Source organism: Bacillus sp. CH30_1T (genome assembly GCF_008364765.1).
Taxonomy (GTDB): Bacteria; Bacillota; Bacilli; order Bacillales; family Bacillaceae_B; genus Rossellomorea.
Genome location: NZ_VTUY01000019.1, coordinates 1 through 56,724, shown reverse-complemented (window position 1 = coordinate 56,724; position 56,724 = coordinate 1). Strand labels below are relative to the sequence as shown.

Annotated in this window: 55 protein-coding genes, 2 tRNA genes, 3 rRNA genes and 2 pseudogenes; 3 read left to right on the top strand and 59 right to left on the bottom strand. The window is 41.1% G+C overall.

Translation table 11 applies throughout. The annotated features are described in order from the left end of the window. The 19 genes from F0342_RS23785 to spoIIE form a co-directional block, all read right to left on the bottom strand. A 16S ribosomal RNA gene (locus F0342_RS23785) occupies window positions 1-187 on the bottom strand; the annotation flags it as partial. 445 nt (window positions 188-632) lie between these two features. Next, the gene (gene lysS / locus F0342_RS23780) at window positions 633-2,129 is read right to left on the bottom strand and encodes a lysine--tRNA ligase (protein ID WP_188048681.1); all 1,497 of its coding nucleotides are present in this window, start codon (window positions 2,127-2,129) and stop codon (window positions 633-635) included. 239 nt (window positions 2,130-2,368) lie between these two features. Beyond that, a complete protein-coding gene (locus F0342_RS23775) occupies window positions 2,369-2,593 on the bottom strand; it encodes a helix-turn-helix domain-containing protein (RefSeq protein WP_149158206.1) in 225 nt (74 codons plus the stop codon). Further along, a complete protein-coding gene (gene folK, locus F0342_RS23770) occupies window positions 2,545-3,069 on the bottom strand; it encodes a 2-amino-4-hydroxy-6-hydroxymethyldihydropteridine diphosphokinase (protein WP_149158205.1) in 525 nt (174 codons plus the stop codon). Before folK ends, F0342_RS23775 begins: the two co-directional genes overlap by 49 nt. A gap of 1 nt (window position 3,070) precedes the next feature. After that, a complete protein-coding gene (folB, locus tag F0342_RS23765; protein WP_149158204.1) occupies window positions 3,071-3,430 on the bottom strand; it encodes a dihydroneopterin aldolase in 360 nt (119 codons plus the stop codon). Then, the gene (gene folP / locus F0342_RS23760; protein WP_149158203.1) at window positions 3,423-4,244 is read right to left on the bottom strand and encodes a dihydropteroate synthase; all 822 of its coding nucleotides are present in this window, start codon (window positions 4,242-4,244) and stop codon (window positions 3,423-3,425) included. Before folP ends, folB begins: the two co-directional genes overlap by 8 nt. A gap of 16 nt (window positions 4,245-4,260) precedes the next feature. After that, window positions 4,261-5,118: an aminodeoxychorismate lyase gene (gene pabC, locus F0342_RS23755; RefSeq protein ID WP_149158202.1), complete on the bottom strand. Its 858-nt coding sequence runs from the start codon at window positions 5,116-5,118 to the stop codon at window positions 4,261-4,263. Next, the gene (pabA, locus tag F0342_RS23750; RefSeq protein WP_149158201.1) at window positions 5,119-5,706 is read right to left on the bottom strand and encodes an aminodeoxychorismate/anthranilate synthase component II; all 588 of its coding nucleotides are present in this window, start codon (window positions 5,704-5,706) and stop codon (window positions 5,119-5,121) included. Continuing rightward, window positions 5,703-7,106: an aminodeoxychorismate synthase, component I gene (pabB, locus tag F0342_RS23745; RefSeq protein WP_149158200.1), complete on the bottom strand. Its 1,404-nt coding sequence runs from the start codon at window positions 7,104-7,106 to the stop codon at window positions 5,703-5,705. The genes pabA and pabB overlap by 4 nt, the downstream gene beginning before the upstream one ends. A gap of 203 nt (window positions 7,107-7,309) precedes the next feature. Continuing rightward, a complete protein-coding gene (gene cysK / locus F0342_RS23740) occupies window positions 7,310-8,239 on the bottom strand; it encodes a cysteine synthase A (protein WP_149158199.1) in 930 nt (309 codons plus the stop codon). Between the two features lie 275 nt (window positions 8,240-8,514). Beyond that, complete coding sequence (locus tag F0342_RS23735) at window positions 8,515-9,396, bottom strand: peptidyl-prolyl cis-trans isomerase (RefSeq protein ID WP_188048680.1); 882 nt, start codon at window positions 9,394-9,396, stop codon at window positions 8,515-8,517. Between the two features lie 25 nt (window positions 9,397-9,421). Next, a complete protein-coding gene (gene hslO / locus F0342_RS23730) occupies window positions 9,422-10,303 on the bottom strand; it encodes an Hsp33 family molecular chaperone HslO (protein WP_149158197.1) in 882 nt (293 codons plus the stop codon). A gap of 19 nt (window positions 10,304-10,322) precedes the next feature. Continuing rightward, on the bottom strand, window positions 10,323-11,090 hold the full coding sequence (locus F0342_RS23725) for a type III pantothenate kinase (protein WP_172655809.1): 768 nt from the start codon (window positions 11,088-11,090) through the stop codon (window positions 10,323-10,325). A gap of 582 nt (window positions 11,091-11,672) precedes the next feature. Then, on the bottom strand, window positions 11,673-13,634 hold the full coding sequence (gene ftsH / locus F0342_RS23720; RefSeq protein WP_149158196.1) for an ATP-dependent zinc metalloprotease FtsH: 1,962 nt from the start codon (window positions 13,632-13,634) through the stop codon (window positions 11,673-11,675). 102 nt (window positions 13,635-13,736) lie between these two features. Then, window positions 13,737-14,285, bottom strand: a complete 549-nt coding sequence (gene hpt, locus F0342_RS23715) for a hypoxanthine phosphoribosyltransferase (protein ID WP_034762998.1) — start codon at window positions 14,283-14,285, stop codon at window positions 13,737-13,739. A gap of 3 nt (window positions 14,286-14,288) precedes the next feature. After that, window positions 14,289-15,695 carry a tRNA lysidine(34) synthetase TilS gene (tilS, locus tag F0342_RS23710; protein ID WP_149158195.1) on the bottom strand — a complete coding sequence of 469 codons (1,407 nt, stop codon included), beginning with the start codon at window positions 15,693-15,695 and terminating at the stop codon, window positions 14,289-14,291. 66 nt (window positions 15,696-15,761) lie between these two features. Further along, entirely contained in the window at window positions 15,762-16,769 is a 1,008-nt protein-coding gene (locus F0342_RS23705; RefSeq protein ID WP_149158209.1) for a protein kinase domain-containing protein, read from the bottom strand. Further along, window positions 16,738-17,478, bottom strand: coding sequence for a VWA domain-containing protein (locus tag F0342_RS23700; protein WP_149158194.1), 741 nt, complete (start codon window positions 17,476-17,478; stop codon window positions 16,738-16,740). Before F0342_RS23700 ends, F0342_RS23705 begins: the two co-directional genes overlap by 32 nt. A 96-nt stretch (window positions 17,479-17,574) precedes the next feature. Further along, complete coding sequence (gene spoIIE / locus F0342_RS23695; RefSeq protein ID WP_149158193.1) at window positions 17,575-20,067, bottom strand: stage II sporulation protein E; 2,493 nt, start codon at window positions 20,065-20,067, stop codon at window positions 17,575-17,577. A 287-nt stretch (window positions 20,068-20,354) separates the two neighbouring features. Here spoIIE and F0342_RS23690 point away from each other — a divergent pair. Together F0342_RS23690 and F0342_RS23685 are read left to right on the top strand one after the other, a co-directional pair. After that, a tRNA-Met gene (locus tag F0342_RS23690) sits at window positions 20,355-20,431 on the top strand. A gap of 8 nt (window positions 20,432-20,439) precedes the next feature. After that, window positions 20,440-20,511, top strand: a tRNA-Glu gene (locus F0342_RS23685). A 71-nt stretch (window positions 20,512-20,582) separates the two neighbouring features. Here the strand turns inward: F0342_RS23685 and F0342_RS23680 are convergent. From F0342_RS23680 to metG, 28 genes and pseudogenes are all read right to left on the bottom strand, one after another. Then, window positions 20,583-21,053, bottom strand: coding sequence for a DinB family protein (locus tag F0342_RS23680; protein WP_188048679.1), 471 nt, complete (start codon window positions 21,051-21,053; stop codon window positions 20,583-20,585). Window positions 21,054-21,206: 153 nt separating this feature from the next. Next, complete coding sequence (locus F0342_RS23675) at window positions 21,207-21,635, bottom strand: S1 domain-containing RNA-binding protein (protein ID WP_149158191.1); 429 nt, start codon at window positions 21,633-21,635, stop codon at window positions 21,207-21,209. Window positions 21,636-21,709: 74 nt separating this feature from the next. Beyond that, complete coding sequence (locus F0342_RS23670; protein WP_113971049.1) at window positions 21,710-22,099, bottom strand: FtsB family cell division protein; 390 nt, start codon at window positions 22,097-22,099, stop codon at window positions 21,710-21,712. Window positions 22,100-22,142: 43 nt separating this feature from the next. After that, complete coding sequence (gene yabQ, locus F0342_RS23665) at window positions 22,143-22,796, bottom strand: spore cortex biosynthesis protein YabQ (RefSeq protein ID WP_149158190.1); 654 nt, start codon at window positions 22,794-22,796, stop codon at window positions 22,143-22,145. After that, window positions 22,793-23,095 carry a sporulation protein YabP gene (gene yabP / locus F0342_RS23660; RefSeq protein WP_044340620.1) on the bottom strand — a complete coding sequence of 101 codons (303 nt, stop codon included), beginning with the start codon at window positions 23,093-23,095 and terminating at the stop codon, window positions 22,793-22,795. The genes yabQ and yabP overlap by 4 nt, the downstream gene beginning before the upstream one ends. Window positions 23,096-23,192: 97 nt before the next feature. Continuing rightward, on the bottom strand, window positions 23,193-23,462 hold the full coding sequence (locus F0342_RS23655; protein WP_044340650.1) for an RNA-binding S4 domain-containing protein: 270 nt from the start codon (window positions 23,460-23,462) through the stop codon (window positions 23,193-23,195). Between the two features lie 22 nt (window positions 23,463-23,484). Then, complete coding sequence (gene yabN / locus F0342_RS23650) at window positions 23,485-24,945, bottom strand: bifunctional methyltransferase/pyrophosphohydrolase YabN (protein WP_149158189.1); 1,461 nt, start codon at window positions 24,943-24,945, stop codon at window positions 23,485-23,487. A 13-nt stretch (window positions 24,946-24,958) separates the two neighbouring features. Then, window positions 24,959-26,578 carry a putative polysaccharide biosynthesis protein gene (locus F0342_RS23645; protein ID WP_262481871.1) on the bottom strand — a complete coding sequence of 540 codons (1,620 nt, stop codon included), beginning with the start codon at window positions 26,576-26,578 and terminating at the stop codon, window positions 24,959-24,961. Window positions 26,579-26,757: 179 nt separating this feature from the next. After that, window positions 26,758-27,294 carry a stage V sporulation protein T gene (spoVT, locus tag F0342_RS23640; protein ID WP_149158188.1) on the bottom strand — a complete coding sequence of 179 codons (537 nt, stop codon included), beginning with the start codon at window positions 27,292-27,294 and terminating at the stop codon, window positions 26,758-26,760. A gap of 310 nt (window positions 27,295-27,604) precedes the next feature. Beyond that, window positions 27,605-31,135, bottom strand: coding sequence for a transcription-repair coupling factor (gene mfd, locus F0342_RS23635; protein WP_149158187.1), 3,531 nt, complete (start codon window positions 31,133-31,135; stop codon window positions 27,605-27,607). Window positions 31,136-31,217: 82 nt separating this feature from the next. Further along, on the bottom strand, window positions 31,218-31,448 hold the full coding sequence (gene fin / locus F0342_RS23630; protein ID WP_148971311.1) for an anti-sigma-F factor Fin: 231 nt from the start codon (window positions 31,446-31,448) through the stop codon (window positions 31,218-31,220). Window positions 31,449-31,579: 131 nt separating this feature from the next. Then, the gene (gene pth, locus F0342_RS23625; RefSeq protein WP_149158186.1) at window positions 31,580-32,137 is read right to left on the bottom strand and encodes an aminoacyl-tRNA hydrolase; all 558 of its coding nucleotides are present in this window, start codon (window positions 32,135-32,137) and stop codon (window positions 31,580-31,582) included. Between the two features lie 84 nt (window positions 32,138-32,221). Then, window positions 32,222-32,875, bottom strand: coding sequence for a 50S ribosomal protein L25/general stress protein Ctc (locus tag F0342_RS23620; RefSeq protein WP_149158185.1), 654 nt, complete (start codon window positions 32,873-32,875; stop codon window positions 32,222-32,224). A gap of 419 nt (window positions 32,876-33,294) precedes the next feature. Then, window positions 33,295-34,254: a ribose-phosphate diphosphokinase gene (locus F0342_RS23615; protein ID WP_149158184.1), complete on the bottom strand. Its 960-nt coding sequence runs from the start codon at window positions 34,252-34,254 to the stop codon at window positions 33,295-33,297. A gap of 13 nt (window positions 34,255-34,267) precedes the next feature. Continuing rightward, on the bottom strand, window positions 34,268-35,641 hold the full coding sequence (gene glmU, locus F0342_RS23610; protein ID WP_149158183.1) for a bifunctional UDP-N-acetylglucosamine diphosphorylase/glucosamine-1-phosphate N-acetyltransferase GlmU: 1,374 nt from the start codon (window positions 35,639-35,641) through the stop codon (window positions 34,268-34,270). A 474-nt stretch (window positions 35,642-36,115) separates the two neighbouring features. Continuing rightward, window positions 36,116-36,409, bottom strand: a complete 294-nt coding sequence (spoVG, locus tag F0342_RS23605; RefSeq protein WP_032085215.1) for a septation regulator SpoVG — start codon at window positions 36,407-36,409, stop codon at window positions 36,116-36,118. A 170-nt stretch (window positions 36,410-36,579) separates the two neighbouring features. Beyond that, on the bottom strand, window positions 36,580-36,954 hold the full coding sequence (locus F0342_RS23600) for a RidA family protein (RefSeq protein WP_149158182.1): 375 nt from the start codon (window positions 36,952-36,954) through the stop codon (window positions 36,580-36,582). Between the two features lie 15 nt (window positions 36,955-36,969). Beyond that, window positions 36,970-37,806, bottom strand: a complete 837-nt coding sequence (purR, locus tag F0342_RS23595) for a pur operon repressor (protein WP_149158181.1) — start codon at window positions 37,804-37,806, stop codon at window positions 36,970-36,972. A 71-nt stretch (window positions 37,807-37,877) separates the two neighbouring features. Further along, entirely contained in the window at window positions 37,878-38,732 is an 855-nt protein-coding gene (gene ispE, locus F0342_RS23590) for a 4-(cytidine 5'-diphospho)-2-C-methyl-D-erythritol kinase (protein WP_149158180.1), read from the bottom strand. Window positions 38,733-38,962: 230 nt separating this feature from the next. Further along, the gene (locus tag F0342_RS23585) at window positions 38,963-39,145 is read right to left on the bottom strand and encodes an alpha/beta-type small acid-soluble spore protein (protein ID WP_149158179.1); all 183 of its coding nucleotides are present in this window, start codon (window positions 39,143-39,145) and stop codon (window positions 38,963-38,965) included. A gap of 125 nt (window positions 39,146-39,270) precedes the next feature. Continuing rightward, a complete protein-coding gene (gene veg, locus F0342_RS23580; RefSeq protein WP_032085220.1) occupies window positions 39,271-39,540 on the bottom strand; it encodes a biofilm formation stimulator Veg in 270 nt (89 codons plus the stop codon). Window positions 39,541-40,233: 693 nt separating this feature from the next. Beyond that, the gene (yabG, locus tag F0342_RS23575; RefSeq protein WP_149158178.1) at window positions 40,234-41,112 is read right to left on the bottom strand and encodes a sporulation peptidase YabG; all 879 of its coding nucleotides are present in this window, start codon (window positions 41,110-41,112) and stop codon (window positions 40,234-40,236) included. A 243-nt stretch (window positions 41,113-41,355) separates the two neighbouring features. Further along, window positions 41,356-42,234, bottom strand: a complete 879-nt coding sequence (rsmA, locus tag F0342_RS23570) for a 16S rRNA (adenine(1518)-N(6)/adenine(1519)-N(6))-dimethyltransferase RsmA (RefSeq protein ID WP_149158177.1) — start codon at window positions 42,232-42,234, stop codon at window positions 41,356-41,358. Further along, a complete protein-coding gene (gene rnmV, locus F0342_RS23565) occupies window positions 42,227-42,787 on the bottom strand; it encodes a ribonuclease M5 (RefSeq protein WP_149158176.1) in 561 nt (186 codons plus the stop codon). Before rnmV ends, rsmA begins: the two co-directional genes overlap by 8 nt. Before the next feature lie 119 nt (window positions 42,788-42,906). Next, a pseudogene (locus F0342_RS25790) lies at window positions 42,907-43,182 on the bottom strand (3D domain-containing protein); the annotation flags it as partial. A 150-nt stretch (window positions 43,183-43,332) separates the two neighbouring features. Further along, window positions 43,333-44,124 (bottom strand): annotated as a pseudogene (locus F0342_RS25785) (ubiquitin-like domain-containing protein); the annotation flags it as partial. Between the two features lie 265 nt (window positions 44,125-44,389). Then, the gene (locus F0342_RS23555; protein WP_113971030.1) at window positions 44,390-45,157 is read right to left on the bottom strand and encodes a TatD family hydrolase; all 768 of its coding nucleotides are present in this window, start codon (window positions 45,155-45,157) and stop codon (window positions 44,390-44,392) included. Window positions 45,158-45,482: 325 nt separating this feature from the next. Beyond that, window positions 45,483-47,441, bottom strand: a complete 1,959-nt coding sequence (gene metG / locus F0342_RS23550) for a methionine--tRNA ligase (RefSeq protein ID WP_149158174.1) — start codon at window positions 47,439-47,441, stop codon at window positions 45,483-45,485. Window positions 47,442-47,929: 488 nt separating this feature from the next. Here metG and F0342_RS23545 point away from each other — a divergent pair, with 488 nt between their 5' ends. Next, window positions 47,930-48,211, top strand: a complete 282-nt coding sequence (locus F0342_RS23545) for a transition state genes transcriptional regulator AbrB (RefSeq protein ID WP_044340639.1) — start codon at window positions 47,930-47,932, stop codon at window positions 48,209-48,211. A 79-nt stretch (window positions 48,212-48,290) separates the two neighbouring features. On the opposite strand, the gene rsmI is transcribed toward F0342_RS23545, so the two are convergent. The 12 genes from rsmI to F0342_RS23485 all read right to left on the bottom strand — a co-directional run. Next, window positions 48,291-49,163 (bottom strand): 16S rRNA (cytidine(1402)-2'-O)-methyltransferase, encoded by an 873-nt coding sequence (rsmI, locus tag F0342_RS23540; protein ID WP_149158173.1) that lies wholly within the window; start codon window positions 49,161-49,163, stop codon window positions 48,291-48,293. A gap of 24 nt (window positions 49,164-49,187) precedes the next feature. Next, complete coding sequence (locus F0342_RS23535) at window positions 49,188-49,943, bottom strand: tRNA1(Val) (adenine(37)-N6)-methyltransferase (RefSeq protein WP_149158172.1); 756 nt, start codon at window positions 49,941-49,943, stop codon at window positions 49,188-49,190. A 144-nt stretch (window positions 49,944-50,087) separates the two neighbouring features. Next, window positions 50,088-50,462, bottom strand: a complete 375-nt coding sequence (gene yabA / locus F0342_RS23530; RefSeq protein ID WP_149158171.1) for a DNA replication initiation control protein YabA — start codon at window positions 50,460-50,462, stop codon at window positions 50,088-50,090. Between the two features lie 14 nt (window positions 50,463-50,476). Next, entirely contained in the window at window positions 50,477-51,304 is an 828-nt protein-coding gene (locus tag F0342_RS23525; protein ID WP_149158170.1) for a PSP1 domain-containing protein, read from the bottom strand. 7 nt (window positions 51,305-51,311) lie between these two features. Beyond that, entirely contained in the window at window positions 51,312-52,295 is a 984-nt protein-coding gene (gene holB, locus F0342_RS23520; protein WP_149158169.1) for a DNA polymerase III subunit delta', read from the bottom strand. Window positions 52,296-52,312: 17 nt separating this feature from the next. Then, window positions 52,313-52,753 (bottom strand): YaaR family protein, encoded by a 441-nt coding sequence (locus tag F0342_RS23515; protein WP_149158168.1) that lies wholly within the window; start codon window positions 52,751-52,753, stop codon window positions 52,313-52,315. Window positions 52,754-52,768: 15 nt separating this feature from the next. Next, a complete protein-coding gene (locus F0342_RS23510; RefSeq protein ID WP_044340646.1) occupies window positions 52,769-53,098 on the bottom strand; it encodes a cyclic-di-AMP receptor in 330 nt (109 codons plus the stop codon). Between the two features lie 144 nt (window positions 53,099-53,242). Beyond that, window positions 53,243-53,875, bottom strand: a complete 633-nt coding sequence (tmk, locus tag F0342_RS23505; protein ID WP_149158167.1) for a dTMP kinase — start codon at window positions 53,873-53,875, stop codon at window positions 53,243-53,245. An 18-nt stretch (window positions 53,876-53,893) separates the two neighbouring features. Next, window positions 53,894-55,309, bottom strand: a complete 1,416-nt coding sequence (locus F0342_RS23500; protein WP_149158166.1) for an aminotransferase class I/II-fold pyridoxal phosphate-dependent enzyme — start codon at window positions 55,307-55,309, stop codon at window positions 53,894-53,896. 130 nt (window positions 55,310-55,439) lie between these two features. Then, window positions 55,440-55,640 carry a sigma factor G inhibitor Gin gene (locus F0342_RS23495; RefSeq protein ID WP_262481870.1) on the bottom strand — a complete coding sequence of 67 codons (201 nt, stop codon included), beginning with the start codon at window positions 55,638-55,640 and terminating at the stop codon, window positions 55,440-55,442. 582 nt (window positions 55,641-56,222) lie between these two features. Beyond that, window positions 56,223-56,339: ribosomal RNA gene (rrf, locus tag F0342_RS23490) — 5S ribosomal RNA — on the bottom strand. 102 nt (window positions 56,340-56,441) lie between these two features. Beyond that, a 23S ribosomal RNA gene (locus F0342_RS23485) occupies window positions 56,442-56,724 on the bottom strand; the annotation flags it as partial.

Sequence of the window (56,724 nt, the reverse complement as noted above, 5' to 3'; positions counted from 1 at the left end):
GAAATGAGTTATCCGGTATTAGCCCCGGTTTCCCGGAGTTATCCCAGTCTTACAGGCAGGTTACCCACGTGTTACTCACCCGTCCGCCGCTGACTGATGGGAGCAAGCTCCCATCAGTCCGCTCGACTTGCATGTATTAGGCACGCCGCCAGCGTTCGTCCTGAGCCAGGATCAAACTCTCCGATAAAAGTTTGAATAGCTCTTTAAAAATAAATCTAGAATTAACGTTGACGTATTGTCTTGTTTTGTTCAGTTTTCAAGGTTCAATGTGTAAGTGCTCCGTTTGAAGCGACCCTTTAAATATTACATTACCGACTCATTAAAGTCAATAACTTTTTTTAAAAAGTTTTCATTAAGTTTGTCGCGTTTTTGCGGCAACAGATAATACTATACCACCTTCTAAATATGGGCGCAATAGATTTTTTAAATCTTTTTTCACCAGCTATTAATTATAAGACAAAAGACATTCATTTCATTCTTTTTACCGTAATTTTATAGTTTGAATAAGATGCCTTTAGCCCTAATTGGCGAATTCACATCATTATTTCTCCAAATTATTATCTACTATTACTTAATTTAATTTCAAAAAAGAACAGCAGGAGCATAAGCCCCTGCTGTTCTTTAGCACACGATTAATCACGATGACGCATCAATGGGAATAGTAATACGTCTCGAATGGATGGTGAGTTGGTTAAAAGCATAACAAGTCTGTCGATACCGATACCAAGACCACCTGTTGGCGGCATACCATATTCAAGAGCCTCGATGAAATCATTATCCATCATATGGGCTTCGTCGTTTCCTTCTTCTCTTTCTTTCAATTGCGCTTCAAATCGTTCTCTTTGATCGATAGGATCATTAAGCTCCGTGAAGGCATTCGCGTGTTCACGACCTACGATGAATAATTCAAAGCGATCTGTGAATCGTGGGTCTTCATCGTTTTTCTTGGCAAGTGGAGAAATTTCCACCGGGTGCCCATAGATGAATGTAGGCTGGATAAGCTTGTCTTCCACTTTTTGTTCGAAGAATTCATTTACCACATGGCCGTATTGCATATTGTCTTTGATTTCAATGCCGTGCTCTTTTGCAAGGGCACGTGCTTCTTCATCAGACATTTCTCTCCAGAAATCCACACCAGTTTGTTCTTTAACCGCGTCCACCATGTGAAGGCGGGTCCACTGTGGCTCCAGGTTAATTTCGTAGTCTGCATACTGAACGGTAGTAGAGCCGAATACTTCCTTCGCAATATGAGCAACAAGATTTTCAGTAAGAGCCATGATATCTCGGTAATCTGCGTATGCTTCGTAAAGCTCGATCATCGTGAACTCAGGGTTATGTCTTGTAGACACACCTTCATTACGGAATACACGGCCAATTTCGTATACTTTTTCAAGTCCACCAACAATCAGGCGCTTTAAGTGTAACTCGATTGCGATACGCATGAATAATGGCATATCAAGAGCGTTGTGATGTGTATTGAATGGACGGGCAGATGCTCCCCCTGCGATGGCATGCATCATTGGTGTTTCTACTTCTAAGTAACCGTTGTTATCCAGGTATCTTCTCATGGATTGGATGATACGGCTGCGGGCGATGAACGTCTCCTTGCTTTCCTGGCTCGTGATTAGATCCAGATAACGTTGACGGTAGCGTTGCTCAACATCTTTTAAACCATGGAACTTCTCAGGCAATGGGCGCAATGCTTTCGTTAGAAGGTGGAATTCTTTCGCTTTTACTGAAAGCTCTCCTACCTTTGTTTTGAATACTGTACCTGTAACCCCTACGATATCTCCGAGGTCTGCTGTATTGAATAGTTCGTATGCTTCTTCACCGATCGCATCTTTACGAACATAGATTTGGACTTGTCCAGCCAGGTCCTGCAGGTGTGCGAATCCCGCTTTCCCTTTTCCACGCTTTGTCATGATACGACCTGCGATGGTTACAGCGATGTCTTTCTCTTCTAGTTCTTCTTTAGAAAATTCATCGAATTGAGATTTGATCTCGGATGAACTGTGTGTACGATCATAGCGTTTGCCGAATGGATCCAGTCCTTTATCACGGATAGCCTCCATTTTTTCGCGTCTGACTCGAAGCTGGTCATTGATTTCTTCGTGACTCATGTGTTTCACTCCTATTCTATCTTCTTGCTTTACTAGACTAATACGATTATATACCATACTATTTTACACAATATCTATGTTTGTAACACCCCTAAAGTATGAGTTATTTCAGAAACGTACTTTGGTGCGTGAAAAGATATTGAAAAAAAATCTAAAAAAGGCCGATCCAACATGGTGACAATGTCACGTATTGGTTCCAGCCTTTTCTAGGATAACATAAAAGGATATACAGGTGAATTAACCGGCATTCACTCACTACGTTCAGATTCTTCATGAGGGATCAGATCATGCAGCGGTATGTTCAGCACTTCTGCAACGTTCACTAAGAAATCTTCTTTCGGTATCCGACTTCCTCTTTCCACTTCTCCAAGGACCGAAACAGAGATGGAAAGTTCCTTGGCCAAACCTTCCTGAGTATATCCTTTTAGCTTTCTGAATGCACGAATGCGTCTTCCCCATTTATCTGTTTCCATAACCGAACTCCTTCTTTGTCAGGTATTTCGTCCAGAAATTCAACGAACGGGGCATTAAACGACGGATGCTCTATATGTGGAGCAACCTCTAATAACGGGATTAACACAAATGCTCTCTCTTGCATCCTTGGGTGAGGAATGAGAAGATTCTCTGATTCAATATTTTTGTGATTATAGAGTAAAATGTCAAGGTCTATAATTCTCGGACCCCATTTGAACTCCCTTTCTCTTCCAAGGTCGATTTCCACCTGCAAGCACTGATGTAATAGAGTTTCTGGACTTAGACTGGTACGAATTTCGATGACCATATTCAAAAATTCACCTTGTTCTGTAAATCCTACTGGATCTGTTTCATACATAGAGGATCGTTTCGTTACCTCTATCTTACCATGACTGCCTAAGATGTTTATGGCTTTTTCTAAATAACCCGCCCTGTCTCCCATATTGGAACCAAGGGAAATGTATGCAGTATTCATCCTATCGACTCCTATTAATCTCCACCGCCACCGATTGGTAATGTCCAGGAATAGGTGGATCAGGCTTGATTAGTGTAATTTTACAGCTCTCTACGACTTGGAATGTTTCTAAGATCCGGGAAGAGATGTCTTCAGCGACCGCTTCCACTAAATTCTTCGATTCTCCACAGACAACAGATTTGGTGATGGAATAGATCTCAGCATAGTTTACGGAGTCCTCAAGCTGATCACTCTGGCCGGACTTCTTTAAATCTAAATGCAACTCTACACTAACACGAAAACGTTGTCCAAGTTTGTTTTCTTCCTGAAATACACCATGATAACCGTAAAACTCCATTTCGTTCAATAGAATCTTATCCATACAATTTCTCCTTTCCAACTAAGACATCCATCATTTTTGCCATACGTGCCATTTCCTTTACATCATGAACACGTACGATGTGACACCCTTTTTGAATCCCGTAGCAAACCGTGGCACCCGTTCCTTCCATTCGTTCCTCTACGGGAAGATCGAGTACATGTCCAATGATAGACTTCCGGGACGTTCCCAGGAGTACCGGATATCCGAGAGAAACAATGACATCCAGGTGTCTCATCATGTCTATGTTTAATTGTACTGTTTTGGCAAACCCGATTCCAGGATCGAGGATGATTTGTTCATCTTGTACGCCAGCTTCTTTTACTAGGAAGATACTTTCCTGCAGGTCTTGTATCGAATCCCGTACGAATTGGCTGTATTCCTGGTTGTCCCGGTTATGCATGAGAATAATTGGGGCACCCGTTTCCGCTGCTACTTGTGCCATCTCAGGATCTTTTTTCGCACCCCATACATCATTAATGATGCTAGCTCCTGCCTCCAGGGCTTTTCGCGCCGTCTCTGCCTTATACGTGTCGATGGAGATCGGAACGTTCACTTCCTGTGATATCGCTTTTATGATGGGCACGACTCGTGAAATTTCTTCATCAGCAGGCACAACCTCGTGTCCAGGTCTGGTAGACTCTCCGCCGATATCAATGATGTCCGCCCCCATCTCAACCATTTCTTTCGCACGCTCTACAGCCCGGTCCAAATCATTGAACGAACCACCGTCCGAGAATGAATCAGGTGTGATATTTAAAATCCCCATAATAAGGGTTTTAGTTGAAAAATCTAGTTCGTATTTACCGCACTTCATTGCACGACTCCCCCTGCTATAATTCCTCTATTGAATTCAACTGTCTTGTATATTTGATGTATCGTTCATGTAACAGCCCGGTATACTCTCCGTTGCTACCCGGAAAACTCATAGAGTCAATTCTGTTTACCGGTATGATTTCTTGCACAGAGTTTGTAAAAAACACTTCATCCGCTCCTAGTAATCGCTCCTGCTCGAACAACCCTACCCAAACCTGCATTTGCATTCGTTCTGCCAGGGCAAGGATGAACTGACGGGTTATCCCGTTTAAGAGCCCCGTCTCTATAGCTGGTGTATACAATTCTGCGTCTTTTATCCAGAATAGATTGGACGTTATTCCTTCACAGAGATGGCCTTCCTTTGTAAGGAATATTCCTTCCCGGCGGGGGGATGGGCCAATTTCCCGTTTAGCCGCCATATTGTTCAGGTAATGATGGGATTTCAATCGTTCCCCGGTCTCCGGTGTGTTTCTTCTTAACTGAAGCAGCACACCTTCTTTTTCTTTTAATGGCAGAGAAGGAGGCAATTCTTTTTGAAAAAGTATCACCGTCGCATCCTCATAGGGGGTCGTTTGTAAACCTATCTCCCCTGCCCCACCCGAGACATTGAACCGGCAATATGCATCCTTTAAGCCATTTTTATCTAAAAGTGTTGTTATAGAGTTCCTAATCTTTTCTTCATCCAGGTCTGCTGCAATATTCAATTCCTTTAATCCATGAGAAAGCCTCTTCAAGTGATCCTTTAGCAAAAACGGATGACCATCATACGTTCTAAAGGTTTCAAACACGCCCAATCCATATAAATATCCGTGATCGAATGGGGAAATGACCGCCTCTGATGAATGAACGATTTCTCCGTTAAGATATAGGTACATTTATAAAACCATCTCGATTTTTTTATAAGTCGTTAAAAAGTTAAGGAGCAGTTGTTTCCCTTGTTCCGTCATGATTGATTCAGGATGGAACTGCACCCCTTCGATCGGCAGCTGTTTATGTCGGATCGCCATGATCTCCCCTTCTTTCGTTTCGGCTGTAATGTCAAAGCATTCAGGAAGGGTTTCTCTTTTGACGATCAGGGAGTGGTACCTTGTTGCCTTGAAAGGATTGGGCATGTCTTTGAAAACCGTTTTACCATCATGGATCATGGGTGAGACTTTCCCGTGCATTAACCGTTCAGCACGAACAACTTCCCCTCCGAAAACCTGGGCAATCGATTGGTGACCCAGGCAAACGCCGAAAATCGGAATCTTTCCGGCAAAGGTTCGGATCGCCTCGAGGCTTACACCCGCTTCGTTGGGGCTGCAAGGTCCCGGGGAGATCATCAGGTAATCGGGAGACAATGTCTCAATTTCATCTATAGTAATCTCGTCATTTCGTTTCACGACGAGCTCTTCTCCAAGCTCTCCTAAAAATTGCACAAGATTATAGGTGAATGAATCGTAGTTATCAATCATGAGAATCATAGGGTTTCTCCTTCCGCCCTGGCTTTTGCTACCCAAAGGGCTTTCGCTTTCTTCAAGGATTCTTTGTATTCGTACTTAGGATTGGAATCAATCACCACTCCCGCTCCCGCTTGAATATGGGCTTTTCCTTCTTTCACAAGCATCGTCCGAATGACGATATTCAATTCCATATCTCCATTGACGCCAATCCAGCCAATGGACCCTGTGTAAATCCCTCTTCTAACCGGCTCGAGTTCTTCAATGATTTCCATCGTTCTCACCTTAGGGGCTCCCGTAATGGTTCCACCTGGAAAGACAGATCGAATTAGATCCGCTCCCGTTTTAGTTTCATCTAGTGTTCCTCTTACATTCGAAACAATGTGCATGACGTGGGAGTATTTTTCAATGACCATAAACTCATTCACGTCAACTGTCCCGTATTGACAAACCCTGCCCAGGTCATTTCGTTCCAAATCCACAAGCATCACGTGCTCTGCTCTTTCTTTTTCATTATTGATCAGCTCAAGAGCAAGTTTCTCATCCTCTTCAGCATCTTTCCCCCGAGAGCGTGTACCTGCGATCGGTCTTGTACTTACTTCGGTTCCTTTTTTCTTCACCAGTAATTCCGGTGACCCGGAAACAATTTGAAAATCCGGGCTATGAATATAGCTCATGTAAGGTGAGGGATTTAATTCTCGAAGCTTTTTATAAACCGCGTATGGCTCAGCCTTCAATTCTTGAGATTGTCGGACAGATAAATTCACCTGAAACACATCACCCTGAGAGATATAGGATTGGATTTGTTTTACGGCCACTGAGAATTCTTCTTCATCCATCGATACTTCGATGTCTTCTGTCTCGTGTTTCACAGGATCCTCTTCACATTTTTTTATTGAAGACAAGGCATTTGTCCAAGAGGAAGTCCATATTGATAGCTTATTCTCGGCTAACTCCGTTTCTCCATCAGAAAGAATCATCGTCCATACGGTGTTTTCCTGATGATCGAAGACCACCCATTCCTCCAGGTAATAGAAATAAAGGTCCGGAATCTCCAGATCATCTCGCCCCAAAGCGGGAAGTTTCTCAATCTTTCTTGCATAATCATAACTAAGAAACCCGATTACCCCCCCTTGGAAATCAGGGAGATCCTCTCTTCTTTCCTTACGAAGCGGCATCATCCATTTCTCCATTTGAATCAACGGGTCTCCATTTATCGTTTCAACCCCGGAAGAGTTTTGTATGCGCAACCCTTCCGAAGCACTTTGTAAAATGACGTCAGGTTGTAGTCCAGCAACGCTATATCGTCCACCCCGTCCACTTTCTAACAATATATGATGTGATTGATGTTGACTTAGTTGTTCGTAAGCTGCAAAAAATTGTTCTTTGGTTGAATGGTTTTTATGAAAATATAGGTGCTGCACTGACCCTTCACACTCCTATTCTTTATCTACTTTCATGATACATGAACTTCGGGAAGGTTTCATCGTTAAAAACTTGAAATTATGTGAGGGGGATGGTGGAGAATGGATCGGTATTGAAGGGGACTTTTACAATAAAAGTTTCAACAGATCAACACTAAAAAAGGATCCTGAAGAGTTCATTCTACAGGATCCGCCACTTATTATTATTCTTCATCAAATTGGTAAAGAGGAGTACTTAAATAGCGTTCTCCGTTACTAGGGATGATGGCAAGAACTTTCTTACCCTTCCCTAACTTCTTCGCTACTTCTATAGCTGCATAGATGGCCGCTCCTGAAGAAATCCCGCCCAGGATCCCCTCTTCTTTAGCTGCTCTTCTTGCATAGTCGAAGGCCGAATCTTTTTCAACTTGAATGACATGGTTATATACCTCTGTATCTAAAATATCAGGGATAAATCCGGCACCGATTCCTTGGATTTTATGAGGACCAGGCTTTCCTCCTGATAATACTGGTGAATCTGACGGTTCCACGGCATACAGCTCGATTGATGGGTAATGTTTCTTCAGCACTTCTCCCGCACCAGTAATCGTACCGCCTGTTCCAATCCCTGCAATGAAGGCATCCAGCTGATCGCCCATTTGCTCGACGATCTCAGGTCCGGTTGTTTCTCGATGAACTTTAGGGTTGGCTTCATTTTTGAATTGCTGAGGCATGAAGTAGCCTTTTTCTTTCGCTAACTCTTCAGCTTTGCGAATGGCCCCTCCCATACCTTCTGCTCCTGGTGTTAATACTAATTCTGCGCCGTATGCACGTAACAGGTTGCGTCTCTCCATACTCATTGTGTCAGGCATGACCAGTAACGCACGGTATCCTTTTGCGGCAGCTACCATCGCTAAACCGATACCCGTATTTCCACTCGTTGGCTCAACAATCGTATCTCCGGGATTAATCGTACCTTCTTCTTCCCCAGCTTCAATCATAGCTAATGCGATACGATCTTTTACAGAGCTTCCCGGGTTCATATATTCTAATTTCAAGTAAACATCTGCACTATTTTCATCTACTAATCGATTCAGTTTTACCACTGGAGTCTGTCCTATTAATTCCGAAATTGAATTGGCTACTCTCACCATTCATTCATCACTCCTAATTCCAAGTAAATTTGTTGGTTTTATAAAAATGTAACAATATTCAATAAATTTGTCAATTAAAAAGCATAAACAATGCTCACCCCGACCATCTTGGGTTGGAGGTGTATCATCCTTCTCTCATGCTCACTTTATGCTTGTTTATGAGACCAAATTGTCTCTCCTCTAGGTTATATGTATGCATATTTCATTTATCCTATGTTTCGTTAAAAAGTGTCTCTCTATGTAAAAGAAGCTGACCTTTAATAGGTCAGCCCCCTCTAGTTCTGTTTTTCGTAAAACCATTCCACTTCAACCTCTTTCCAAAAGGACTCGGGCTGAAGTGGCGTCTCTACTTGCTCTAAAGCAATTTGTCTGCGAATTTGAGATTTTACATCTTTGAATGAAAAATGTCTTTCTTTCAAAACATCGTCTACATAATAAATAACGTACTCTGAATCCTCTCGGATCGGTTTTGTCCATTCACCAGGGGAGAGAGACTCTATTTCTTCTGACGCTTCTGAAGATAGGAAATCTCCATCCAGAGGAACATATCCAATGTCTCCCCCTAAGTTAGCACTTTGCTCATCACTTGAACGCTCCATGGCCAATGCTTCAAAGTCAGATCCAGCTTCAAGTTCTTCCAATGCTTGAGCTGCTTCTGATTGATCAGCTACCTTCAACTGCTTCAACTTATACATTTTAGAAATAGAGTACAGATGCTCGTTTTGATTATAGAAGCTCTTCAACTCTTTTTCAGGTACTTGGACATCCTTCGTGAGGAGCTCCTCTAATAACAATTCAGATCTGATTCGAGCCTTTAGTGAATCTTCATCTTCAAGATTTTCTTCATCGTGCTCATTAAAAACAGATTGGATGAAATAATATTCCTGCTCTACTTCTTTATCTGAAACGGAGATATCATATTTCTTCGCTAAATGGTCGATCACTTGTTGATTGATCAATACCTTCAACTCTTCTTTGCCATGTTTTTGCTCAAGGGAATACAACCAGTCCTCCCGGGTAATTGACTCTCCGCCCACCGTTGCCACTACTTCGGGAGTTCCACTTACCCCCGAAGAGCGATTCCACAAGAGTGTAATGATGTTAGTGACAAGAAGTATCCCAACCATAACCATGAGTACAGACCGTTTAATTCTCATTTCTCCCATTCTCCCTGAATCTGATTTATTGCTTCGCGTTTGCTTTCAGTTCTTCCAAGTCTTCTTTAGAAAACACATACGTTTCATTACAGAAGTGACAGCTTGCTTCTGCACTTCCATCTTCATCAATCATTTCTTGAATTTCCTGCTCCCCTAAGCTGATGATGGCATTTGAAAAACGTTCTTTATTACACTGACACTTAAATGCCACCGGAAGCGTTTCAAGTACTTTGACTTCCCCTTTTCCAAGTACTTCTTCTAATACCTCTTCAGGAGTGAGTCCCTTTTCGATTAGTTTTGAGATCGGAGGGATTTTAGCCAGGCGTTCCTCAATCTTCGTAATCGTTTCATCATCCGTTCCCGGCATTAGCTGCAGGATAAATCCGCCTGCTGCAAGAATTGAATTGTCAGGGTTCACCAGCACACCTACACCTACAGAAGAGGGCACTTGTTCTGAAGTGACGAAATAATACGTAAAGTCTTCTCCAAGTTCTCCTGAAACAATCGGAACCTGACCGGAGAAATGATCCCTCATGCCGATATCTTTTACAATGGATAACGTTCCGGTTGTACCAACAGCACGACGGACATCAAGCTTCCCTTGCTCGTTTAAATCGAAGTGTACATGTGGGTTGGTCACATATCCTCTGACCTCCCCTTTTGCATTACTATCTACAAGAATGGCACCTATCGGGCCACCACCCTCTACTTTGACCGTTAATTTATTTTCCCCTTTTAGCATTGCCCCCATCATCACTCCGGCACTAATGCTTCTACCTAATGCTGCTGATGCAGTCGGCCATGTTCCATGCCTTCTTTGTGCTTCTCCTACTGTATCCGTGCTTTTCACTGCATAAGCACGTACCTGGCCATTATAGGCCAACGCTTTTACTAAATAGTCACTCATGGTTGAAGCTCCTTTCACTTTAGTTCATGTTTCTCTTGTAGATTAATTTTAATCCTTTTAATGTCAGGAAAGGATCTACGACGTCGATGCTGTTGGATTCTTTCGAAATCAATGTCGCTAATCCTCCCGTTGCAATGACAGTTGGTTCCTTCTTACTTTGTGCTTTCATTCTTTGAACGATACCTTCTACTTGTCCAACATATCCATAGAGAATACCCGCTTGCATAGCCGTTACGGTATTCTTGCCAATGATGTGCTCAGGACGGGCAATTTCAATCCTTGGCAATTTAGCAGCCTTCGAGTACAGGGCTTCTGTTGAAATGCCGATTCCAGGTGCGATCGCTCCACCCATATATTGTCTTTCCTCATTGATATAGCAATACGTCGTCGCTGTACCGAAGTCGACAATAATGAGAGGACCACCGTATTCGTGAATACCAGCGACAGCATTAACGATTCGATCCGCTCCGACTTCCCTTGGGTTTTCATACTTGATATTTAAACCGGTTTTTATTCCAGGACCAACGACGAGCGGAGTAATATTAAAATACTTCTCACACATACGTTCCAAACTAAACATAATTGGAGGGACAACGGAGGAAATGATGATTCCGTCAATCTCGTCAAACGTCAGCTTCACATGCTCGAACAGATTCTTCACAAGCATTCCGAACTCATCTTCCGTTTTATGTCGATTCGTTTCAGCTCTCCAATGATATTTTAAATGGTCATTTTCATATACACCAAACACAATATTGGTATTCCCTACATCCATTACAAAAATCAATATCCTCACCTACTAAGCCAATTGTTTTCACACTGCCAACATCATACCATAATTTATTTAGAATAGGTACAAAAGCGGAACCGGCTTGGTTAGGTCCATTTGTTTTGCGTAACTTCCAAAAAATTCATTTACCATAAGTGATAACGCGAAATCTTTGACCGTTCCTTTCCGCTCCAGGCACTTGCTTTCCGCGGGGAGGAAGTCGAGCCTCCTCGAGCTTCGCCCTGCGGGGTCTCGACCTTTCCTCTATTTCCCGCAGGAGTCAAGTGCCTTCCGCTACAATCCACTCTGTGCTTGTCATTATGACTTCCTAATTATAGATAAACAAAAGAAGCCCCTATTTTAAATATGGTGGGCGTTTATTCTCAAAAATCAATTTGTTGCCAATGTTTAACGTTAATAAGGACCGATTCAGCTTATCTCATTCACTTACCTTTTGGGACTATTTTGCATATGACTTTAATTTTTATCATGCCTGAGCTGGACGAGTATAAAAGCGCAAGGGCTTTGCCCAGAGGTGACAAGCATAAGATTCTGTAATCAAAAAAAGGATGCACCCATAAATGGATGCATCCCTCAATATTAGGTGCGATCTGAGTTAGAGTCGTCTTCTTTTGAAGCCGTATCTTCTTCGATCACGTTTTCTTCATTTTTCTTTTGGATATTTACTTTCACGTCACTATTTTCCTGATCGGATTCATAGATTCGCTCCGGTAGTTTACCGTGATCCATTAAATGCTTGATTTGCGCCGCATCTAATGTTTCGATGTCTAATAATGTTTTCGCAATGAGTTCAAGCTTGTCTCGATTCTCAGTAAGAATTCGCTTCGCTCTCTCATAACTTTCTTTGATTAGACGCTGCATTTCTAGGTCAATTTCATATGCGATGGCATCTGAATAGTTTTGCTCACTATTGATGTCGCGTCCCAAGAACACTTGACCACCTTGTGATTGACCGAACTGAAGTGGTCCAAGCTTATCACTCATACCATATTCAGTGACCATTTTACGTGCGATTCCAGTTGCACGTTGGAAGTCATTGTGAGCACCGGTTGATACATCACCGAAGATGATTTCCTCTGCTACACGACCACCAAGTAAACCGGTAATCTTATCAAGAAGCTCAGGCTTCGTCATAAAGTAACGATCTTCTTTCGGAAGCATAACGGCATATCCGCCTGCTTGCCCACGAGGGACGATGGTCACCTTATGTACCATATCTGCTTCATCAAGGACTAATCCGATAACGGTGTGACCCGCTTCATGGAAAGCCACGATTTTACGTTCTTTTTCAGATATGACGCGGCTCTTCTTAGCAGGACCTGCAATGACACGGTCTGTTGCTTCATCAATATCGCGCATATCGATTTTCTTCTTATCCTCACGGGCTGCTACAAGAGCTGCTTCGTTCAGAAGGTTTTCTAAGTCGGCTCCAGAGAATCCTGGTGTTCTCATCGCAATCGCTTTTAAATCCACTGAATCATCAAGCGGTTTATTATGCGAATGAACTTTAAGAACCGCTTCACGTCCTCTAAGGTCAGGACGATCCACTGTAATTTGACGGTCGAAACGTCCTGGACGTAACAATGCGGGATCCAGAATATCTGGTCGGTTTGTTGCAGCGACGATGATAATACCTTCGTTAGCACCAAAACCGTCCATTTCGACTAGTAACTGATTAAGGGTTTGTTCACGCTCATCGTGACCTCCACCCAGACCTGCTCCACGTTGACGACCGACTGCATCAATTTCATCAATGAAAATGATACAAGGTGCATTCTTCTTCGCATTTTCGAATAAATCACGTACACGAGATGCACCGACACCGACAAACATTTCAACGAAGTCGGAACCACTGATTGAGAAGAAAGGAACTCCTGCTTCTCCAGCCACTGCTCGTGCAAGTAAGGTTTTACCTGTACCTGGAGGTCCTACTAGAAGGACACCCTTTGGAATACGGGCACCCACTTCAGAGAATTTGCGTGGATCCTTTAAGAATTCCACTACCTCTACAAGTTCTTGCTTCTCTTCATCTGCTCCCGCTACATCTTTAAAGCGAACTTTCTTCTTCTCTTCACTATATAGCTTTGCTTTACTTTTCCCAAAGTTCATGACACGGCTTCCGCCGCCTTGAGCTTGGTTAAGTAAGAAGAAGAACAGAATAAAGATAATGACAAATGGAATGATCGTTGTAAAGAAAGATACCCAGCCGCTTGTTTCTTTGGCTTGTAATACTTCCACATCAATTCCTTGCTCTGATGCTGCCGTATTGATCTTCTCCATTAACTTTCCATCTGTAGTAAGGACATAGGTTAAGAAGTACTCTCCTTCTTTAGCCCCTTCCATCTGTCCTTTTACTTCATAAACGCCCCTGCCAGGCTGAATTGAAAAAGAAGAAACGTCTCCGTCTTCAAGGTTATTAATAAACGTACTGTACTCGATATTTTTGGTTGGCTCGTTGTTGTTACTGAAATAACTCACCACACCTATAATCACTAAAAAGACCAGTAAATAGAATATGGTGTTTCGAAAGATCCGGTTCATCCCTTACCTCCTCCCACGGTAAACAAACTAAGTAAAATAGTATCATAGAAAATCATGGCATTACAACAAATTGCACTTACAAGATTCCTCTTTAGATTATACTTATTCTCCTGTTGTATACACTCTTGGTTTTAAAACTCCGATATACGGCAAATTACGGTATCTTTCAGCGTAATCAAGACCATATCCGACGACGAACTCGTCAGGGACAATAAAGCCCACGTAGTCCGCTTTGATATCAGCTTTACGTCCAGTCGGCTTGTCAAGCAGCGTGACAATGCTGATGGATTTCGCTTTACGATAACGGAATAACTCCACCAGGTAGCTTAATGTTAAGCCACTGTCGATGATATCTTCAATGATAAGGATATCGCGACCTTCCACTTTCGTATCTAAATCTTTCACAATCTTTACTTCTCCTGAAGAGACAGTAGAGTTCCCGTAGCTGGATACATCCATGAAATCCATTTCCATATGCGTATCCATACGTTTACAAAGGTCGGCCATGAATGGCATCGCGCCCTTTAAAACTCCAATTGCCAAAGGAAAACGGTCTTGATATTCCTCTGTTAATTGTGCACCTAATGCTTTAATCTTTTCTTGAAGTTCTTCTTCTGAAATTAACACTTTTTCAATATCTTGGTTTAACAATGTTCAACTGCCTCCTAGAAGATGATTGCTCTTAAATTGTAGTACCAAACTATTTTCTTGCTCTTCTCCCAAATCGTAATTAGACTTTTTCATTCCCGGAACCCAAAGTATGTGGTTATCTGCGTCCACTACAATCGGCCACTCGTCACGGAGGTGAACAGGAACTTTTTCGTCAATAAAGAGTGTCTTAAGCTTCTTTGAGCCTTCCAACCCCTTCACTTTCATTCGATCTCCGCTCTTTCTCGTACGCACATATAAAGGCAGGGTAACCTTGTCCGGATCAATGTAGATCCTATCACCGGTACAATCCTCTGCTAACGAGGAAGAAAAATAAAGAAGGAACTGATATCCACCTTGAAGTTCAAGCGTTTCATTAACCTGTATCTCGTGACAATAAGGAGCTTCGGTTGACGCTAATTCCCCAAAATGAAAATAACATGTATGATACGCCCTTGTTACCTTAAGCCCATTTGGTAAATCCAAGCTGGCATTAGGCGTTTTTCCTTTTAATATACCCAATACATCGTAAATATGTATAGACGATAAGGAAGATGGTCTAAGTTTGTAAAGATAGTTTAATATTAGATTAATACCTCTTCTTTGTAAAGGCTGAGGCATTTCAAGAAAACCATCGATATGTAAAGAGGAGAAATCCTCAGTGTTATTCCATACCTTATTCAACTTTTCCCTTGTTAATTCCTCTAAATACGCCTCATCTTCTACCAATTCTTCACTAAATCGTTGAAATTGGAGATGAACATGAGGATTCTCTTTTTTCAAAAAAGGAAGAACCTTTTTTCTGAACCGGTTCCTAGTATAATCTTCCTTCAGATTACTGGGGTCTCTCCTCGGGTTTAGATCGTGCCTTTCACAATACTTCTCTATATGCTCTTTTGTAACAGAAAGAAACGGCCGTATGATCAAACCTGCAGCAATGGATCGTTTCAAGGGAATCCCGGCTCTGCTAGCCCCGGATGCTCCTCTTGTCATCTTCATCAGGATGGTTTCTACTTGATCATCCCCATGATGGCCAAGAGCTAATTTCGTAGCAGATGCTTCTTCCATGACCTCCATCAAAAATGCATAGCGAATTTGACGGGCAATTTCCTGCAAACTTCCATTCGTCCGCTCGATCTCCATTGATACATCCACTCTTTCACCGTAAAAGGGGATGTTTCGCTTATTACAGTATTCTTTGACAAACAAGAGTTCCTGATAGGATTCTTCTCCTCTGAACATATGATCAAGATGAGCCGCCATGACTTCTACTTCCCACTCAGCTTTGTTCGAATCAAGAAAATGGAGCAGCGCTAAGGAATCAGGGCCTCCCGACACTGCCACCATAATACGATCTCCTTTTTCAATCAAACTATGGTCTTGAATAAACCTTTTAATCGTTTGCTCTAACATAACGTCCTCTTCCTAAAACCATTTTCCCCATTGTACCAATACCCGCTGAATTCTCACACTCTTACACTACATCAATTCTCCATAGATATACAAAGCATATAATAACGACACAATCATCACCACGAGCACAGTCTCAAGAAAGTGACTTGATTTTTTATTTCGGTGATTTTGATATCTACTTGTATGTGATGCGGATGAATTTACATGAGAGCTCGTTGAAACAGGTCTACTGACTTTAGGTTTCGATTTTGGCTGCTTTACTGGCTGAGAGTGAGAAAGTCCATTCAGGAGGCTGACCCTCATATCACTGGCAGATTGAAATTTCCCTTCCAAGGCATCAAGGATCGATCCTTCAAACTTCTTCAGTTGGTCCTTGGAACCGATCGCCTGCTTTAATTGTTGCATATTCCCGTTTCCTGCCTTAGTGAAACGCCCTGGATAGGCTAAATTAATGAGGATCATCCCCACAGAGAAAAGATCATAAGAAGGTTCGGCTCTTCGCGATCCCCCCACCCAGTATCCTCTATCAAAAAACTCCGTAAACTCTTTGATTGCACGGCCATTGATGGTGGTTCCCCCAACATCAATACAACGAATTCGGTAAGGAGGTCCGGTGACGATCAAGTTTTCAGGTTTTAAATCCCCAAAGACCCATCCTTCCTTATGAATTCGCTCCAGGTCTGTCAGGAGCTGAGCAATGAGTACTCCTGTCCACGAAAATCCTTTTGATTGAACAAATGACAGCAAGTCAGTACCTTGAATATATTCCATCACGTAAAAATGTATTTTCTGTCCCCGATACTCCCAATCATCCACATCAAGAAGCTTTGGCCCAAGGGGAGCACCTTGGACCTTAGAGAAAGATTTTAATACATTCACTTCCGAGGTAATGGATACATTGCTTTCACTCATCTTTAACGCCTGATATCCAGACGAACCTTGTACCAGGTAAACGATTCCGTTCGCACCATATCCTAATTCTTTTACAATGGTGTAGATTTGCTTATACCATTTTCCTCTAATAACTGTTCCAGGTGGGAAATTAAATGGTTTCTTCGAAGTATTGTTCATCATCGCCACGAGAGAGCAATCCCCTTAATGAACGTTTTTTCTTAAAGTGAGTGATAGCTTCTGAGATCGCAGGACCTGTTGGTGTAATTCCACCTGGAGACAATTTAGAGAATATACTCGTTAATGTTTCGAGTTTCGGTGTCCAATCCAGCAATTTTTCGACATCTTGTCGTTTCCCGGGAAATACAAACACGGAAAATTTATTGTCTCCCATTCTGGCATTCAGACTCAATGACAGGTCCAATAAGGCTTCCTTAACTGTGGGAAGCTTATGCTTCATGCTCGCAGACGTATCGACAAGAATCAACACTTCCATATCAACGGATTCTCCCAGTTCATCGACAACCTCCATGACCTCCCCGCGTTCTTCGGGAGGAAGCTCCTCCATGGATGCGGATTTACCAAGGATTTGCTTCAGCTCTTTATTTACAACCCCCTGTAAGGTTTGTGTCATCGCTTTACGCGTGACCATTTGTACAGTTTGAGAAAGCTGTTGAGCATATACAATCTGACTTACTCCACCCCCCGATAGAGCAATTCCTTCAATTTCCTGCATTCCATTATCATCTATCACATCATTATCCATGACCCCAATAACGTTCACTGAGATTCCCTGCTCCTTCGCAAGAGCCGCCATCGCAATTGGGTCTTCACCTTGATTTGAGCAACCATCCGTAATTAATAGAATTTGACGAAGTGTACCTGGCTTCATCAGACTCCCCTCCTCATTCTAAAGTTGTTACCATCTTCGCCGAATAAGGAGGGATTTATACTCTAGTTAACTATTTTTATAGGGTGAATATTCGTCCTAGGAAATTTTCTTTTTATCCTTCGCTTTCGATTTTTGCACAGGGATAGACGACCATTTCGGTATATTATGTTTGATTTTTGAAACCACAATGGTCATATCATCTTCTATTAAGCCGGAGCTCGACCTGATCACTTCCTCCATTAGAATATCGGCCACTTCTTGTGGTTCTTCCGTTTCCAGCTCCTTTATTTTCCTCTTCATCCAGAGGTCATAATTTTCTACATGTTTCGGGCCTTCAAAGGCGCCATCACTCATCATAATGAGAAGGTCGCCTGCTTTTAACTGCTCAGATACGACGTCCACATCGAAATCCTGCTGAAGCATGCCCATGGGTAAATTGCTTGCCTCTACCTTTATGATTTTATCTCCCCGCTTAATGAAGCTCGGGGTTGAACCAATTTTCAAGAATCTCGATGACGCATTCTGCAGATCGATCATGGCTAAATCCAATGTGGAGAAAATTTCATCATTCGTTCTGAGAGATAAAATCGAGTTGATGGATTTGATCGCTACCTGTTCTTCAATCCCGGATTCCAGTATCTTTTTCAAAAGCCTCAATGTTTCATTGCTTTCGTAGTGAGCACGTTCTCCGTTCCCCATTCCGTCACTAATCGCAACGGCATATTTTCCCCTTCCTAATTCAATCATCGAGTAGCTGTCTCCTGATACCAGCCCTCCCCCTTTCGCTGCATGAGAAGCTCCGGTATCCACTACAAATTTCTTGGCAGATTGGAAGGTCACATGACATTGACCGTTCGGAAATTGAGCACACTCCTCCTTTTGAACAATGATATTTTCACCTAATATATCCGATAGCATCGGGGCAATCAGCTTTTCACCCTGTCCATGTCCCCCGCAATAAGGCATGGTCATATCTATATCAACATTCCCCTGTTCCAGGTTATAGATTTCAATGTTTTCAATCTCGATTCCAAACTCTCCGATACTCGATAAGATTTGTTCTTCCTGAATATGATGATTCTCCCTTTCTCTTTGAATTTCTTTCGCGAAGTTCCCCATCACCTCTGATACTCCAAGTAATTGGTCGGCGACCAGCTTCCTGCTTTCCTGGACCTGCTTCTTTAATTTCAGATTCGCTTGATAGAAGGTCAACTCCTGATATATTGTTTCTTTCAGTTTTTTCTCTCTCGTACAATGCTTCTCTACTTCTCTAGCAATTTTTGGAGACAGGGGGACACGGCCCTGATCATACTCGGTCATGACATCTTTCATTAGATTATAGGTTTTATCAAAATTTCGGGCCCAGCACTGATCTTTCTTAAAACAGGTTTGACACGTTTTCTCTGTCACATTGCTTAAGAAATAATCGAACTCTTTATCTTCCTCCTCTTCAAATCGGTCTTCTATTTGTTGAAAACTATTGGACAAAGCTTGAAACACCGAGGAAAACTGCGTGACCCTATTAGCGGTCACATCTCTCACTCTCCGCATATATCCCTGTTGTTCCTGCTGATATTCTGTTGTTCCCGGAATATGTTTGGCAATTTTAGATGTTAAACTTTGAGGGGTTAAAAATAAGAGTAAAATCGCAACTCCCGATTCATATAAGGTTTTCGTTATGACCGTATCTGTTTCTCCGTACATCCCCATTAATAAAGTAGCGATTAACAAACCGATTGCTGCTCCGAATTTCTTTCCTTCTTTCATAAGGCCGCCCAGAAGCCCCGAGAAAGCAAGCAAGCTCATTTGATAAAAGCTGGAAACATTGGCTAAACTGAAAACAAGCCCGGTAACAACCCCTACTGTGGAGCCCACGGTAGCCCCTGCTATGAAGGAAAACAGCAGCACTAAGTATCTTGATAACACATGTTCTACAGACAGGTTGTATACAGACCATCCGATTGTACCTGTCAGGATGGATGCTAAAAGAATGATCAGACTGACCACTTCTTCTGTTTTCAACGATTTCCTTCTACGCTGTACGGTTACAAGGGGTACACTTTGAATGAAGATATACGTTAAAAGAAAGGCAAGGCATGCTTCTATTAACGCCATTACTCCGTTGTACACCGTCAGTGCTTGTCCTTGCTGGATATAATCGAATGAAAGCTTTGCTACTATTACTGTGAAGAAGACATAAAAAGCGACGACTTTCAAATTATTCTTGTGATATTTCTGAGTCAATCGAAATGCTAATAGGAATATTACCGCACTGACAAACGTATAACTGATACTAGGAAGAGATAAAGTGAGAGCTCCTGCAAGCAAACCGATTAGTGCAATGGGAGATTTCTCTCTTCGAATAATGTAAACAGAGGCAAAGAACGGCAGTGCAAACGGCGTTAAATGTGAAAGGATTAACGCTCTACCCAATAAAAATCCGATGACGAATAAAGCGATCCCCTTTTCTACGAACAGCCACTCCAGTTTCGAATAAATAGACTTGACTCTTTTGGATAGTTCCACCCTAGTGTGTTCAATGTCCACGTTCTGAACAGGTTCTATGATTGACTGATCGGCTTTCCCCATGTATGAAACACTCCCCATTTCTTTTTTGTTAAGTATAAATGGTACAAGCTTAAAACTTTGTCAAAATGAGGGAATACATACCAAGAAAGTTTCGACGACTTTCTATAGATTCCGGTAAAATATTCAGAATATTCTTGTTATACCTATTCTTCTTTTCTTCTTTTTCCCTCTTAAACGCTTATGCGACTATGCTTAAGGGAATTTTGACAAATTCTTTACTAGATTATATTGACAAGATAATTCTTTCTATGTATCATAGTTTTTGTGCCTAAAAGGTGTATAAATATGGCGGTGTAGCTCAGCTGGCTAGAGCGTACGGTTCATACCCGTGAGGTCGGGGGTTCGATCCCCTCCGCCGCTACCATATTTCATGGCCCGTTGGTCAAGCGGTTAAGACACCGCCCTTTCACGGCGGTAACACGGGTTCGAATCCCGTACGGGTCATAGTAAAAAAAGACTATCATTTATGATAGTCTTTTTTTATATTCAGCTCTTTTCGAATGAAGAGAGGAACATCACGTTATTTCTGCAGACACAACTTCTTCAATTTGCTCCTGGTGATGTTTATCATGACCGATAAAGTCTTCAAAAAACTCTTCAAGAGTAAAGCTTTGATCTCCTACTAAGAACGAATGTTGTAAATCATCATCAGATAAGCTACTTACATAAGCTATAATCGATTCGCGTGTTTTGATACCCTCTTCAATCAAAGCTTCCTTATTAACCACGTCATGCGCATATTCTGCAGCTTCTCCATTAAAACGTTGAAAATCTGGAAAAGGAGACAACTGCGCTCCTTCTGAAACATTTGGAAGAATCTCTACTAATGAATATTGGTCCCATTTGATCATGTGAGAAACATTTGCAGCAATCGACCACTTGCTTTCCTCCATTGGCTGAAACCACTCTTTATCATTAATCCTTTTCAATTCATTAAGCCACAGCTTAAACGATTCATAATGATCGATTATCTGTTCTTTTTTCATAATGGCTGCCTCCATAAAATTAGTTAAGACTATTTTATTCGATGGGGGCAGGTCGTTTTCCTTTCTACACTATAAAAAAAACAGGCACACTCATCCTTATGAGTATGCCTGTTTTCCGTTCACAACCTGCTATATGAGTTAATAGACAGCAAGTTAACCTTTTTTCGCCCCTCTTCCACCACGACGAGACTCAGTATTTTTCTTTAAAGATGATAAACGATCCTCACTGTCTTTCAAGAAACGTGCCATCTTTTGTTCGAAACTCTCTTTAGTACGTGTGTCGTTCTGTTTGTTATTATTATTACGCGGGCGTTGAGGACGCTGAGGGCGCTGCGGGCGTTGTGGTTGCTCTTTCGCTTTTCGGATGGACAAACCGATCTTTCCATCTTTCTCAACATTAATAACCTTAACTGTTACTTCGTCGCCAACTTTAAGGTGTTCGTTAATATCCTTAACATAGTTGTCTGCAACTTCACTAATGTGAACTAAACCTGTTGAACCTTCCGATAATTCCACGAACGCTCCAAAATTTGTAATACCTGTTACCTTACCCTGTAACTTGCTGCCTACTTCGATTGACATAAAAGAAATGCTCCTCCTTAAAATGATAAAAGATAAACCTTACTATATATTATAGCCAATTAAAAAAAAGAGTGTCAATAAGACACCTCTTCTTCTTTCTCTTTATCTGGTTCAGGTATGTTGAAAATAATCTCACCTTCATCTGATAAAAAGTAATCCCGGCGCGCCAGTTTGGCTATATATTCGTCGTCGTTAAGCTTCACAATCTCTTCTTCCAACGCGGTTTGCTTATCTTTTAGATGTTCTAACTTTTTTTCTAATTGTGCTTTTTCAGTACGTTTATCTTCTAAAACCTGGGCTCTGGAAATGAGAGTCGAAATTAAAAATCCACTAATTGCCAATACTAAAATTAAAAATACTGCTAATCGACGGACCAAACGCTTTTTTCTCTTAGAAGAAGAATGATGCATATGCTCCTGATGACGAACATATTCATTTTCCATTGGTGTCACGTTTTTTCTCATTCCCAAACCTCCTTTACAATATGGAGTGGCAAAGCCTTAAGCCCTATTTCTTGTCTTTAGGTTTCTTTTTGAACTTTTCTACCACTCTATATACTTTTTTGATATATTCTTTAAAAATTCCTGCCACTTTATTATATAACTTCTCGACTCTTTTTGTAAGATTTTTCGGCAATAAATTCCAAATACCCTTTAATATCCACCATATTGGAGCCGTTACGAGCTTAATCGCCCACTGTAACACCTTCAAAATCACCTTTAAAAGGAAGATTATGACGGATATGAGCCCTTTTCCTACAGATAAAACCATGGTAATGAGAAGCACAATTATCCATTTTATCGGTGAATAAATTAATTTTTCCACCATTTTTACACCAAATTTATAAAGGGAGATAAAAAATAAGATCACCCGTTCCAAAAAGGCAAGATAAAGCTGCTTGATGAGGGCCTGATAACCAGCAAAGCCACACAGCAAAGCAACGAAAATATAAATACGGATCTCACCAAAATTGACGACAAATAAAATATAAAAAATCGATAGGGCTTGTAATACCCAAAACATAATATCGTTTAAGAATACAAGCCACCGTTTTCTTTCAGACCGGTTTAAGAACCGATTGTACGTGTCTAGTGTCGCACCAAATAAAGCTCCCATTCCGATCATGGAGAGCATGGTGTAGAACTGGGTTGAGAGTGTCATCGAAATAGCTTGCTAAAGAAGCCTTTAGCCTTCTCCCCATTTTGTTCATCCAGGTAAACGAGATCAAACACCTTTCCTTTAATGGAGACGATGCCTTTGTCCACGTCCAGATTTTTCATTTGTAGATTTTGACCTCTGACAGACAAGAAGCCCATAACGGTTTCGAGTAGAAACTCTTCATTATCGAAGCTTTCAACCTGTTTGACACCCGTGATATCAAGAAGCTTGCGGCCCCTCATCATGACGTCATGTTCTTGAAAAGTCGTTTTATCTTTGTTTCCATCATAATATTGATTCATACCCATCCCTCACATTCCAATAGTACAAGCTTTGTAACTATGTTTATGTTTTCGGGAGAAAAATAGAACCAAAATAGAGCCTCTTACTATGTAATCCTTATTCCGTTTCTTCTTGAACTCTTTCTTCTGAAAGTACGGAATAAAGCCCACTCGCTTCTTCTTTTTTGGTTGTTTCAAGAAGCCTTTCTATCTTTACCCTCATAATCTTTTGACCAAACCTCACGCTTAATTCGTCTCCAACCTTCACGTTAGAGCTCGCTTTTGCTTGCAGTCCATTCACTGTAATACGGCCCTGGTCGGCAATTTCTTTAGCCATCGTTCTTCTTTTAATCAGTCTTGATACTTTTAAAAATTTATCTAATCTCATGGATACCATTATTCATTTCCCCTTATTCGATATTCATCTTCTTTGCTTCGTTCCAAAATTGGTCTAATTCTTCTAAAGTGAAATCCTCAAAGCTCTTCCCCGTTTTCAAAACCTGTTCCTCCACATAAGAAAAGCGTCGGTAAAATTTTGTATTGGTCATAGACAGGGCTTCTTCTGGATATATCTTATAGAATCTGCCCACATTGATAAGCGCGAATAAAATATCTCCAAATTCTTTTTTGATATGGTTTTCACTATTATTCTCGACCTCGTTTTCAAACTCCTTTAATTCTTCCCATACTTTTTCCCAGGCACCTATTGGGTCTGGCCAATCAAATCCTACTTTTGCGGCTTTCTTCTGGTATTCGTATGCCTTCATGAGAGCCGGCATTCCTTTGGCAACGTTCTTAAGCATCGGTTCATGATCCTCCGGCTTTTCTTGCTTCTTGATTTCATCCCAGTTCGCTTTCACTTGTTCCGTATTTTCTACTTGAACCGAACCGAATACATGAGGGTGTCTTCGGACCATTTTGGAAGCAAGACTTTCAATCACTTCCTCCATGGTGAACATTCCTTCATCCTCCCCTATTTGGGCATGAAGCATGACCTGGAGCAGGACATCCCCCAATTCTTCAATCACATGATCAATATCATCTTCCTCAATGGCTTCCAATAATTCGTACGTTTCTTCGAGTAAGTATTTCTTTAGGGAATGATGCGTTTGCTCTTTATCCCATGGACATCCATTTGGTCCCCTCAAGGTCGAGATGATCTCTCTCAATGTTGCATATTGTTTATACGTGGATGCCCTTTCTTTCACAGCCGGGACGTACAAGCTAGTTAAATTGCTGAGGTGGGCCACACGATCAAGTTCTACCAGGGGGATTCTATCTACCTTCTCTTCCTTGCTGCCAGCCGCTGTGACAAGCATGACTTCATAATCATATGGATAGAGTTCCATCAGGGTAATCTTCACCTCAGAAGCGATAAAGGCATCATACACCTGACCGATGATGAGCTGCTGATTCATATGAATGTCGTGAAGCTTTAAGCTCGTACCGTCCAACAGCTGAAAGCCATCGATCGGGTCCGCTCCGACAGAAGCAAACAGAGCATCAATGAAGCTTTGACCCCCGCCTATCGACACTTGTATCTTTCCTTCTTCATGAAGTTCCAAAAGCATTTGAACAGCCTTCTCAGCCACTAGTGGATGACCTGGAACGGCGTAGACGATTGAATGCTTTTCAGATTCCCTAACCAGTTCATATACAATTTCTTCATATACACGGTCAAACTGATCATACTTTTCATATACAGCATCAAAGGATTGAAACTCTATTCCTTCTGCCATTAAATCCTTTACGACTGGATGCTCCTTCGTACGTAAGTATAGATGTGAGCTATTCTTAATTAATCGGTACACTCCTAATGGGAGCTGTTCGATGTCTCCTGCACCTAAACCCACAATTGTTATTGTATGCATATTGATCTCCTCGCTACTTTTTATTCATTGGTTGCATGATATTCATCAGCCTTACCCATTTACTACCAAACGGCAAGAAACCCATTTCTTCTCTGGAGAGGACATTTCCTCTTAAAAATACAATCAGAAAAATGATAGCACCAATACACGCTCCTCCTAAAGAAAAAAGGACAGAAAGCTCTCGTTCAGGCATTCCTTTGTCTAAAAGTGTATCATAAATCTGCAGGAAAACCTGTAACACGATGGTCATGGCTGCACCGCTCAGCAATAAGGTTTTATAGAATGAAAGTGGGAAAAACCGGATAGGGAATAATCTCCTTAGTTTCAAGATCATCATACAGGTAATAACGGCTAAAGAAACGACCGTCGCGATGGACGCTCCCATAATGCCCATGACGGGGATAAGATAGGCGTTGCCGATATATTTTAAGAGAATGCCTATCAAAATACAGAATGCCGGGTAATAAATCTTACCGATCCCTTGGAAAATACCTGCAAACGTAAGAATAAGACAGCTAAAGAATATGGAAAGACAGAAAACGGCGATCACCTTAGAGCCCAATGCATTTTCGAATAACATCGTATTGGTAGGAACCATGATATTGATGATTCCCAATGTAGCTGCAAATCCGATGGTAATACTGATTTTAAGGGATAACTGACTGTACTCCCTTATCAAATTCTCTTTCTTTTTCAAGTAGGCACTTGTCACCAACGGTACGATAGTGAGGGAAATGGAGGTGGCCACTACTGTCCCGAGCTGGACAAAGGGCTGACCCCGGTCATAAATCCCCTTCCACGTTTTCCCTAACTCCTTGTCCATACCTGATGTGGCCAGGAGAGAATATACATTCAAGGAATCAACAAACTGAAGAAGGACCAGCAGCATGGCACTTACACAAATGGCTGTTCCGTTCATTAATAACCGTGACCAAATGTGTAAATAATCTGGGGACAACCTCAGGGACTTGCGTGAAAACAGCCTTTCCCTGCGTGCAGTCACTATGAAAAGTAAAACCAACAAACCTCCCAGTCCACCGGTTATCGAACCGAATAGCGCTCCGTTCCCCGCAATATACAGGGAATATCCCTGAGACACCAAAATAGTTGAAAATACAAGAATCGTCGCCACTCTTATCGTTTGCTCTGTCACCTGTGAAACAGCGGTGGGCACCATATCTTCCTTTCCTTGATAGTAACCTCTCAGAACAGAAAGGGGAGCTAACAACAGGAAGGATAATGAAATGACTTGAATCAACGGTTTTAGGAGTGGATCCCCCATCCAACCGGCAATCACCCCTGCTCCAAAGTACACGATAAGAAACCAGCTTAATCCAACGATACATAGGAACATGAAAGAGGTGACGACTACATTCTTCGCTCCTTCTACATCTTTATTTTCTATTTTCTCGGCTACTAACTTCGAGATGATCACAGGGAATCCATAGGTGGATAATGCAATAGCAATTCCATAAAAAGGATACACCTGCTGATAGATATAAAAACCAATATCCCCAACAATATTTTGAAACGGCACCCGATAAACTGCACTTAATATCTTCGTCACTAGTGCAGCAACCGTTAATACCATTGCCCCTTTCAAAAATTGATTGGAAGAGTACTTCTTACTCAACCAGTTTCCCTGCCTTTCTGTACCACTTTTTTCAATGCTCTTTCAGTCTGCTCAGGCAGAGAAAAAATCGTTTATGTACTGGTCATTTTACCATAAAGAGCTTTCTGTTTTCTCTGAACGGCATCGTTTATCAGGCCAAAGATAAAAAAAGAAGAGCGGCTAAATGCCGCTCTTTTAGATTATTGCTCCATTTGTCTTGCTAAAAAGCCAGCTGCCGTTTCTACTGCCTTTTGTTCCACTTCGCCTACTGTACGCTCCTTCGAGAAGATCGCAACGGCACCAATCGGGTCACCATTTGCGACTATCGGGGCGATCGTATAGGAAGCCAGATCTTCACCGTGTCCATCGACAAGCTCAGCTTGTCCTTGTTGAGTGTGTAACAGAGACGTACGGTCATCCATGACTTTCTCAACCAGTTCACTGATGTTCTTATTTAAATATTCTTTCTTTGAAGCGCCTGAGATGGCGATTACAGCATCTCGATCACAAATTAACACTGCGCTTCCAAGGCTGTCGTATAATGCTTCGCCGTATTCCTTAGCAAAGTCACCAAGTTCACTGATTGGGGAGTATTTCTTTAAGATGACTTCTCCGTCACGATCGACGAAGATTTCAAGGGGATCTCCCTCGCGAATCCTTAATGTTCTACGAATTTCTTTCGGAATGACGACACGCCCTAAATCATCAATACGACGAACAATACCAGTTGCTTTCATCTATAGTTGCCTCACTTTCATCAGATGATTTTATTTGGCAATGTACCAACTTGTTATTGAATACTTTACCATTGTTGAGTTTAGTATCTTACAACTTAGAAGTTCTATACACATTCAGTTATTTTTTCTGTAATTTCACTAAAATTCTAATGCAGGTATCTTTTTCCATTGTTGGCAGCTGCATAAATACTAATACCCTTATCATAGTAAAGTAAAACAATCAGCGCGTTTACATTTTGGTTACAGTATTATAACGAAGGTAAGAATTTCCGTATTTCATCTGATGAATTTGTTGGAGTTCTTATCAATATTACGCGTTTTCTTCTACTTTTAACGCTTCATCTAAATGCTTAATGATGTCATATGCCATATTAAACCACTTCGATGATTCCAAACGTGAGGTATTGATGGATATTTTAAGCTTAGATCCTTCCATTCCGAGGCCAACAGCCCGGCCGTGTTTATTGCATAAGGTAAAGACCTTGGATCCATCAATCTGCGCAGTTCCGTCTGGCGACATAAAGATGTTCACTGATTTCTTATCCTGTTTAATGGACTCTAGCTTTGTATTTTTGGCGTATATTTTCATTTCAGAGATTAAGAATAGATAACCGACTTCCTCTGGATACTCCCCGAAACGGTCAAGGATTTCTTCTTCCAGTTCTTCGATTTCAGGAAGCGAAGAGAGGGAGCGGAATCGTTTATACATTTCGATCTTTTGATGCCCATCTTTAATATAATCATCCGGAATATAGGCATCGATTTCGATGTCCACTTCAAAGCTCGACTCCGGCTGTTTCGGAAGATCTCCTTTTCGCTCTTCGATGGCTTCTTTCAGCATTTGAGAGTACAAGTCAAATCCTACAGAATCAATAAAGCCGTGCTGCTGTGCCCCCAGAAGATTTCCTGCTCCACGGATCGTCAGGTCACGCATGGCAATCTTGAATCCTGAACCGAGCTCAGTAAATTCTTTTATCGCTTGCAATCGTTTTTCGGCGACTTCCGTCAGCACCTTATCTTTACGGTAGGTAAAATAGGCATAGGCCACCCTGTTCGAACGTCCTACCCTTCCTCTTAATTGATAGAGTTGAGATAAGCCCATCCGATCGGCATCAAAGACAATCAATGTGTTCACATTCGGGATATCCACACCTGTTTCAATGATCGTCGTAGTGACCAGTACATCATACTCACCAGCAAGGAAGCTTAAAATCACGGCTTCGAGCTCATTTTCACTCATTTGTCCGTGTGCGTAGGCTATTCTCGCATCTGGCACAAGCATGGAAATTTCGTCTGCTTTTCTTTCAATATCCTCTACTCGGTTGTATAGGAAATACACCTGACCGTTTCTGGCCATTTCTCTTTCAATAGCTTCCTTGATCAAAGCACCATTGTATTCCATTACATATGTCTGAACCGGGAACCGATTCTCCGGCGGTGTTTCAATGACAGATAGATCCCTTACTCCAAGCATCGACATATGGAGAGTTCGTGGAATCGGTGTAGCCGTTAGGGTCAACACATCAATATTCGTTTTTAATTGTTTGATTTTTTCTTTATGAGTAACTCCAAATCGTTGTTCTTCATCGATGATCAATAATCCTATATCCCTGTATTGAATGTCTTTAGAAAGAAGACGGTGAGTACCCACTACGATATCCACTGTTCCGTTCTTAAGACCCTTCGTCGTTTCCTGCTGCTGCTTTCGTGTTCTGAAACGACTTAATAATCCAATTTCAACCGGGAAGTCCTGAAAACGTTCCTTGATCGTTTCATAGTGCTGCTGAGCAAGGATGGTGGTTGGTACGAGAATAGCGACCTGCTTTCCATCGGCAATGGCTTTAAAGGCTGCTCGAATGGCCACTTCTGTTTTTCCATAACCTACGTCTCCACACAATAAGCGGTCCATCGGCCGTTCTCTTTCCATATCGTGCTTAATTTCACTTACAGATCTCAGCTGGTCATCGGTTTCCTCGTATGGAAACACCATTTCAAACTCTCTTTGCATGTCACCATCGGGGGAAAATGCATAGCCTTTTGCCGCTTCCCGTTCAGCATAGAGCTTAATAAGATCATCTGCTATATCCTGAACAGAAGACTGAACCTTCGACTTGACTTTCTTCCATTCACTTCCGCCCAGCTTGTAAAGCTTTGGATCCTTGTTTTCTGAAGCGACGTATTTTTGGACAAGTTCAATTTGATCTACTGGAACATAGAGCTTGTCATTTCCCTGATATTTCACATGGAGATAATCTTTGTGAACACCATTGATCTCCAAGGTCTCAATCCCAAGGAATTTACCGATCCCGTGATTCACATGAACCACATGGTCCCCCACTTTCAGCTCAGAATAGCTTTTGATCCTCTCAGCGTTTGAAAGCTTTTGCCTTCTGGGCTTCTTTTGGGTTTTCTTATTGAATAGTTCCTCTTCTGTAATAACGGCCAGTTTCTGAAGGGGAAGCTCAAATCCGTTCGTAAGGCTGCCGTTGATCATTTGGATCGTGCCCGGCAGCAGCTTATCTCCATCTTCTACAAAGGCGATTTCAATTTTATAATCGTCCAGTACCCTTTGAAGTTTCTTGACCCGTTCTTCATCCGGTCCCAGTAAGACAACCGTATATTTCCCTTTTTTCCAGCGATCCAATTCTGCCTTTAAAACATTCATCTGCCCATGAAAATTCTGCATGGGCTTTGTGGAAACATTAAAGATATTCTGCGGGCTTGTATTGGGAATATGACGCAGGAAAAGTGAAAAATAAACCTTTGGCAGCTTCGTTTCACTAATCAACTTGGAAAACGCATGGGATACAGGTACGTCATGGATGATCTGTCCTTCTTGCAACAACGAGGTATACCACTCTGCTTCCTCTTTCTCAAGGGACTCACTCATCTCCTGTACACGACTGAATTCGTCAAAGAAAATGACCCCGTCGTCAGGTAAATAATCTAGCAAACTACTAGGATGATCATACGCCAGGGACAAGTACTTGAATATTTGCTCGGGAACTTGTCCGTTTTCAAGCTGATCCACTTCATGCCCTATGTACTCTGTCATCTTTTCCTTTACTGCTGCCGCTTTCACCTTCTTTAAGCTGACGGAAAGTCCAGCTTCCATTTCGCGGATGAGCCTTTCGATGTTCTCATAATTCAATAAGACTTCTGTGGCAGGACCTATTTCCATAGAGTTAAGTTTATCAATCGAACGCTGGTCCTCAACAGAAAAGATGCGAATCGAATCAATTTCGGTATCAAATAATTCGATTCGGACAGGATTCTGGGACGTTAATGGGAATACATCAACGATTCCCCCGCGAAGGCTGAATTCACCAGGTGTGCTGACCATTCCCGTCCTCTGATAGCCCATTTGAACCAATTGATTCAATACTTCGTCCAAATCGATATCTTCACCCGTTTTAAAACGGATTTGATTCATTTCCCACATCGATTTCGGAGGAAGGATCTTTCTTAATCCTGCGACGGGAACAATATATACACCCGATTGATTCTGAGAAAGCTTATTCAACACTTCGATCCGTTGAGCTCTCAGTTCCGGACTCGCCACACTTAATTCCGCTGCGATTAACTCATTAGCAGAATATAAATATACCTCATCCTCGGATAGAAACTGAATGAGATCGTCATAGACTTTCTGGGCTTGAAACAAATTATGGGTAACTACTATGGTGGATTTACCCGTTTGTAAGTATACATCCGCTATATATGCTGTTCGGGATGAGCCAGACAATCCTGCGACAAGTTGTTCTGATAATTGATCCTCCACTCCAGCGATGATGGACTGAATTTCTTCACTTTGGTGAACCTGTTTTAAAATACCTTTCAAGTGTACGCTCCTCCCCTTTGGATCTTTCTATATAATCTCAACTGTAAACAGAAAAATGCTTTGGTTCTCAACCAAAGCGTTCTTACTGAATGATATGATCTAATTGATGATAGTCAGGGTTTCTCTCCAGACTCTCCTGACAATCTTCACATATGGTCTTCACTTGGATATCTCCGTTGTCCTGATACTGTACCATGTGTAACCGCTCTTCATCTGACAGCGTATGAATCCCGAGCTGCTCTGAATGAACAGATACGTTTGAAAGTGTTCCAACATTCGTACCACAATGTCGACACTGATAATGGATCGCCATACCATTTCCCTCCATACACATTTATACAATTAGTATGAACCTGTTAGGGGGGAGTTATTCAACTCTCTACAGGAATTATGATGGAAGGTTACCAAGACTTTTTAGTCCTGGAAATGTAATATATGAATTCGTTAGTTGAATTTATTCATCACTTCGAGGAAAGGTTTATCAAACCATGTTTCACACGCTTCCACACTAGCAGAGATGACTTTATCCAACTCTCCTTGATCTTCCTTACTGAACCTTCCAAGAACATAATCCGGGACACTCATACCGTTTACAGGGCGATCAATTCCTATTCTAAGGCGATTGAAGTTTTGAGAGCCCAAATGAGCGATGGTTGATTTTATGCCATTATGTCCGCCGGCACTCCCCTTCTGTCTCAACCTTATCTTTCCTACAGGTAAATCCAAATCATCATAAATGACCAGCAAATCTTCGTCTTCAATATTAAAATAATCCATTAGCGGAACAATGCTTTCTCCAGACAAATTCATATAGGTAAGCGGCTTTAATAAAACTATTTTTTCCCCTTTATAATGGTAGGTCCCATATATCCCTTTGAACTTTGACTGATTCAATGAAACCCCCAGTCGATCTGCTAAAGCATCTATAATAACAAACCCGATATTATGACGTGTTTTCTCATATTGTGATCCCGGGTTTCCTAATCCAACGATTAATTTCATGACTAACACCTCTTCTGACCTTATACTTCTAGAATAACGTAAAAAGCGCAACCTGCAAAAGGTTACGCCAAAAAATATTGATTTTTATTCTTTCTTGGATTCACTTTCTTCACTGGCCTCTGATTCTCTTCCTTCTTCATTCTCAGGAGTACCAGCTTCCTGCTCTTCACCGCTGTTAATTTCTTCTTCTTGTCGTGGAGCAAGAATGGAAGCAATTGTACGGTCGTCTTCTTCATTAAGAGCGACACTGTATTTGTCTCGAATATCTCCGATCGTTACCGTTTCTCCTACTTGAAGATCTGCAATATCGACTTCAATTGATTCCGGTATATCGTTAGGTTTAGCTGTTACTGAAACCTCATGAAGCGGCTGCTGTAGTACGCCGCCGTCCTTCACTCCTGCCGCTTCTCCTACAAGCTCGATACGAACATCCGCATCGATTTCCTGTGACATATTAACGGCAAGGAAATCAACGTGGGTAACGGCATCCTTCAAGTGGTCCTGCTGATAGTCACTTAAAATGACATTTTGTTTATTACCATCTACATTTAAGGAAATAATACCGTTTCTTCCTACATCACGAATCGTTTTGATAAACGTAATGGCATCTACCATTATCGGTGTATTATCTGCTTTGTAGCCGTACACGACTCCAGGGATATTCCCCTCGTGTCTCAGCTTTGTTAATGAAGAACGTTTGAAATCTTTTCTCGTATTTGCTTTTAATTCAGTTGCCATGTCTAATCCAACACCTTTCCCTAATCTTTTATGTTAGTTAAAGTTCTATATATAGTAATTACCCTAATGTGATTTGAAATAAACATAGAAAAATCAATTTATAACGGGAAAGGTATTTAAGGAATGTTGTCAGATGGGCGTTTTAAAGAAAAGCAAGGCTCATTTCGCAAAGATTGTTGTTTTTAAAAATAAGCTCTGTCAATTAGTTTGTGCTCCGATGGTGAGACCCCGGAGGCGGAAGCCGAGGAGGCTCACCGCCAGCCCCGCGGAAAACGAGCATCCTGTAGAGGAAATCAACTACTACTTTCTTCCTTAAGATAGCAACAACTATTGTAAAAATGAGCCAAAAGCTAACAGAAGAGCCTGCCCTAAACAAGGACAGGCTCTTCTTCATATGCACAAACTACAAATATTAATTCTTAATCAAAAAGCGTGCTGACAGATTGTTGTTCGTAGACACGGATGATGGCTTCACTAATTAGTGGAGCCACTGACAGCGACTTCACTTTACCGATCATTTTCTCTTCGCCTAATGGAATAGAGTTCGTCACAACAAGCTCTTTAATATTTGAATTCTCGATTCGCTCAATGGCCGGACCTGAAAGAACAGGATGCGTACAGCAAGCGAATACTTCTTTCGCACCGTTTTCCACCAACGCATTGGCAGCCAGCGTGATCGTACCAGCAGTATCAATGATATCATCGATTAAGATGGCGATTTTACCATCAATATTACCAACGATATTCATGACCTCTGCAACGTTCGGTTTCGGACGACGTTTATCAATGATGGCAATCGGCGCTTTCAGGCGTTCCGCAAGCTTACGGGCTCTTGTCACTCCTCCGTGGTCTGGAGATACAATTACAAGGTCTTCGTTATTGAATCCTCTATCTTCAAAGTAATCCGCTAAGATAGGAACACCCATCAGGTGGTCGATCAGGATATCAAAGAAGCCTTGAATTTGAGGAGCATGCAGGTCCAGTGTGATTACGCGGGTAGCACCGGCTGTTTCCAAAAGGTTTGCCACTAATTTAGCCGTGATAGGCTCACGTGCTCTCGCTTTACGGTCCTGACGGGCATAACCATAATAAGGCATTACAATGTTAATCGTTTTAGCAGATGCACGTTTCAACGCATCTACCATAATAAGAAGCTCCATCAGGTTTTCGTTTACAGGCTGACAAGTAGACTGAATGACGAATACATCACAACCACGGATACTTTCTTCAATGTTAATCTGGATTTCACCGTCACTAAAACGCTTAACAGAAGATTTCCCTAATTCAACTCCGACTTCATCTGCAATTTCCTTTGCAAGATGGTAGTTTGAATTAAGGGAGAAAATTTTTAATTTGGAATTAATATAAGAGTTTGGCATTGTGGACCTCCAATTATTTCTTATGATTTAGATTTTGAACGTAGTTTTCTTTATTTACCTGGCGAGCTCTTGCAATCGAAAGAGACTCTCCTGGAACATCCTCAGTAATCGTAGAACCAGCAGCAATGTATGCACCCTTTCCAACTTTAACAGGTGCGACCAGATTTGAATTACAGCCTACAAATACACCATCTTCAATCTTTGTCAGGTGCTTATTCTTTCCATCATAGTTCACCGTGATCGATCCACATCCAATGTTGACGTCACTTCCAACCTCTGCATCTCCAATGTAGCTTAAGTGGGATGCTTTACTTGCTTTACCGAACGAAGCCTTCTTAATTTCAACGAAGTTACCAATCTTCACTTCATCTTCAATAGTAGAAGCCGGACGAATGTGAGCAAATGGCCCGATATGAACATCCGAACCGATCGAGCTGTCATGAGCAACAGATTGCTTCACCACTGTTCGGTCACCGATTTCACAATCCTTCACCTCAGAATTTGGTCCGATCATAGCATCTTCACCAATCGAAGTGTCGCCTTTAAGAACCGTACCTGGAAGGATAACCGTATCTCTGCCAATCGTTACATCAGCATCAATATACGTATTGTTTGGATCCTTTATCGTTACACCATTGCGCATATGGTATTCATTGATGCGCTTTTTCATCGTGATCTCCGCTTGAGAAAGTGCAACACGGTCGTTCACACCCAATGTCTCAGCAAAGTCACTTGTTTGGTACGCACTTACGATTTCACCTTCAGACTGAAGAATCTCAATCACATCCGGTAAATAATACTCGCCTTGTACGTTATCATTCGAAACCTTTTTCAGGGCATCGAATAACGCTTTATTATCGAAACAATATGTTCCGGTATTGATTTCTTTCACGCTTAGCTCTTCATCAGTTGCATCCTTATGTTCAACAATGCGTTCCACCAAGCCTTCTTGGTTACGGATGATGCGTCCGTATCCATCAGGAGATTCAGTGTGACCAGTCAAGATAGTCGCTTTCGCACCCTGTCCTTCATGATGCCTCACTAAGGCTTCCATCGTTTCTCCTTTAATGAGCGGTGTATCACCACATACAACTAAAGTAGTACCTTCTAAATCACCTAATACATCTTCAGACTGCATAACAGCATGTGCGGTACCTAATTGCTCAGCCTGAAGGGCAAAATCACTCTTGCCTTCTAAATGCGACTTCACAAGCTCAGCACCGTGACCGATGATTGTGACAGTCTTTTCTATATGAAGAGTTGAAATTTGGTCGACCACATGTTCCACCATCGGCTTGCCACACACAGGATGAAGAACTTTGTAAAGCTTCGACTTCATTCTCGTACCTTGCCCGGCAGCTAATATAACGGCATATCGATTTGTCATTTTTGGTCCTCCAATAACCTTTTTATCCATAACGAATATATCCTAAAAACGTTATCATTTCAAGGATTCATATAAAAGTACATATATTTGTCATTAGAAAAGCGGAGGCGGCTTGTTTAGAGGCGACAAGCATAAGGCGAATCCGCACAAAAGGCGCACTTTGCCTTTTTTGTGGATTTGACTTATGACCTCGAGCCTCTAGCCGCCAGAGCTGGACATGTAGAAAAGCGGAGGCGGCTTGTTTAGAGGCGACAAGCATAAGGCAAATCCGCACAAAAGGCGCACTTAGCCTAAGTCAAACATCTCTGCCAAATTTTCTTTACCTTAGAATGCAAAAATATATAAATTATAGGTTTCATCCCTCTAAACATCGGGGTATACAAACAATGTAAGAACTACCACTTTTTGATGAAGGGCTCTGAAGACAAAAAAAAAGAGCCTTACAAAAGTAGGCTCTTGATGCTATAGATCTAATTAGGAAGCCCCGGCTTCTTCTAACTCAACTTCTTCCAGCTCACCTAGACGGTGATACTCAGCTAAGACGGCATCTTGGATCTTGCCGCGAGTACCTGAATTAATTGGGTGAGCAATATCACGAAATTCCCCATCTGGAGTTCGCTTGCTTGGCATCGCTACAAATAAGCCATTGTTCCCATCAATAACGCGAATGTCATGAACAACAAATTCATTATCCAGCGTAATAGATGCGATAGCTCTCATGCGACCATCGGTGTTTACTCGGCGTAATCTTACGTCTGTTACTTCCATTCTGTTCACCACCTTTTTCCCTAGATGAAATCTACTCTATGTATTCAACGAATTATTTAGATATTCCTTCTTAAATTGTAAAATTTTTTGAAAAGTTTTATTTTTTATATCTGTCATCTATTTCATTTGAACTACACTTCTTTTTTGACACAAAAAAACACCCGTGAATTTTACTTCACGAGTGCGATTACTTCGATCTCAACTAAGACATCTTTAGGTAAGCGGGCTACCTCTACACAAGAACGAGCCGGCTTGTGGTTATTAAAATATTCCCCATACACTTCATTAATCGTACCAAAGTCATTCATTTCCTTAATGAATACAGTAGCTTTTACCACTGTTTCTAAAGATGCTCCAGCTTCCGATAGTACGGCTTGAAGATTACGGAACACCTGATGCGTCTGTTCCGCTACATCCCCTTCCACCATAGTACCTTCTGCCGTTAGAGGGATTTGACCTGAACTGTAAAATAAATTATTTACGACAATCCCCTGAGAGTATGGACCAATTGCTGCTGGTGCTTGCTTAGTAGAAACTACACGCATATTAAATGCCTCCCCTTATGGTAGAAATGTTAAATTTGATTGAAAATAATTTCCTTCCGTCAATGAAATCTGTTTATCTTTTTCATTTACATCAGACAATTTTAACAATGAAACATAATCATCCACTAGTCGACCATCGAGACTATTGGATTCAACTAAAACACCTATTCCGGATAAAGTAGCCGAGAACTCTTCCAGTAAGTTCTTCATGCCGTTGATGGTTCCTCCTGCCTTCATGAAGTCATCGACAACCAATACCTTAGACCCTTCCTTCAAACTTCTCTTGGAAAGAACCATGGATTGGATTCTCTTCGATGAGCCGGAGACATAATTAATGCTCACAGTCGATCCCTCTGTTACACGGCTATCCCGTCTAACGATGACCACTGGAACATTTAAGTATGAGGCAATAGCATTTGCAATCGGTATCCCTTTTGTCGCTACTGTCATGATGACATCGATATCTTTCTCAGCAAAAGCAGACGCCAGTAATTTCCCGACACTCTTCATAAGCTGAGGGTTACCCAGCAGGTCAGTCATGTAAAGGTATCCGCCTGGCAGTAAACGATCTGAGCTTTCCAGATGAACACAAAGCTCATCTATCATTTCTTTCGCTTCCTGACTGTTTACCTTTGGTACATATTTCACTCCACCGGCTGCCCCGGGAACTGTTTGAACAGTCCCCACGCCCCGTCCTTCAAATGTTTCCTTTACTATTGTCAAGTCCTCACTGATGGAAGACTTTGCAGAACCATACCGTTCAGAGAAAAAAGTTAAAGGGACAAGTTGGTGGGGGCGTTCCAATAAATAATGCGTCATATCAATTAATCGTTCACTACGCTTAAACTTCACCAAAGAAACCTCCTAAATCCGAATATTATAATGTAAATATATCATTAATATACGGATTTCGGCAAGAGTTCTTAATCTCCCAGCATGCGCACAGCGAACACTTGATCACAAAAACCTCTTAAACCATTATAGATTCGATGAAGTCTTGATTCATATTGCACTAATCCATATACCGTTGGTCCGCTTCCGCTCATTAGAACAGCATCGGCACCAAAACGCTCCATTTGGTCCTTGATTTGAGCCACTTCAGGGTGCATATTCAATGTGACCGATTCAAGTACATTCCCAAGATTGGAGCATATATCATGATAATTACCATGTTCTAAAGCCGAAACCATGGCGTTTGTATTCGGATGTGTAATGTTTTTCAAATCCAAATTTTTATAAACATCTGCTGTCGAAACCCCTATTGTTGGTTTTGCTAATATGACCCAACAATTAGGCGGGGCTGGAAGGTGTTTGATTTTCTCGCCTCTCCCTGATGCTAAAGCTGTACCCCCGTAAACACAGAAAGATACATCTGAACCAATTTCGGAACCAAGCTCTGCCAGTTCATCCATACTGAGGCCTAAATCCCATAACCGATTTAACCCTTTTAAGGTTGCTGCTGCGTCACTGCTCCCCCCTGCTAATCCTGCTGCTACAGGTATCACTTTATCAATGGAGATTGCTACCCCTTTTTTGATATTCAACCTCGTCTTTAAAAGCTGTGCAGCCTGATAGGCAAGATTTCTTCCATCATCCGGCACAAATCGATTATGCGAGAGAATCTTAATCGTATCATCAGAAAGATTCGTAAGCTCAATTCTATCCGCTAAATCAATTGTAGTCATAACCATCTCAACTTCATGGTAACCATCTGAACGTTTATGTAAAACATCAAGTGATAGGTTAATTTTTGCCGGCGCCTTTACTAATAACCTCATATCATCACCTTCTTACCAATACTCTTTGTTATATTGTATCATACACTTATTATTGAGAGTGTTAACTTCTAAACATACTCATACAAGTATGTTATTTTATCACGTAAAGTACTGATAGGAAAGATTGTCTTGACTTTATTAAAACAAGGGCCACCTGAAAAGCACTACACTTTTAAGGCGACCCTCTTTATATGATACTAAAAGATGTAATCCTGTATGCGTGAAGAGAGTTAGTGAGGACGATTTTCAGATAATTGCTGACTTGCGCGCTCAACTGCGCGCTTCACCATGTTACCTGCATCCCGTGACGTGATTCCACCCCAACCATCTTTCTGAACAACATCATAGAACCCCAATTCCTGAGCGATTTCTTCTTTTAATTGATCAGACATGATTCCTCTTCTTCTACTCATCGTCTACCTCCTTTAGATGTACCACACGTTTAGTATGTGTACAAAAGGACAAAACATAACAAAGGAGAATCTTAATCTATGGACTTCCTGAAAACTGGACAAATAAAAAAGCAGCAAACTATTGTCTACTGCTGGCTAAAGATGATATTTCCTGTTGCTTCATCATAAAATGTTAATTGAACTGTCTCAGTGAGAACATCTGCATAGCTGTAAGAAACCCGTTCGAACGCATTCTCTTCTTGATCCAGTTGAACCACGAATACAGAAGGATACGTTTCGGCTAGAACACCTGAACGCTCAATTGTTTTTCGACGTCCACCGTTTGCTTTAAGCATTAAACGTTTCCCAAGATTAGAATCAAGGGATCTTTTAATGTCGGCTAATGTTTTTGGCATTTCGCTTCCACCTCACTATAATCAAATATAACACATTATGTAATTTCAGTCAAATAAATTTATTATTTTAACAAGAATAAGGAACACCTGTCAATATATTTTATTCAACAAAAAGTACGTTTTTTCTACACACCTAACATTCCCCAACCCTTGAAAAATTATGTAAACAATAAAAGCGGAGGGGTTTTGCCCAGAGGCGACAAGCATATGACGAGCATGACGGAAAGGCGCTTTTTGCCTTTTTGGCATGCTTGGCTTATGACCTCGAGCCTCTAAGCCCCGGAGCTGGACAACACTAAAAGCGTAGGCGGCTTGGTCAGGCCCGACAAGCATATGACGAGTTCATCGGAAAGGCGTTTTTTGCCTTTTTGATGAACTTGACTTATGACCTCGAGGGACTAGCCGCCGGAGCTGGATAAGTAGAAAAGCGGAAGGGGCTCGCCCTGGGGCGACAAGCATAAGACGAGTAACCCGGAAAGGCGTTCTTTGCTTTTTGGATTACTTGGCTTATGACCTCGAGCCTCAAGCCCCTGGAGCTGGACACATAGAAAAGCGGAGGGGCTTTGCCCAGAGGCGACAAGCATAAAACTCGCTAAAAAACCCACCTTACTAATCTATACATCTAAACACCAAATAGACCTTACAATTCACGCAGTAAATTGTAAGGTCTATTTGATTTTTGTCGAACATTCCCTAATCTTCGTCTATAATTTTATATGGCATCCCTGTACGAAGTACACCCTTCGTCTCGATTCCGCCAAGCCCTTTGTCCCCTGTTAACGTATTGCGGATGACGTCCCACACATTTACCGAATCCTTAAACCCCGTAAAACAAATCTTTGCAACGATATACACGGGGTCCAATGCATGAATATTGACTCTGGACGGGGAGCTGGCAAAATTGGCTCCAGCGTGGATCAATGATTCAAAGTGGGATTGACAAGCACCAGCAAAAATCACTAACTGATCCAGATGTGGAGATTTGCTGCGTGCTTCCCGCACGGCCTGAACAAAATATTTAGAATGTCGATAAGCGTTAATATCAGCTTTGGTCCCTTTCGCCTTGGAATAGGCATCGTGACCGGTCAAAACAATAATATTCGGTCTATATTTATCGATAAGCGCCCCAATCTGTTCAGGCATCTCTGTCTCACTACAGTGAACTCCTTTTACCGGGACACCAATTTTTTCATAAAGATCTAGACACTTTCTTAAATAGCTGGGATCTCCATCAAGATGAAGCACTTTCCCTGGAACCTGGAAATAGTTATAATCGTCTCGATAAGCATTTGTTACCTTATATTCCTGCTTATACTTCAGAAGCTCTATATCCTGACGAAATAGGTCAAGAGATTGTTCCTCCTTTGAACGAAACTCCTGCGTAATACGTTCCTGCTCTCTAGGGTCCATCTTCTTCAAATCATGAAAAGGAGCATCCGCTATTAATCGAAAATCTTCACCATACAGTACTGCCGTTTTTTGGCCCTCTATCATGCGTATATCTATCACCCTGAATAAAATATCACATTTATAGGAAAGGCGACCTACGACATCATTGATCTCGATATTCACATCAGTCACTCCCGTGGGCTAAACATTCGTTAAATCAAAAAAGGAAATAAATAAGCCGAGGAGGATCAACTTTTGTCATATCCTTCTCAACACGTTCCTTATCCTTAATTAAGTAAATATTCCCTGTGATAACCTATGCAACCCTCTAATATTCGGTGTCAATAAAGTGGGGGTCCCCTGCTCAATACACGGTAACAAAAAAATGGCTAAACGCACTTTCACGTTTAGCCATTTATCCTAGAATTAATTAAAGTCCGGGTATAACTTATCACTCAACCGGCCGAATTCCTGTATCGACAGTGTCTCTCCACGGCGTGTGGGTTCAATTCCGGCTGCAGATAAAGCCCCAAGGATCATGTCTTTCTTTTCCTTTCCTTGAGGCAGCTGACTGCTTAAATTGTTCAGGATGGTCTTTCTTCTTTGAGCAAAAGACGAGCGTGTAACGGTAAAGAAGAAATCTTCACTGATCACCTCGACAGGAGGCTTCTCACGCTTCGTTAAACGGATGACGGCTGAGTCCACATTCGGCTGCGGCATAAAGACCGTTTTCGGGACAGTCATGACCATCTCGGCCTCTGTATAGTACTGTATGGCAATCGAAAGAGATCCGTACGCTTTTGTTCCGGGTTGAGCTGAAATACGGTCCCCTACTTCTTTTTGAAGCATGACACAGATACCTCGGATTGGAAGACGCTCCATCAACAGCTTAAGAATGATAGGTGTAGTGACGTAATAAGGGAGATTGGCCACTACCATAATGTCTTCGAACTCTTCAAATTCTTTATTAATAATGGCTTCTACATCCGCCTCTAATATATCTTCATTGATTATTTTAACGTTTTTGTAAGGGGATAATGTATCGTCAAGAATAGGAATCAGTCTCTGATCGATTTCAAATGCGACGACCTTTCCTGATGTACGCGCCAGATGTTCTGTTAATGCACCAATTCCGGGACCGATCTCAATGGCTGCGGTTTTCTCAGATAAACCTGCGTATTCTGTTATGTTCCTGAGGATATTGGGGTCGATCAAAAAGTTTTGACCCAGGCTCTTTTTAAACGAGAAGCCATACTTGCTTAATATCTCTTTTGTGCGTAACGGGGTGGCAATATCTTTATGCATTTTCTTCCTCCTGAATAATTTCCATTAAAGCTTTTTTAAACTCTTCTTTTTGAATATTGAACATCCTTAATCGTTTGTGCAGCTGTTTTCCATTAGTGTATCCGATTCTAAGCTTCTCACCAAGAGCAATCCTTCGATCTTTCGCTTGGGAACTGCCAATTAATCCAGCATCAATTAGATCTTCTTTCGAAATGACTTCTTCCTGCTCAACATCCAGCACATGAGCCTCTCTTAAAGACTCTCTTATGATATCTGGCGAAGCATGCTCTACACCTATCCCTCTACCTGACTTTGGCAGCGCATCCTTCTTATGTACAAAGGCGTGCTTACAACCCGGTACCGCTTCACTCACAATCTTCCGGATACGTTCACCCGGGTAGTCCGGGTCGGTAAAGATGATTACGCCTCTTTTTTCTTGTGCGTGTTTTATTTTTTCTAAAGTAGACGAAGACACAGCAGAACCATTCGTTTCAATCGTATCTGCATTGACAGCACGTTGAATGGCTACCGTATCATCCTTGCCTTCCACTACGATGATTTCTTTAATTTTCATAATTCCTCCAAAAGAATTGAAACTTTTCTGCTTTCATTTTCGTCTAATCATTGAAGACCTAAAGCTATTATAACGGTTTTCACCGATAAATAAAAAAAAGCAGGAGAACACCCCTGCTCTTAGTTTAATATTTTTACTTTTATTGTTTTTCTACCCCAACGATAGGCATCTGATTTAGACGGGAAGAATACATCAATTTTGTTCCCTTTGATTGCTCCACCCGTATCTGCAGCTACTGCATAGCCATAGCCTTCTACATATACCTTTGTTCCTAAAGGAATGACAGAAGGGTCTACTGCAATCACTTTAACATTCGGATTTGATTTCAGGTTGATTCCTGTAGCTGTATAGCCTGAGCACCCATTACATGATGCAGTGTAAGCTGTAGAGCTCACATAAAACTCTCTTCCTCCACTTGGAGCAGCTGAGGCTGTTGCAGATGAATTAGATGATGAACTACCACGTGAAACTTGAGCCACTAAAACCTTTGTTCCGACATTAATGATTTTATCCTGGCTTTCTTTCACTACTTTTTCACTAACTAATTTTCTGGAAACCTCTTTGCCGTTTTCTTTCACAACTTCAAATTTCTTTTCAACCAAGCCGTTTTTACCTTCTTGAACGACCTTCTCATTCCCTTTTGAGAGATCGGAATCCTTCTTGGAAATAACGGTGAAATCCTTTGTCTCTTCCACTACATCGGTGACTTTTTCAACTCGAACGACATTTACGACATCATTTGCTTTAACAACTTTGTCTAAACTTGGTTCAACACGGTCTGATTTCTTTAGTGTAATTCCTTGCTGCTTTAAAAAGTCAGCGACCGTAGTCGAAGTAGACCATACCTTTTGCTCTTTTCCGCCGTTCACAAGCTTAAGTGAAAATGCGGTATCAATCTTCACGTTCATGTCCCCTGTTACTTTTTCTGACAAGCCGGGTTTCACCTTATCATGTTCTCCTACTTTAATTTCATTTTCAGAGAGTAACTCTTTTACAGTATCAGCAGTCGTCCAGACCTTTTTCGTCTGATCCCCTACTACTACTTCTACCTGTTTTGCCGGTTCCCAAACAATGTTCATGTTATTTGAGACCTTCGTATTCCCCGAAGGGTACAAATAGTCTTGTGAGCGGGTTGAAATCTCTAATTCTTTTAATATATCTTGAATTGTATTCGCATGCGTCCTAATCTCTTTTTGCTCGCCGTCCAAGGTCAATGCCACAGTGTTTTTAGATCCTTCATAAAAAAGAATTCCAAATACAACTGCAGATGTTACTAATGTTCCGATTGTAACAATCCATTTCCTTCGACTCAAAGACTTGGAAAACAGGCTTTTCATGGTTTTAAACTTCATGAAAAACGCCTCCTTTTCTCGGAGTGATTATATAGAGTAATCCAGTGACTGTCAACCCTTACTTCTTTTAACTTAATCTAGCAAAATATTGAAACCCAGGGAACATAAAACATATTATGCATAAAAGAAGAGAAAAAGAAAAGAGAGAGTTATCGACATGATTATCGTATGAAACAAGAATCCTATGTAGAACTTTTTGTTTTTATTAACTATTTGGACAAGCTCTCTCAATTTCCGACAATATCTGATGTCAGTTTATGTTGAATAACTTTTTTGCATTTTCGGTTGTTATGTTCTCCACTTCCTCTAAAGATACTTCCTTAAGCTCCGCAATCTGTTCTGCTACCAGCTTCACGTATGCAGGTTCATTTCGCTTCCCTCTGTTCGGGTGAGGTGCTAAATAAGGACAGTCTGTTTCGATCAGAAGCTTTTCCAATGGAATTTCTTTTGCTACTTCCTTTGGCTTTTTCGCATTTTTAAAAGTTACGGGTCCTCCCAGAGAAATGTAGAAATTCATATCCACACATTCTTGAGCAATTTCAGGACTTCCGCTAAAGCAATGCATGATCCCTCCAACTTCCTCTGCTCCTTCTTCCCTGAGGATATCCACTATATCTTGTGTAGCATCACGGTTGTGTATAATAATTGGGAGTTTTACCTTTTTAGCTAAATGAATTTGTTTTCGAAACACTTCTTTTTGAACATCTTTCGGTGATTTATCCCAGTGATAATCGAGTCCCATTTCCCCTATGGCAACTACTTTAGGGTGGTTTGAGAGCTCTTCTATCCAAGCTAAATCTTCATCCTTCATATCAATTGCATCCACTGGGTGCCAACCGATGCTGGCATATAAAAATTCATATTGCTCAATGAGCTCCATAGCCCGGTTAATCGTTGGACGATCAAAGCCGACGACCACCATCTTCTCAACTCCAGCTTCTCTTGCTCTTGAAATTACCTCCTCCAGATCTTCGTCAAATTGTTCAGCATTCAAATGAACATGTGTATCAAATAGCATCTAAGACACTCCTTGTAATAAAGATAAGTTTAATATAAAAAAGCATGACAAGCATCACATTCATGTAACATTAATATTACATATTATGGTTCCTGTGGGTATTTTTTATTACTTCTGTTTCATTCGCAGTTACTCTTCATTCTATCTACTTTAGTCACAGAACCAAAACAATCTGTTTCTTTCTATATTACTGTTTTCTAAATATAATAATGAGTTTAAGAAACCCCTAACATCATAAAGTTTATAATATATATTCATTATTTTAATATAATAAAGGGATGTTCCACGTGGAACATCCCTTTATCGACAAAAGCAAAAACCTTACTTATTTCACTTTTGTTCCATTTGGTAAAGACTGGTCGATAGAAGCAAGAGATAGCGTTCCATTATCTTCACCAGCCAGAATCATTCCTTGTGAAAGTTCTCCACGAAGTTTTACCGGTTTCAAGTTTGTCACACAGATCACTTTTTTCCCAACCAGTTCGTCCGGCTGATAGAATTTAGCAATTCCTGATACCACTTGTCGTTTTTCAAAGCCTAGATCCAATTGCAGCTTTAGAAGTTTATCTGCTTTTTTAACCGGCTCAGCTCCAATGACCTCCGCTACGCGAAGCTCAACTTTCATGAAATCATCGATTCCGATTTCCTCTGATTCTTCTTTAGCAGGCTCTTGCTTTTCTTCAACAGCAGGAGCAGACTCTTGCATTTTCTCTTTGATGAAGTTTACCTCTTCCTGAAGTTCAAGTCGCGGGAAAATCGGTTCTCCTTTTTTCACCACTTCCGTTCCTGCCGGAATTGCTCCGAAACTCTCCAAGCTTTCCCATGTGTGCATTTTTTCATCATGAAGGTTCAATTGTTCAAAAATCTTCTTAGGAGTCCTTGTTAAGAACGGTTGTAAAAGAACAGCGACTCTTCGTAATGATTCAGCCAAATGACTCATCACACTGCCCAGCTCTTCTTTTTTGCTTTCGTCTTTTGCAAGGGCCCAAGGCTGAGTTTCATCAATATATTTATTCGTGCGGCTGATTAACTGCCAAAGACTGGACAAGGCTACAGAAAACTCCATGTTTTCCATTGCTTCTTCATATTTATTCACTGTTTCTTTGTTCATATCCAGGAGGGCTTGATCAAATTCTCCGTTAGAATCAACATAGGTTGGAATGACTCCATCAAAATACTTATTGATCATGGCCACTGTACGATTTAACAGGTTTCCTAGGTCATTCGCTAAGTCGAAGTTGATGCGCTCAACAAAGCCTTCCGGCGTAAAGACTCCATCAGAACCGAATGGCACTTCTCTTAATAGATAGTATCGAAGAGAATCAAGGCCGTAACGATCAATAAGGGTAACAGGATCGACTACATTCCCTTTTGATTTTGACATTTTCCCGTCTTTCATCAGAAGCCATCCATGAGCAAAAACCTTCTTAGGAAGCGGAAGATCTAAAGCCATTAACATGATTGGCCAATAAATCGTATGGAAACGAACAATTTCTTTCCCGACCAAGTGAACATCCGCGGGCCAGTACTTTAAGTAATTTGTATCTTTTTCACTGCCGTAGCCCAGAGCTGTAATATAGTTGGAAAGAGCATCGATCCACACGTAAATGACATGCTTGGGATCTCCCGGTACTTTCACTCCCCAGTCAAAGGTTGTTCTTGAAACAGCCAAGTCTTCTAAACCAGGCTTGATGAAGTTATTCACCATTTCATTCTTTCGGGACTCAGGCTGAATGAATTCAGGGTTTTCTTCATAGTAAGCAAGAAGGCGGTCAGCGTATTTGCTCATTTTGAAGAAGTACGATTCTTCCTTCACTTTTTCAACGGGTCTGCCGCAATCAGGACAGTTTCCGTTTTCTAATTGACGCTCAGTAAAGAAGGATTCACATGGTGTACAATACCAGCCTTCATACTGGTCCAAGTAAATATCACCTTGTTCGACAAGCTGATGGAAAATCTTTTCCACGATATCCTTATGACGCTTCTCTGTCGTACGGATAAAGTCATCATATGAAATGTCCAGTTTTCCCCATAAATCTTTAATTCCACTAACAATTTCGTCTACATATGCTTGAGGAGTAATTCCTTCTTCCTGAGCTTTCCGTTGAATTTTCTGTCCATGTTCGTCCGTTCCAGTCAGGTACATGACATCAAATCCACGCATTCTCTTATAACGGGCCATTGCATCACCAGCAACCGTGGTGTAAGCATGTCCAATATGTAAATTTCCACTTGGATAATAAATCGGTGTTGTAATATAGAAGGTGTTCAACTTTTCTTCCACTTTCTGTTCCTCCTCTTTTTTATCTACCCCCATAAAGCCATATGGGCCTCCGTATGGTTTATAGTGGCATAAATGTTACGTGCATCCATTATCTGCGCCTTACCTATCATCTTAACCTCTTATCTCATCAAAATATACCTAAAATAAAGGGTTTCTGCAACTAAACAATGTTGGATCTTAAAATTGTCGAAACAAGTGAAGAATTTTGTCTAATTTTGTCGAATAAATGCATTTCATAAAGATAATTCGACATTACTTTCACTTATTACTTTCATTACAATAATATTTAATTGGTAATACATTTTTTTACAATAAAGCGTAAAGCTTATTAAAACAACACTTTCTCATCCATTTTTTCTTAAAAATTTACAGATATAATTATTGACGATATTCCTAATCGTTGGTATGATAGAAACAACAAAAGAAATTTGTCGAATATTGACGAACTAGAGAGATATAAATAATATTTATTTGGAGGAGATTTTCAAATGAAGTCTACAGGTATTGTAAGAAAAGTTGATGAATTAGGTCGTGTCGTTATCCCAATCGAATTACGTCGTACATTAGGTATCGCTGAGAAGGATGCTTTAGAAATCTATGTAGATGACGAAAGAATCATCTTGAAGAAATATAAGCCAAGCATGACTTGCCAAATCACTGGAGAAGTTTCTGATGATAACATCAAGCTTGCTAACGGAAAATTGGTTCTTAGCCGTGAAGGTGCAGATCAATTACTAAAAGAAATCCAGGATTCACTACAAACAAAATAATTTGTTGTTAATATATCAAAGGCCTGAGTGACTAGACTCAGGCCTTTTTTTATTTATTGATTTTGCATCTCTGCACTTTCTATTCAACATGATAAGCTTGATAAACTTCCCGCTTTGGAAGGGAGCGTTCTTTTGAGACTTGTTTGATGGCTTCTTTGGAGGTCATGTTTTTTTCGTTCATGTAATGCTGCACATGGTCCAAAAGGGAGTAGTTGCTCCACCAGACGTCTTCCTCTTCTTTTTCCAGCGGACCCGCTCCTTCAATTAATAAGCAGAATTCGCCTCGTACTTCCCCATCGTTTGCCCACTCCATTATTTCTTCCAGGGACCCACGGATGAATTCCTCGAACTTCTTTGTGAGCTCACGACAAACAACGATTTGTCTATTTCCCAGAGCTCCATATAGCTCTTTTAATGTTTCTTTTAGTCTGTGTGGAGATTCATACAGGATAAATGTATCTTCCAGCGTTTTTAGTGTATCCAGTTCCGCTCTTTTGTCTTTCTTCCCTCTATGTAAAAATCCATAGAAATAAAATGGCTGCGGAGCCAATCCTGAAGCGATCAAAGCAGTAAGAGCTGCATTAGCTCCCGGTAGTGGAATGACAGCAATTTCGTGATTGATTGCTTCTTTCACCAGTTCGTAACCCGGATCCGAAATGGAAGGCATTCCTGCATCACTAACAAGGGCCACGAGCTCGCCTCTTTCCATACGTTCAATCAGCTTCTGTCCACTCGTTTCTTTATTGTGCTCATGATAACTGATGATCGGCGTATCAATTTCAAAGTAATTACATAATTTTTTTGTATTTCTTGTATCTTCGGCAGCAATCACTGCCGCTTCCTTCATCATGCGGATTGCGCGAAACGTCATATCCTCTAAATTCCCGATCGGTGTAGGGACAAGATACAAGCTTCCTATTTCACTATCGTGAAAGCTTTTCTGCTGGTTCATTGAATAGCTCACCTCCTCATTTCTTTAGTCCTTATCTTCATTCTTTCCAAACAGCATATCATATACTTCCTTTGAATATTTGTTCTGTTCATCGTACACATAAAGGGGTGGAAGAATTTTTAGGTCAGGTTTCCCATCTTTTATTCCTTCTATTAAGATGGTGTTGGCTTCTCTTCCTGGCTTCGGATATACAAAGCGCAATCGTTTCGGCTCGAGACGATGCTTCCTCATCAATGAGAGGATATCCAGCAATCGACCTGGACGATGGACGAAGGAAGCCTTTCCTCCTTGCTTCAGGAGATAGCCTGAAGCTTTGATGGTATCCTCAAGGGAACAAAGGACTTCATGACGGGCGATTGCATAGTGCTCGTTTACGTTTCTTTTATCCCCGGGTGGAGTATTAAAGTATGGAGGATTACAGGTTACGACATCATAGTGTGAATGATGAAGGAGCTGATCGATTTCTTTTACATCCCCAAGCTTCATTGATATTTGATTTTGAAGACCATTATACTGGACACTTCTCTGTGCCATATCAAATAATCTTTCTTGAATCTCCACCCCCGTAATTTCAACGTTGGTTCTCGCACTTAGTAATAAGGGAATGATGCCGTTACCTGAACATAGATCAACCACTTTCCCTTTGTGAATCGGTAAATAGCTGAAATGGGCCAATAGTACAGCATCTGTTGAAAAGGAGAAAACAGATGGACTTTGAATGATCCTCATATTCTCAGCCAATAAATAATCTAAACGTTCATCTTCTTTTAACTCGACCATGCCTTTCCTCCACTTTTCCTTCTATTATATATTGTTTCGATATTAATCACTAAAAAGGACCAATCCCATTATGTATGGATCAGCCCTTTTTAATCTGTATTCTATTCTATAGAGTGTAGGATAACAGGGATATTTATTCTTTCCTTATTTCTTGTTTAAGAAAGAGAGGCAGAATAAACAATCTTCATCCTTCCGTGGACTTCCAAAATGTATATTACAAATATGAAATCCTTCCTGGTATAATCGAGCAAGGTTGTCATACCCTTCTCCTATATCCAGTGTTTTATCTTCTAAGTCTGACTCACCCGTTGTACCCGCATCGCTGTTTGTTTTTACCTTTTTTGGTGAGTTCTCTGTTTGTTCCAGTCTGCGGCGCAAATGCTCATTTTCAAGCTTTAGAGAATTATTCTCTTCTAACATTTCAGCTAGACATTGTTTGAGCTCACCTAATTGATGATATAAATGACCAATTTGTTGTTCCATATTACTGACTGAATCAAAGAACTCTTTTTTATCCACGACACTACACCCCGTTACTCTGTGGCTTGGAATGATACGGCACCCACGTTCATGATTTCATCTAATGTAAATTCCAGAACCCGCTCTTCTTCTTTAATTTCCACTTGAAGAATACGTTCCAGAATATTAAGACCTACCACTTTACCTTTTCCATGAGGTGTCTTAATCACTTCTCCAATATCAGGTAATTCCGCTTTCGCTGTTTCATACTCGTCGTTCTCGTATTTCAGACAGCACATTAAACGTCCGCATAAACCTGAAATTTTCGTTGGATTAAGGGATAGATTTTGATCCTTCGCCATCTTGATGGATACAGGCTCAAAATCACCTAAAAAGGTAGAACAACATAGCATGCGGCCACAAGGACCAATACCACCCAGCATTTTTGCTTCGTCTCGAACGCCAATCTGACGAAGTTCTATGCGCGTACGGAAAATGGAAGCTAGATCTTTTACTAGCTCTCGGAAATCAACTCGTCCATCAGCCGTAAAATAGAATATGACTTTGTTACGATCAAATGTATACTCTACATCTACCAGTTTCATATCTAATTGATGCTGATTAATTTTATCACAACATACATTGTAGGCTTCCGTCGCAGATGATTTGTTCTCATCTACGATTAACCGATCTTTTTGATCAGCGATACGAATCACTTTTTTCAATGGAAGCACTACATCATTTTCTCCGACTTGCTTTCTCTCTACGACTACTTTTCCAAATTCGACTCCGCGAACGGTTTCAACGATTACATAACAATCTTTCTGAATATCCAATTCACCCGGATCGAAATAATAGATTTTACCCGCTTTTTTAAAGCGTACACCTACAACATCGTACAAAGGACCATCACCCCTGCAGTTTTAGCATAAGCTGTTCTACTAGCAGCTGCGAATTCATATTGGCGTTTAACTTGCGTTTTGCTTCAAGTATCGCCGTCATATTAGTAGAAAGACGATTGGTAGATACTTGAAGTGCGTTTGATTTCCAGTTTTCCTTTTGGTCCGGGTACACGAGCTGTTCTTCTTTTCCTAACTGGATATGAAGTAAGTCTTTATATATTAGAAGTAAAAGATCTAATGCTCGATCGACTTGATCTTTTTCTTTGAAGTGCTGTACAAAATCCTCTTGTATTTTGACCATTGCTTGGAAGGGACTTTTCTGGAGGACTTCATATAATTTTAACACTATTATTCTTGCTTGTGCAAACCACTCATTTTGACATATTTCTACAGCTTCCTCATAATGGTTCGTCAAATTGGCTGCCAGCGTTGCAAAATGGGGTGGGATCCCCTCATCCAATAACTGTTTTGTCAGCTGTTCTTTCGGTAACGGCTTAAAGGAAATCGTCTGGCACCGTGAAAGAATAGTAGGCAATATGCGATGAATATTTTCTGTGATCAGAATCGCTGTTGTATCAGCTGACGGTTCTTCAAGAAACTTAAGCAGGCTATTAGCCGCATTCGCTGTCATCTTATCTCCATGAACGATAATGTAAATCTTCTTCTTGGATTCTACACCTGTTTTCGAAAATTCTTCTTGCAAACTTTTAATCTGATCCTTCTTGATCGAAAGACCATCCGGCTCTACCAAATGCAGGTCCGGGTGATTTCCATGATTGATCCTTTTGCAGTTGGAGCAGCTTTCACATGCCTTTCCATCTACACGGTTTACACATAGCAATGCTTTTGCAAACAGGATGCTCATTTCTTTCTTTCGTGTCCCTTTTTCACCCTCGAATAAATAAGCATGAGCGACACGATCCTTCACAATACTATTCTGAAGCATCTCAAGGACGACGGGCTGAAATGGTTGTATCTCTTCAAACAACATGTCTTAACATCACTCTCTTACATATAAAGATTAATAAGCAATCCTTTTATTTCTCCAATTTTTCCTAATATATCAATGGACTTCTTTTCTTTATCCAATACATCTTCCGCCAGTTCAACAAGCTGTCGATCGATGGTTTCTACTATATTGAGCTTTCTGCCTTCACCATACTGATTCCACGTATGGGATTGCTTCAAATCCATCCCGAAATCTACGGCCTCACGCACAAATTTTTTGACCAATGTTTTATATTTTGCAAGATCTTTAAATGATCTTGATTTGGCTAAACGACTACCGGCATCCTCTATTGTAACGAGCAGTTTACTGAGCTGTTCCATCTGCATTTTCTGATCGTGCTTATGAACAAGCTGCCCGAATTTAACTTGACCTGTTCCAATAGATTTCTGGTCTTTCGTTACTTTATCTAAGGAAACCCGATGCTCCTGGTTAATTTTCATAGGTTAAACCTCACTTTAAAACTGATGGAATTGCTCTACAGGAAGAACGAATACGGTCGCTCCGCCAACGGCTACTTCAACAGGGTAAGGCACATATGAATCGGCATTCCCACCCATGGGCGAAACAGGAGCCACCATCTGATCCCGTGACTGACAGTTTTCTTTAATAACCTGTAAGGCTTTATCTACACGAATATCTTCTGTACCAATAATGAACGTGGTATTCCCGGACTTCAAAAACCCGCCTGTACTCGCTAATTTTGTTGAACGAAAATTATGTTCCATCAGGGCATTAGACAAACGATTACTATCTTTATCCTGTACAACTGCCATAATTACCTTCATTAATCAATTCCTCCGTTTTAAAGCCATTTACTTCCTTCTATTATATCATTGAACAGGATCTACATACATGTTTCATCTAAAAAAGAGACGGACTTCTTAGCACCAATTTTTGCTTAGAAGTCCGCCTTTTTATTTTCACTAAACTTACTTGTTTAAGTAATCCTTCACGACACCATATGCGTCAGCAAATACAGCTTCTTTGCTCCGGCTGGCATCGATGACTTGAATACGATCAGGATATTGTTTCATTAACTTCTGATACCCTTCCCTGACGCGGGTATGGAAATCAACCGATTCCAGATCTAACCTGTTCACTTCTCTTCCATTATGTTTCGCAATTCTCTTTAACCCTTCTTCGGGGTCGATATCAAAATATAGCGTTAGATCCGGCATCTTATCCTCAATCGCAAATTGATTGATATTCATGACCTCTTCCATACCGATTCCACGGGCATTCCCTTGATAAGCAAGGGAACTGTCAATAAAACGATCACAAATTACAATCTTCCCTTCTGCAAGTGCGGGAATTACTTTTTCCACCAAATGCTGTCGTCTCGCTGCAGCATATAAGAGGGCTTCCGTCCGTTTATCCATTTCCGTGTTCTTTGTATTTAATATCACTTCTCTAATCTGTTCAGCAATCGAAATGCCTCCAGGCTCCCTCGTCTGAATGACATCGAAGCCTTCCTGTAATAATCGGTTAAAAATTTTCGTTAGTATCGTCGATTTTCCGGCTCCCTCAGGACCTTCAACTGTAATAAACAATCCTTTTGACATGTCTTTCCCTCCACTTGCTTATCGGTACACAAACACACGATTTTCATCTAAACGGTGATGACCTTGAATATTTGCCTTATTCTTTACATACTCTGTTAAACGCTCAATGGCGTGAGAGGTAATTCGTTCTCCTGGAATCAAAAGAGGAATTCCCGGAGGATAAGGTGTGACCATTCCCGCTGAAATTTCTCCTTCTGCTTCATCAATGGAAATGAGTGCTTCCGCTTTCTCTTCCATCTCCTCAAAACTTAATGCCAAAGTAGTAAAAAACTCTTGGTTATTTGATCGATTTGTTTCATGATTCTTTATATTTTCTATTATCGGTTCATTCCCTAAAGCCTTACATATTCGGCTGATCGCTTCATTATAAGGAAAAGAATGATCTTTTTTCAATAATGGGAGAATCAGTAGTACATAATCAGGGTCAGCAAGCTCCGGATAAATTCCCTCTGACTCCAATAACTGTTGAAGAGTATACCCTGACCTTCCCGCAAGCTTAATGACAAGCTTTAGTGGATCATCCGTCCGCTTTACAATGAGTTGAGGATGAACCCCCTCTAATGCTTGTACAAACTTATTGATCTCTTTCAGGTTTTGATCCTTTTCTTCTTGTGTAAAAGTCCCGATATAGGATCTGGCATAGTCAAGGGATGCCATAATCGGATACGATGGACTACTTGATTGTAGCATAGTTAAATACTCTTTCACCTTACGCTCACTCACTCTGGAGCTTGTGATGTGTAAATACGACCCCATCGTCATGGCCGGGAGCATCTTGTGAGCCGAATGGACGACAATATCCGCTCCCCATTCAATTGCAGACTCCGGAAAAGGGCTGCCCAATGTAAAATGAGCACCATGTGCCTCATCGACGATACACGTTACATCATGTGTATGTAATTCTTCTATAATTTGTTCGATATTGTACGTGAACCCATAATAAGTCGGATAAGTCAGGACACACGCCTTCACCTGGGGAAATACCTTCAATGCTTCCTTTATAGCATCGAGACGCATACCAAGGGCCGTCCCCTCGTTGTTCCACTCTGTTTCTATTAATATAGGAACAGCCATAGCAAGCTTGATTCCATTTAATACAGACTTATGACAATTCCTTTGAACGAAAATGGGATCTCCCGGTGAGCATGCAGCAAGAATGGCAGCAATGTTCCCTACTGTACTTCCGTTCACTAAAAAATAACTCTTCATCGACTCATATACATCCGTCAGCAAGTCCTCCGCTTCACGAATCGCCTCATGGGGATCATGTAAGTCATCCAATCCGCTTAATTCTGTAACATCGGATTGATAAAAAGATTGATCATCCATCAATAACCCGTTTTTATGACCCGGCACATGAAAAGAGATAGGCTTGGCCGATCGATGATTCTCTATCGCCTCAATAAGAGGGGTTCTCCTCTGATCTCGTTTCATACTCTAAATCTCCTCAAAATAAATATCCACTTATATCGTATCATAACCAAGCTGTCCGATGCTCCAGGGAACAAGGAAAACTTTTTACCTACTAATATCAAAAAAAATCATAACCAATTGTACTTCCTGGTTATGAATAGATTTGAGGAGTATTCACTTTTTTTAATCGTTGAACGAATGTTTTATACAAAGGATCATTTGTTTCTGTCTGAACCATTTCTTTCTCACATTCTGTGCAGATAAACGATGTGTATAGATGGATTCCAACCTTCTTTTCAACGTGACAAACGATACACTCTTCTAAAGCCGCCTTACGCTCCGGATTTAACATAGGGCTCTCCACCTCCATACAACCTATTCTGCCTCAAAACCAACAATTGTATACATTATTTCAAACTTTTAAACTGACAGAATAATCAAGTGTAATTTATCTTATGTTACAATCGCCCTGTCTGTGTATGTCTCTATAAAAAAGATTATGGAAAAAAGATAATGGTTAAGATTTAGGGGGAAGTGGGTCTAAGTTCATTTAAAGGAAGAGTAGATATTGTTGGGCTATAGATGAGTAATAATCATTTTGGGGATATGGAAAGTTAATCATTATATGTGGTTGGGTAATGGATGTGGTATGTGCAGATAGATAGCTATGAAGCTTCAAAAATCGTACAATAGGTTGATTTTGTGTAAAAATGTGACCAAACTTGGACGTTTGCCTGTTTTATCGGGGCTAGGTACCGTTTGTTTAGGTATTGATTTGTCTTGATAGGTGATTATTGCATCATTCTTTATTTTATGCGTCTTTTGCGATATTATCACATTAGACTCTGTCAGGATTGCATACAAAAACGGATCTTCATTTTTTCTGATAAAAAAACAAAAAAGAGTAACTCAATGAGCTGCTCTTTTTCTATTTGCCTGGCGACGTCCTACTCTCACAGGGGGAGATCCCCCAACTACCATCGGCGCTGAAGAGCTTAACTTCCGTGTTCGGCATGGGAACGGGTGTGACCTCTTCGCCATTGTCACCAGACGAATATTAAATTGAAGGTTGTTCCTTCAAAACTAGATAAAGAATTGATGTCAAGAAAGCCGAATACCGACCAATTATCGTTCATTTAAAAAATGACTCTTTGTGGTTAAGTCCTCGATCGATTAGTATCAGTCAACTCCACATGTCGCCATGCTTCCATCTCTGACCTATCTACCTAGTCATCTTCTAGGGATCTTACTCACATACGTGATGGGAAATCTCATCTCGAGGGGGGCTTCATGCTTAGATGCTTTCAGCACTTATCCCTTCCGCACATAGCTACCCAGCGATGCCTTTGGCAAGACAACTGGTACACCAGCGGTGCGTCCATCCCGGTCCTCTCGTACTAAGGACAGCTCCTCTCAAATTTCCTGCGCCCACGACG

Excerpts from the sequence above, each read along its gene's own strand:
- cysK (WP_149158199.1), bottom strand. The coding sequence starts at position 8,239 with ATGGTGAGAGTAGCCAATTCAATTTCGGAATTAATAGGACAGACTCCA.
- F0342_RS23620 (WP_149158185.1), bottom strand. The coding sequence starts at position 32,875 with ATGGCAACTGAATTAAAAGCAAATACGAGAAAAGATTTCAAACGTTCT.
- spoVT (WP_149158188.1), bottom strand. The coding sequence starts at position 27,294 with ATGAAAGCAACTGGTATTGTTCGTCGTATTGATGATTTAGGGCGTGTC.
- F0342_RS23535 (WP_149158172.1), bottom strand. The coding sequence starts at position 49,943 with ATGGTCGAGTTAAAAGAAGATGAACGTTTAGATTATTTATTGGCTGAG.
- ftsH (WP_149158196.1), bottom strand. The coding sequence starts at position 13,634 with ATGAACCGGATCTTTCGAAACACCATATTCTATTTACTGGTCTTTTTA.
- pth (WP_149158186.1), bottom strand. The coding sequence starts at position 32,137 with ATGAAATTAATCGTTGGATTAGGAAACCCGGGATCACAATATGAGAAA.
- F0342_RS23555 (WP_113971030.1), bottom strand. The coding sequence starts at position 45,157 with ATGCTATTTGATACACATGTTCATTTGAATGCTGAACAATTTGACGAA.
- yabQ (WP_149158190.1), bottom strand. The coding sequence starts at position 22,796 with ATGACACTCTCAACCCAGTTCTACACCATGCTCTCCATGATCGGAATG.
- F0342_RS23735 (WP_188048680.1), bottom strand. The coding sequence starts at position 9,396 with ATGAGAATTAAACGGTCTGTACTCATGGTTATGGTTGGGATACTTCTT.
- F0342_RS23700 (WP_149158194.1), bottom strand. The coding sequence starts at position 17,478 with ATGAAGCCAGGTACACTTCGTCAAATTCTATTAATTACGGATGGTTGC.
- F0342_RS23615 (WP_149158184.1), bottom strand. The coding sequence starts at position 34,254 with ATGCCAAACTCTTATATTAATTCCAAATTAAAAATTTTCTCCCTTAAT.
- rnmV (WP_149158176.1), bottom strand. The coding sequence starts at position 42,787 with ATGAAAATTAAAGAAATCATCGTAGTGGAAGGCAAGGATGATACGGTA.
- F0342_RS23510 (WP_044340646.1), bottom strand. The coding sequence starts at position 53,098 with ATGAAGGTAATTATGGCAGTTGTACAGGATAAAGATAGTAATCGTTTG.
- F0342_RS23495 (WP_262481870.1), bottom strand. The coding sequence starts at position 55,640 with ATGTTAAATCCGGAGCGTAAGGCGGCTTTAGAAGAGTGTATCGTTTGT.
- F0342_RS23705 (WP_149158209.1), bottom strand. The coding sequence starts at position 16,769 with ATGATGAACAATACTTCGAAGAAACCATTTAATTTCCCACCTGGAACA.
- ispE (WP_149158180.1), bottom strand. The coding sequence starts at position 38,732 with ATGAGGTTATTAGTAAAGGCGCCGGCAAAAATTAACCTATCACTTGAT.
- holB (WP_149158169.1), bottom strand. The coding sequence starts at position 52,295 with ATGTTGTTTGAAGAGATACAACCATTTCAGCCCGTCGTCCTTGAGATG.
- F0342_RS23670 (WP_113971049.1), bottom strand. The coding sequence starts at position 22,099 with ATGAGAAAAAACGTGACACCAATGGAAAATGAATATGTTCGTCATCAG.
- F0342_RS23680 (WP_188048679.1), bottom strand. The coding sequence starts at position 21,053 with ATGAAAAAAGAACAGATAATCGATCATTATGAATCGTTTAAGCTGTGG.
- F0342_RS23545 (WP_044340639.1), top strand. The coding sequence starts at position 47,930 with ATGAAGTCTACAGGTATTGTAAGAAAAGTTGATGAATTAGGTCGTGTC.
- folP (WP_149158203.1), bottom strand. The coding sequence starts at position 4,244 with ATGAAGTGCGGTAAATACGAACTAGATTTTTCAACTAAAACCCTTATT.
- F0342_RS23585 (WP_149158179.1), bottom strand. The coding sequence starts at position 39,145 with ATGAGTAGAAGAAGAGGAATCATGTCTGATCAATTAAAAGAAGAAATC.
- spoVG (WP_032085215.1), bottom strand. The coding sequence starts at position 36,409 with ATGGAAGTAACAGACGTAAGATTACGCCGAGTAAACACCGATGGTCGC.
- F0342_RS23600 (WP_149158182.1), bottom strand. The coding sequence starts at position 36,954 with ATGCGTGTAGTTTCTACTAAGCAAGCACCAGCAGCAATTGGTCCATAC.
- F0342_RS23500 (WP_149158166.1), bottom strand. The coding sequence starts at position 55,309 with ATGAAACGAGATCAGAGGAGAACCCCTCTTATTGAGGCGATAGAGAAT.
- rsmI (WP_149158173.1), bottom strand. The coding sequence starts at position 49,163 with ATGAACCAGCAGAAAAGCTTTCACGATAGTGAAATAGGAAGCTTGTAT.
- tmk (WP_149158167.1), bottom strand. The coding sequence starts at position 53,875 with ATGTCAAAAGGATTGTTTATTACAGTTGAAGGTCCTGAGGGAGCCGGA.
- folB (WP_149158204.1), bottom strand. The coding sequence starts at position 3,430 with ATGGATAAGATTCTATTGAACGAAATGGAGTTTTACGGTTATCATGGT.
- yabN (WP_149158189.1), bottom strand. The coding sequence starts at position 24,945 with ATGCATACAATAACAATTGTGGGTTTAGGTGCAGGAGACATCGAACAG.
- yabP (WP_044340620.1), bottom strand. The coding sequence starts at position 23,095 with ATGAATCAATATTATGATGGAAACAAAGATAAAACGACTTTTCAAGAA.
- F0342_RS23775 (WP_149158206.1), bottom strand. The coding sequence starts at position 2,593 with ATGGAAACAGATAAATGGGGAAGACGCATTCGTGCATTCAGAAAGCTA.
- pabA (WP_149158201.1), bottom strand. The coding sequence starts at position 5,706 with ATGATTCTCATGATTGATAACTACGATTCATTCACCTATAATCTTGTG.
- F0342_RS23655 (WP_044340650.1), bottom strand. The coding sequence starts at position 23,462 with ATGAGATTAGATAAATTTTTAAAAGTATCAAGACTGATTAAAAGAAGA.
- hslO (WP_149158197.1), bottom strand. The coding sequence starts at position 10,303 with ATGAGTGACTATTTAGTAAAAGCGTTGGCCTATAATGGCCAGGTACGT.
- folK (WP_149158205.1), bottom strand. The coding sequence starts at position 3,069 with ATGAATACTGCATACATTTCCCTTGGTTCCAATATGGGAGACAGGGCG.
- tilS (WP_149158195.1), bottom strand. The coding sequence starts at position 15,695 with ATGTTAGAGCAAACGATTAAAAGGTTTATTCAAGACCATAGTTTGATT.
- F0342_RS23675 (WP_149158191.1), bottom strand. The coding sequence starts at position 21,635 with ATGTCAATCGAAGTAGGCAGCAAGTTACAGGGTAAGGTAACAGGTATT.
- veg (WP_032085220.1), bottom strand. The coding sequence starts at position 39,540 with ATGCCAAAAACATTAGCCGACATTAAAAGATCCCTTGATTCTAATCTT.
- pabC (WP_149158202.1), bottom strand. The coding sequence starts at position 5,118 with ATGTACCTATATCTTAACGGAGAAATCGTTCATTCATCAGAGGCGGTC.
- spoIIE (WP_149158193.1), bottom strand. The coding sequence starts at position 20,067 with ATGGGGAAAGCCGATCAGTCAATCATAGAACCTGTTCAGAACGTGGAC.
- rsmA (WP_149158177.1), bottom strand. The coding sequence starts at position 42,234 with ATGCATAAAGATATTGCCACCCCGTTACGCACAAAAGAGATATTAAGC.
- glmU (WP_149158183.1), bottom strand. The coding sequence starts at position 35,641 with ATGACAAATCGATATGCCGTTATATTAGCTGCCGGGCAAGGTACGAGA.
- fin (WP_148971311.1), bottom strand. The coding sequence starts at position 31,448 with ATGGCGATCCATTATCAGTGTCGACATTGTGGTACGAATGTTGGAACA.
- F0342_RS23515 (WP_149158168.1), bottom strand. The coding sequence starts at position 52,753 with ATGAAAATTAACCAGGAGCATCGGGTTTCCTTAGATAAAGTAACGAAA.